The sequence below is a fragment of the Pseudomonas sp. NPDC079086 genome (assembly GCF_044542155.1).
Taxonomy (GTDB): domain Bacteria; phylum Pseudomonadota; class Gammaproteobacteria; order Pseudomonadales; family Pseudomonadaceae; genus Aquipseudomonas.
This window is the reverse complement of record NZ_JBITTY010000005.1, coordinates 225,211-280,918: the sequence shown is the minus strand read 5'-3', so window position 1 is coordinate 280,918 and position 55,708 is coordinate 225,211. Positions and strand designations below refer to the sequence as shown.

Annotated in this window: 53 protein-coding genes and 3 tRNA genes (1 of these 56 cut by a window edge); 22 read left to right on the top strand and 34 right to left on the bottom strand. The window is 60.7% G+C overall.

Translation table 11 applies throughout. The annotated features are described in order from the left end of the window. From ACIGEK_RS20840 to ACIGEK_RS20800, 9 genes are all read left to right on the top strand, one after another. On the top strand, positions 1-2,251 hold the 3' portion of the coding sequence (locus ACIGEK_RS20840; protein WP_397495149.1) for a DUF6160 family protein. Its footprint begins 71 nt before the window's first position; 2,251 of the gene's 2,322 nt are visible here — the last part of the coding sequence; its start codon lies beyond the left edge, outside the window; it ends in the stop codon at positions 2,249-2,251. Between the two features lie 270 nt (positions 2,252-2,521). After that, a complete protein-coding gene (locus ACIGEK_RS20835; protein WP_397495148.1) occupies positions 2,522-3,619 on the top strand; it encodes a carboxynorspermidine decarboxylase in 1,098 nt (365 codons plus the stop codon). Between the two features lie 30 nt (positions 3,620-3,649). Continuing rightward, positions 3,650-4,894, top strand: a complete 1,245-nt coding sequence (locus ACIGEK_RS20830) for a saccharopine dehydrogenase family protein (RefSeq protein WP_397495147.1) — start codon at positions 3,650-3,652, stop codon at positions 4,892-4,894. A gap of 367 nt (positions 4,895-5,261) precedes the next feature. Next, complete coding sequence (locus ACIGEK_RS20825; RefSeq protein ID WP_397495146.1) at positions 5,262-6,809, top strand: 2-isopropylmalate synthase; 1,548 nt, start codon at positions 5,262-5,264, stop codon at positions 6,807-6,809. Then, a complete protein-coding gene (locus ACIGEK_RS20820; protein WP_397495145.1) occupies positions 6,806-7,624 on the top strand; it encodes an energy transducer TonB in 819 nt (272 codons plus the stop codon). The genes ACIGEK_RS20825 and ACIGEK_RS20820 overlap by 4 nt, the downstream gene beginning before the upstream one ends. Positions 7,625-7,681: 57 nt before the next feature. Then, positions 7,682-8,134 (top strand): ribosomal protein S18-alanine N-acetyltransferase, encoded by a 453-nt coding sequence (gene rimI / locus ACIGEK_RS20815; protein WP_304866532.1) that lies wholly within the window; start codon positions 7,682-7,684, stop codon positions 8,132-8,134. Between the two features lie 140 nt (positions 8,135-8,274). Then, complete coding sequence (locus ACIGEK_RS20810) at positions 8,275-10,185, top strand: bifunctional metallophosphatase/5'-nucleotidase (RefSeq protein WP_397495144.1); 1,911 nt, start codon at positions 8,275-8,277, stop codon at positions 10,183-10,185. 102 nt (positions 10,186-10,287) lie between these two features. Then, a complete protein-coding gene (can, locus tag ACIGEK_RS20805) occupies positions 10,288-10,932 on the top strand; it encodes a carbonate dehydratase (protein ID WP_160013434.1) in 645 nt (214 codons plus the stop codon). A gap of 3 nt (positions 10,933-10,935) precedes the next feature. Further along, the gene (locus ACIGEK_RS20800) at positions 10,936-11,844 is read left to right on the top strand and encodes a DMT family transporter (protein ID WP_397495143.1); all 909 of its coding nucleotides are present in this window, start codon (positions 10,936-10,938) and stop codon (positions 11,842-11,844) included. Between the two features lie 481 nt (positions 11,845-12,325). Here the strand turns inward: ACIGEK_RS20800 and ACIGEK_RS20795 are convergent, their stop codons facing one another. The 11 genes from ACIGEK_RS20795 to ACIGEK_RS20745 form a co-directional block, all read right to left on the bottom strand. Then, the gene (locus ACIGEK_RS20795; protein ID WP_397495142.1) at positions 12,326-13,024 is read right to left on the bottom strand and encodes a hypothetical protein; all 699 of its coding nucleotides are present in this window, start codon (positions 13,022-13,024) and stop codon (positions 12,326-12,328) included. A gap of 238 nt (positions 13,025-13,262) precedes the next feature. Further along, a tRNA-Met gene (locus ACIGEK_RS20790) sits at positions 13,263-13,339 on the bottom strand. A gap of 77 nt (positions 13,340-13,416) precedes the next feature. Beyond that, the gene (ychF, locus tag ACIGEK_RS20785) at positions 13,417-14,517 is read right to left on the bottom strand and encodes a redox-regulated ATPase YchF (RefSeq protein WP_397495141.1); all 1,101 of its coding nucleotides are present in this window, start codon (positions 14,515-14,517) and stop codon (positions 13,417-13,419) included. A 33-nt stretch (positions 14,518-14,550) separates the two neighbouring features. Beyond that, positions 14,551-15,141 (bottom strand): aminoacyl-tRNA hydrolase, encoded by a 591-nt coding sequence (pth, locus tag ACIGEK_RS20780; protein ID WP_397495140.1) that lies wholly within the window; start codon positions 15,139-15,141, stop codon positions 14,551-14,553. Positions 15,142-15,210: 69 nt separating this feature from the next. Next, the gene (locus ACIGEK_RS20775) at positions 15,211-15,819 is read right to left on the bottom strand and encodes a 50S ribosomal protein L25/general stress protein Ctc (RefSeq protein ID WP_397495139.1); all 609 of its coding nucleotides are present in this window, start codon (positions 15,817-15,819) and stop codon (positions 15,211-15,213) included. Between the two features lie 114 nt (positions 15,820-15,933). Further along, entirely contained in the window at positions 15,934-16,875 is a 942-nt protein-coding gene (locus tag ACIGEK_RS20770) for a ribose-phosphate pyrophosphokinase (protein WP_090251437.1), read from the bottom strand. Between the two features lie 45 nt (positions 16,876-16,920). Further along, positions 16,921-16,995 (bottom strand) — tRNA-Gln (locus ACIGEK_RS20765). Between the two features lie 52 nt (positions 16,996-17,047). Then, positions 17,048-17,122: transfer RNA gene (locus ACIGEK_RS20760), tRNA-Gln, on the bottom strand. Between the two features lie 43 nt (positions 17,123-17,165). Beyond that, positions 17,166-18,041 carry a 4-(cytidine 5'-diphospho)-2-C-methyl-D-erythritol kinase gene (gene ispE / locus ACIGEK_RS20755; protein ID WP_397495138.1) on the bottom strand — a complete coding sequence of 292 codons (876 nt, stop codon included), beginning with the start codon at positions 18,039-18,041 and terminating at the stop codon, positions 17,166-17,168. Continuing rightward, on the bottom strand, positions 18,038-18,655 hold the full coding sequence (gene lolB, locus ACIGEK_RS20750) for a lipoprotein insertase outer membrane protein LolB (protein ID WP_397495137.1): 618 nt from the start codon (positions 18,653-18,655) through the stop codon (positions 18,038-18,040). The genes ispE and lolB overlap by 4 nt, the downstream gene beginning before the upstream one ends. Then, positions 18,655-20,385 carry a tetratricopeptide repeat protein gene (locus ACIGEK_RS20745; protein ID WP_397495136.1) on the bottom strand — a complete coding sequence of 577 codons (1,731 nt, stop codon included), beginning with the start codon at positions 20,383-20,385 and terminating at the stop codon, positions 18,655-18,657. The genes lolB and ACIGEK_RS20745 overlap by 1 nt, the downstream gene beginning before the upstream one ends. A gap of 184 nt (positions 20,386-20,569) precedes the next feature. On the opposite strand from ACIGEK_RS20745, the gene hemA reads away from it, so the two are divergent. From hemA to ACIGEK_RS20715, 6 genes are all read left to right on the top strand, one after another. Continuing rightward, entirely contained in the window at positions 20,570-21,865 is a 1,296-nt protein-coding gene (hemA, locus tag ACIGEK_RS20740; RefSeq protein WP_397495135.1) for a glutamyl-tRNA reductase, read from the top strand. A gap of 9 nt (positions 21,866-21,874) precedes the next feature. Continuing rightward, positions 21,875-22,957 (top strand): peptide chain release factor 1, encoded by a 1,083-nt coding sequence (gene prfA / locus ACIGEK_RS20735; protein WP_397495134.1) that lies wholly within the window; start codon positions 21,875-21,877, stop codon positions 22,955-22,957. Positions 22,958-23,008: 51 nt separating this feature from the next. Then, entirely contained in the window at positions 23,009-23,842 is an 834-nt protein-coding gene (gene prmC / locus ACIGEK_RS20730; protein WP_397495133.1) for a peptide chain release factor N(5)-glutamine methyltransferase, read from the top strand. Positions 23,843-23,861: 19 nt separating this feature from the next. Continuing rightward, complete coding sequence (locus ACIGEK_RS20725) at positions 23,862-24,617, top strand: molybdopterin-synthase adenylyltransferase MoeB (RefSeq protein ID WP_397495164.1); 756 nt, start codon at positions 23,862-23,864, stop codon at positions 24,615-24,617. Continuing rightward, entirely contained in the window at positions 24,607-25,407 is an 801-nt protein-coding gene (gene murI, locus ACIGEK_RS20720) for a glutamate racemase (RefSeq protein ID WP_397495131.1), read from the top strand. Before ACIGEK_RS20725 ends, murI begins: the two co-directional genes overlap by 11 nt. 89 nt (positions 25,408-25,496) lie before the next feature. Next, entirely contained in the window at positions 25,497-26,012 is a 516-nt protein-coding gene (locus ACIGEK_RS20715; protein ID WP_397495130.1) for an acyloxyacyl hydrolase, read from the top strand. Between the two features lie 126 nt (positions 26,013-26,138). Here the strand turns inward: ACIGEK_RS20715 and ACIGEK_RS20710 are convergent, their stop codons facing one another. The 12 genes from ACIGEK_RS20710 to ACIGEK_RS20655 all read right to left on the bottom strand — a co-directional run bounded on the left by ACIGEK_RS20710 (position 26,139) and on the right by ACIGEK_RS20655 (position 36,384). After that, a complete protein-coding gene (locus tag ACIGEK_RS20710; RefSeq protein ID WP_397495129.1) occupies positions 26,139-26,450 on the bottom strand; it encodes a YkgJ family cysteine cluster protein in 312 nt (103 codons plus the stop codon). A 170-nt stretch (positions 26,451-26,620) separates the two neighbouring features. Beyond that, a complete protein-coding gene (locus ACIGEK_RS20705) occupies positions 26,621-27,160 on the bottom strand; it encodes a DUF2878 domain-containing protein (RefSeq protein ID WP_397495128.1) in 540 nt (179 codons plus the stop codon). Beyond that, a complete protein-coding gene (locus ACIGEK_RS20700; protein WP_397495127.1) occupies positions 27,153-28,427 on the bottom strand; it encodes a class I SAM-dependent methyltransferase in 1,275 nt (424 codons plus the stop codon). The genes ACIGEK_RS20705 and ACIGEK_RS20700 overlap by 8 nt, the downstream gene beginning before the upstream one ends. Continuing rightward, on the bottom strand, positions 28,414-29,214 hold the full coding sequence (locus tag ACIGEK_RS20695) for a DUF1365 domain-containing protein (protein WP_397495163.1): 801 nt from the start codon (positions 29,212-29,214) through the stop codon (positions 28,414-28,416). Before ACIGEK_RS20695 ends, ACIGEK_RS20700 begins: the two co-directional genes overlap by 14 nt. Positions 29,215-29,231: 17 nt before the next feature. Then, positions 29,232-30,479, bottom strand: a complete 1,248-nt coding sequence (locus ACIGEK_RS20690) for an NAD(P)/FAD-dependent oxidoreductase (protein ID WP_397495126.1) — start codon at positions 30,477-30,479, stop codon at positions 29,232-29,234. Further along, on the bottom strand, positions 30,476-31,255 hold the full coding sequence (locus ACIGEK_RS20685) for an SDR family NAD(P)-dependent oxidoreductase (RefSeq protein ID WP_397495125.1): 780 nt from the start codon (positions 31,253-31,255) through the stop codon (positions 30,476-30,478). Before ACIGEK_RS20685 ends, ACIGEK_RS20690 begins: the two co-directional genes overlap by 4 nt. Then, a complete protein-coding gene (locus ACIGEK_RS20680) occupies positions 31,252-31,674 on the bottom strand; it encodes a nuclear transport factor 2 family protein (RefSeq protein WP_397495124.1) in 423 nt (140 codons plus the stop codon). The genes ACIGEK_RS20685 and ACIGEK_RS20680 overlap by 4 nt, the downstream gene beginning before the upstream one ends. Beyond that, entirely contained in the window at positions 31,671-33,110 is a 1,440-nt protein-coding gene (phrB, locus tag ACIGEK_RS20675; RefSeq protein ID WP_397495162.1) for a deoxyribodipyrimidine photo-lyase, read from the bottom strand. Before phrB ends, ACIGEK_RS20680 begins: the two co-directional genes overlap by 4 nt. Before the next feature lie 14 nt (positions 33,111-33,124). Then, on the bottom strand, positions 33,125-34,063 hold the full coding sequence (locus tag ACIGEK_RS20670) for a MerR family transcriptional regulator (protein ID WP_397495123.1): 939 nt from the start codon (positions 34,061-34,063) through the stop codon (positions 33,125-33,127). Continuing rightward, complete coding sequence (locus ACIGEK_RS20665) at positions 34,060-35,025, bottom strand: YbgA family protein (protein ID WP_397495122.1); 966 nt, start codon at positions 35,023-35,025, stop codon at positions 34,060-34,062. The genes ACIGEK_RS20670 and ACIGEK_RS20665 overlap by 4 nt, the downstream gene beginning before the upstream one ends. Positions 35,026-35,149: 124 nt before the next feature. Further along, on the bottom strand, positions 35,150-35,395 hold the full coding sequence (locus ACIGEK_RS20660; protein WP_304866466.1) for a TIGR02450 family Trp-rich protein: 246 nt from the start codon (positions 35,393-35,395) through the stop codon (positions 35,150-35,152). Further along, on the bottom strand, positions 35,392-36,384 hold the full coding sequence (locus ACIGEK_RS20655; protein ID WP_397495121.1) for an NAD(P)/FAD-dependent oxidoreductase: 993 nt from the start codon (positions 36,382-36,384) through the stop codon (positions 35,392-35,394). The genes ACIGEK_RS20660 and ACIGEK_RS20655 overlap by 4 nt, the downstream gene beginning before the upstream one ends. 193 nt (positions 36,385-36,577) lie before the next feature. Here ACIGEK_RS20655 and ACIGEK_RS20650 point away from each other — a divergent pair, with 193 nt between their 5' ends. From ACIGEK_RS20650 to ACIGEK_RS20640, 3 genes are all read left to right on the top strand, one after another. Continuing rightward, positions 36,578-37,480 (top strand): TIGR01777 family oxidoreductase, encoded by a 903-nt coding sequence (locus tag ACIGEK_RS20650; RefSeq protein ID WP_397495120.1) that lies wholly within the window; start codon positions 36,578-36,580, stop codon positions 37,478-37,480. Between the two features lie 12 nt (positions 37,481-37,492). Beyond that, positions 37,493-38,515, top strand: coding sequence for a ferrochelatase (gene hemH, locus ACIGEK_RS20645; RefSeq protein WP_397495119.1), 1,023 nt, complete (start codon positions 37,493-37,495; stop codon positions 38,513-38,515). A 156-nt stretch (positions 38,516-38,671) separates the two neighbouring features. Beyond that, complete coding sequence (locus ACIGEK_RS20640; RefSeq protein WP_397495118.1) at positions 38,672-40,003, top strand: spinster family MFS transporter; 1,332 nt, start codon at positions 38,672-38,674, stop codon at positions 40,001-40,003. A 54-nt stretch (positions 40,004-40,057) separates the two neighbouring features. On the opposite strand, the gene ACIGEK_RS20635 is transcribed toward ACIGEK_RS20640, so the two are convergent. Together ACIGEK_RS20635 and upp are read right to left on the bottom strand one after the other, a co-directional pair. Further along, complete coding sequence (locus tag ACIGEK_RS20635; protein ID WP_397495116.1) at positions 40,058-41,326, bottom strand: uracil-xanthine permease family protein; 1,269 nt, start codon at positions 41,324-41,326, stop codon at positions 40,058-40,060. Between the two features lie 2 nt (positions 41,327-41,328). Further along, a complete protein-coding gene (gene upp / locus ACIGEK_RS20630; protein WP_397495114.1) occupies positions 41,329-41,967 on the bottom strand; it encodes a uracil phosphoribosyltransferase in 639 nt (212 codons plus the stop codon). 248 nt (positions 41,968-42,215) lie between these two features. Here upp and ACIGEK_RS20625 point away from each other — a divergent pair, with 248 nt between their 5' ends. Then, positions 42,216-42,773 carry a hypoxanthine-guanine phosphoribosyltransferase gene (locus ACIGEK_RS20625; RefSeq protein WP_397495113.1) on the top strand — a complete coding sequence of 186 codons (558 nt, stop codon included), beginning with the start codon at positions 42,216-42,218 and terminating at the stop codon, positions 42,771-42,773. A gap of 5 nt (positions 42,774-42,778) precedes the next feature. Next, the gene (locus tag ACIGEK_RS20620) at positions 42,779-43,252 is read left to right on the top strand and encodes a WbuC family cupin fold metalloprotein (protein ID WP_397495112.1); all 474 of its coding nucleotides are present in this window, start codon (positions 42,779-42,781) and stop codon (positions 43,250-43,252) included. 16 nt (positions 43,253-43,268) lie between these two features. On the opposite strand, the gene dauA is transcribed toward ACIGEK_RS20620, so the two are convergent. Then, positions 43,269-45,008, bottom strand: a complete 1,740-nt coding sequence (dauA, locus tag ACIGEK_RS20615; RefSeq protein ID WP_397495111.1) for a C4-dicarboxylic acid transporter DauA — start codon at positions 45,006-45,008, stop codon at positions 43,269-43,271. A gap of 183 nt (positions 45,009-45,191) precedes the next feature. Here dauA and ACIGEK_RS20610 point away from each other — a divergent pair, with 183 nt between their 5' ends. Next, the gene (locus ACIGEK_RS20610) at positions 45,192-45,479 is read left to right on the top strand and encodes a PA4642 family protein (protein WP_397495110.1); all 288 of its coding nucleotides are present in this window, start codon (positions 45,192-45,194) and stop codon (positions 45,477-45,479) included. A 231-nt stretch (positions 45,480-45,710) separates the two neighbouring features. Next, on the top strand, positions 45,711-46,718 hold the full coding sequence (locus ACIGEK_RS20605) for an Ldh family oxidoreductase (RefSeq protein ID WP_397495109.1): 1,008 nt from the start codon (positions 45,711-45,713) through the stop codon (positions 46,716-46,718). Between the two features lie 113 nt (positions 46,719-46,831). Here ACIGEK_RS20605 and ACIGEK_RS20600 read toward each other — a convergent pair whose 3' ends face one another. The 8 genes from ACIGEK_RS20600 to ACIGEK_RS20565 all read right to left on the bottom strand — a co-directional run bounded on the left by ACIGEK_RS20600 (position 46,832) and on the right by ACIGEK_RS20565 (position 55,487). Further along, on the bottom strand, positions 46,832-48,418 hold the full coding sequence (locus tag ACIGEK_RS20600; RefSeq protein ID WP_397495108.1) for an aldehyde dehydrogenase (NADP(+)): 1,587 nt from the start codon (positions 48,416-48,418) through the stop codon (positions 46,832-46,834). A 239-nt stretch (positions 48,419-48,657) separates the two neighbouring features. Beyond that, complete coding sequence (locus ACIGEK_RS20595; protein ID WP_397495107.1) at positions 48,658-49,605, bottom strand: dihydrodipicolinate synthase family protein; 948 nt, start codon at positions 49,603-49,605, stop codon at positions 48,658-48,660. A 139-nt stretch (positions 49,606-49,744) separates the two neighbouring features. Continuing rightward, a complete protein-coding gene (locus tag ACIGEK_RS20590; protein ID WP_397495106.1) occupies positions 49,745-50,782 on the bottom strand; it encodes a proline racemase family protein in 1,038 nt (345 codons plus the stop codon). A 9-nt stretch (positions 50,783-50,791) separates the two neighbouring features. After that, positions 50,792-51,514, bottom strand: a complete 723-nt coding sequence (locus ACIGEK_RS20585) for an amino acid ABC transporter ATP-binding protein (RefSeq protein WP_397495105.1) — start codon at positions 51,512-51,514, stop codon at positions 50,792-50,794. Continuing rightward, complete coding sequence (locus ACIGEK_RS20580; protein ID WP_397495104.1) at positions 51,507-52,157, bottom strand: amino acid ABC transporter permease; 651 nt, start codon at positions 52,155-52,157, stop codon at positions 51,507-51,509. Before ACIGEK_RS20580 ends, ACIGEK_RS20585 begins: the two co-directional genes overlap by 8 nt. Before the next feature lie 13 nt (positions 52,158-52,170). Next, on the bottom strand, positions 52,171-52,836 hold the full coding sequence (locus tag ACIGEK_RS20575) for an amino acid ABC transporter permease (RefSeq protein WP_397495103.1): 666 nt from the start codon (positions 52,834-52,836) through the stop codon (positions 52,171-52,173). 3 nt (positions 52,837-52,839) lie between these two features. Continuing rightward, the gene (locus ACIGEK_RS20570) at positions 52,840-54,606 is read right to left on the bottom strand and encodes an aconitase X (RefSeq protein WP_397495102.1); all 1,767 of its coding nucleotides are present in this window, start codon (positions 54,604-54,606) and stop codon (positions 52,840-52,842) included. A gap of 62 nt (positions 54,607-54,668) precedes the next feature. Then, positions 54,669-55,487 (bottom strand): transporter substrate-binding domain-containing protein, encoded by an 819-nt coding sequence (locus tag ACIGEK_RS20565; protein WP_397495101.1) that lies wholly within the window; start codon positions 55,485-55,487, stop codon positions 54,669-54,671. Between the last annotated feature and the right edge of the window lie 221 nt (positions 55,488-55,708).

Below are 55,708 nucleotides of genomic sequence, written 5' to 3'. Positions count from 1 at the left end.
TCAGGCGTTGTCATCCGTCAGCGGGCGCGATGGCATCAGCCTGCAAACCACAGGCACAGGCTGGTCGGCTGGCAGTATTGATTACACACAGGATGGCCAGACCCTTAGCCTCAAGGGTGTTAGTGGCACACCGCAAACGGCTGGCAGCAGTTCGACCACCACGCTCGATGTGGTCGGTGATCAACTGCAGATGCAGCACAGTGGCAGTGCTCAGATGCTGAGCGTGGATAACATCGAACTGGTCGGTAGCAGCAAAAGCTTTGGTGCCTTTCGCGCGTTCTTCACCCTGGGCGCCAGCCTCAAACTGAGTGGCGGTGGGGCCAGTGGCGTTAGCGGTTTCAGCGTGGATGACAGTCAGCTGTCGCTGAGCGCGGCGACCTTTTATTACCGCGACAATGGCTTTGACCTGATCGTCAAAGGCCTGTCATTTGATACCTACCTGAACAACGCCTATCTGGATATCGTCAGCGGCGGCAGCGGCCAGGAGATCAAGCTGGACCTAGGTACCTCGCGCTTTGTCGGCTCGATTGCAGGCATCGGTCTCGACTTGGCCCATGGCGACCCGACCCCAGGCGTGGCGGTGACGCCGGGTAGCCCCGACCTGCGTGACGTCGATGCACAGCGCAGCTTTGGCAAGCTGGATATGGATCTGCGCCTGGGTGGCAGCATCAGCATTACTGGGGGCGGCGCCAGCGGCGAGGGGCTGCGGATCAAGCCCAATATCACCATCGCCAATAGCCTGTTCCAGTATCAGGACGAAGGCGTGCTGCGCGCCGAGAACTTCGCCGGCAGCCTGATCAGCAACGCCGGTTTGACCCTGGATCTGGAGCAGGACGGCGTTGGCAGTTACGCCAAAATTGCTTTTCAGGATCTCAACTTCAACGCCACCCTAGGCGGCCTGATCATGGGCAACCCGAATAATCAAAAGCTCGGCGGCCTGGCGCTGGATTTGAACTTCCTCGATCAGGGCGCGCGGCAGAACTGGTTGAAGCTGCGTCCAGGTGGTGATCCCAACTCTGGGCAAAAAGGCATCAGTGCTGACCTCAGCTGGAACATGGTCAACAGCTCGTTGGCACTCACCGATAACGGCAACACCATGTGGTTCAGCGGTCTGCGTACCCACGGCACCGGTCAGTTTACGTTTGATCTGACCAAGAGCTGCGCCGCCGGCGTGAGCACGAGCTGCTATGCCGGCACCAACAGCGATATAAACAGCGGCGGCTACAACGGTCATTTCGATGGCATGCGCCTGGGTTTCAAGAATGTGGTCGGCAGCTATAGCTTCGATGGTCTACGGGTTGGCACTGCGGATGCGCCGCTACAGGGCGGCACCGAGTTGCTGGTGTTGATGGAAATTTTCCCGGCGTACGATTTCACCCTCAACGGCCAGGTCACTCTGCGCGCCGGCGGTGCTGTGGGTGATGGGCTGCGCTACAACGCCGACTTCTATATTAGCGAGGCGAATGCGGCGATTACCGTGGATGAAAACGGCCGTGGTCTTTGGCTCTCAGGCAGCAGCTATGACATGCATTACCGCGAAGGCTCGCTGGATATCAGCAACAACGGCGTCGAGCTGCGGAAAGGCACCTATTGGTCGAAGCTGGATGTCGACAATGTACGCTGGGGCGACCGGCTAACCGGCAGTAGTATTGGTCGTCTGGTGCTCAAGCGTTATGAGCAGGGCTCGACTCTGGCCATCAGCTCGGGCGGCGCTGGTGCGCTGTGCGTTGGCGGTAGTGGCAGCACCTCCAGCGCCTGCGTTGCCAGTGGCGGGCGCTGGGAAGATCGTGGCGACGAGGGCATCTCGGTCAAGCTGAAAAACGTCTTTGTACGCGATGGCACCGGTAACCCGGCCAATACCGTGTCGAACAATGAGAAGCGCAACCAGATCATTATCGAAACCGGGCGGGTCAACGGAGTGAATGGTACGGGCAGTCAATTGGTGGTGGATAACTTCCACACCTCGGACGGCAACCCGAGTAACCCGAACGCCAACGCTTATGGCTTCAACGTCGATCTAAACCTTGATGTGGCACCGACCAAAGTCTGCAACAAAACTGCCTCTGGTTGTGCGCCGGTCAGCCCCGATCCGCTGGGCTTTGCGGTCAACGGCCGGGTGCATTTCAAGGAAGTGAATATCGACCGGATTCAGCACGTCCACCCCACCGGCGGTGCAGTGACTTCGATGTACGGGGTCAAGCTGCAGAACGCCGATATCCGCGCCAACCTGACGGCCACGCCGATCAACTGAACCGCAGAGTACGCGCCGCGTAGGCGCTTGCTGTCGTCATGCCCCTGTCATTCTTGTTGGTCATTCTGCTGGCGCGCTGTAGAGCGCGCCGGTTGTTTCACGTTGGCCGCGCAGTCGTTGCCGATGGTCACTGAATCGAGGAAATATCCCGGTTGCTCTTTCGATATGTGCCGGTTGTCGGCACAATTCGCCTCCACTTTTCGGGGAGGGGTCAGCTTTGCTGATTGCCTGCCGGCCGACTTTGCTAGCACTCAGGGCATAGACACGCAGATGATCAAGACGCCGTACTACCTCATCGACAAACAGAAGCTCTTGGTTAACCTGGAGAAGATCGCCTACGTGCGCGAACACTCCGGGGCCAAGGCGCTGCTGGCGCTCAAGTGTTTTGCCACCTGGTCGGTGTTCGACCTGATGCAGCAATACATGGACGGCACCACCTCGTCCTCGCTGTACGAACTCAAGCTCGGTCGGCAGAAGTTCGCCGGTGAAACCCACGCCTACAGCGTGGCCTGGGCGGATGACGAAATCCCCGAGATGCTCGCCAACTGCGACAAGATCATCTTCAACTCCATCGGCCAGCTTGAGCGTTTTGCCGAAGAATCCGCCGGCAAGGTGCGCGGCCTGCGCGTCAACCCGCAGGTGAGCAGCTCGGATTACCTGCTGGCCGACCCGGCGCGCCCATTCAGCCGCCTCGGTGAGTGGGACCCGGAAAAGATCGCAACGGTGATGGATAAAGTCAGCGGCTTTATGTTCCACAACAACTGTGAGAACGGCAGTTTCGAGCTGTTCGACCAGATGCTAACCACCATCGAGGAGCGCTTCGGCCATCTGCTGCAGCAGGTCGAGTGGGTCAGCCTTGGTGGAGGCATTCACTTCACCGGCGACGACTACCCGCTGGATCAGTTCTGCGCTCGCCTTAAGGCCTTTTCCGAGCGCTTCGGCGTGCAGGTGTATCTGGAACCCGGCGAGGCGGCAATCACCCTGAGTTCCTCGCTGGAAGTCACGGTGCTCGACACCCTGTACAACGGCAAACATCTGGCCGTGGTCGACAGCTCCATCGAAGCACACATGCTCGATCTGTTGATCTACCGGCTCAACGCCAAGATGGAACCCTGCAACGGCGAATACACCTACATGGTGTGCGGCAAGTCGTGCCTGGCGGGTGACATCTTCGGTGAGTACCAATTCGATCGTCCGCTGGCCATCGGCGATCGTCTGTCGTTTATCGACGCAGCGGGTTACACCATGGTCAAGAAAAACTGGTTCAACGGCCTGAAAATGCCGTCCATCGTGGTGAAGCAACTCGACGGTAGCGTTGAGGTGGTTCGCGAATTTGGCTTTGACGATTACCTGTCCAGCCTGTCCTGACAGCTGGCGGTTAAAGGAGAGATAAAGAAATTGAAGAAGAATGTTCTGATCATTGGTGCAGGAGGTGTCGCCAAGGTGGTGGCCCACAAGTGCGCGCAGCACAACGACGAACTCGGTCGGATTGCTATCGCGTCGCGCAACATCTCCAAATGCCAGGCCATCATCGACAGCGTAAAGGCTAAAGGCAGCTTGAAGCAGCCGGCCGAAATCCAGGCCTATGCCCTGAATGCGCTGGATATTGAAGCAACCAAAGCACTGATCCGCGAAACCGAATCGCAGATCGTCATCAACGTGGGTTCGGCCTTCCTTAATATGTCGGTGCTACGCGCCTGCATAGACACAGGTGTCGCCTACCTTGATACCGCCATTCACGAAGAGCCGGGCAAGGTCTGCGAAACGCCACCTTGGTACGGTAACTATGAGTGGAAGCACCTGGCTGAATGCCAGGAGAAGGGCGTGACTGCCATCCTTGGTGTCGGTTTCGACCCAGGTGTGGTCAATGCCTATGCTGCCCTGGCGCAGCAACAGTACTTCGACAGCATCGAGTCGATCGACATCCTCGACGTCAACGCCGGTTCGCACGGCAAGTACTTCGCCACCAATTTCGATCCGGAAATCAATTTCCGTGAATTCACCGGGCAAGTCTGGAGCTGGCAGAACAGCCAGTGGACCAGCAACACAATGTTTGAAGTCAAACGCACCGACGATCTGCCGGTAGTCGGTGAACAGAATCTCTACCTGACCGGGCATGACGAAGTGCATTCCCTGTCCAAACACCTGAACGTGCCCAATGTGCGTTTTTGGATGAGTTTCGGTGAGCACTACATCAACGTGTTTACCGTGCTAAACAGCCTGGGTCTGCTGTCTGAACAGCCGGTGAAAACCGCTGAAGGTCTGGATGTGGTGCCGCTGAAACTGGTTAAGGCCGTGTTGCCGGACCCATCCTCGCTGGCGCCAGGTTACAGCGGTAAAACCTGCATTGGCGACCTGGTCAAAGGCACCAAAGATGGCAAGCCGGCTGAGTTGTTTATCTACAACGTGGCTGACCACAAAGACGCCTATGTCGAGACCGACAGCCAGGGCATTTCCTACACCGCAGGCGTACCACCGGTAGCGGCTGCGCTGCTGGTGGCGCGTGGCGATTGGGATGTATCGCGCATGGCCAACGTTGAAGAGCTGCCGGCTGAGCCGTTCCTCAAATTGCTCGACGTGATGGGCCTGCCGACCCGGATTAAGGACGCCAACGGCGACCGTCCCTGGGGTCAGGCCCTCTGATTGGCTGCGCGTCGGCCCTGCTGCGTTAAAAACAGGCTCAGACGGTGGCTTGCCACCGAACGGCCTTTAGGTCGGCCCAAAGGGTGAGCGGAGCGAGTAATGCTCATGTACAAAAGTACACTCCGCTTCTTCGCCGTTTTGACCAGCCGGAGGCTGTTACTACGTAGCGCCTTGCAGGACTCTAGCTCGCTCAATCAGCCCAGCGCCCGCCATTTGGCGGGCGTTTTGCTTTTTGGCCAGTGGGAAGGGCTTTAGCCGCGATGTGCGCCGCGCTTCCCGCCCGTGGCATTTCACGCGACAATCAACCCTTATCGACACGCGCCCCAACGCCGGGTGCGTGCTATGGCGAATCCGTGAGGAAACCAGCATGAGCAGCAACGACCGCGTCATTATTTTCGATACCACCCTGCGTGACGGCGAGCAGAGCCCCGGCGCGTCGATGACCGGTGAAGAAAAGCTGCGCATCGCCAAGGCTCTGGAGCGTTTGCGTGTTGATGTGATCGAGGCCGGTTTCGCCATCGCCAGCCCGGGCGACTTCGCCGCAGTCAAAGCCATTGCCGAAAGCATCAAGGACAGCACCGTGTGCAGCCTGTCGCGGGCGCTGGACGCGGATATCGACCGCGCCGCAGAAGCGCTCAAGGGTGCCAACTCGGGGCGTATCCACACGTTTATCGCCACTAGCCCGATCCATATGCAGCACAAGCTGCGCATGCAGCCGGATCAGGTGGTCGAGCAGGCCGTGCATGCGATCAAGCGGGCGCGCAACCTGTGCAGTGATGTCGAATTCTCCTGCGAGGACGCCGGTCGTTCGGAAATCGATTTCCTCTGCCGCATCATTGAAGCGGCCATCGACGCCGGCGCGCGCACCATCAATATCCCCGACACCGTCGGCTATGCGATTCCGCACCAGTACGCCGAGACCATTCGCCAGTTGCTCAACCGCGTGCCCAACGCCGACAAGGCAGTGTTCTCCGTGCATTGCCACAACGATTTGGGTCTGGCCGTGGCCAACTCCCTGGCTGCCGTTGTCGCGGGCGCGCGTCAGGTCGAGTGCACCATCAATGGCTTGGGTGAGCGTGCCGGTAACGCCGCGCTGGAAGAGATCGTCATGGCGATCAAGACCCGCGAAGACCTGCTTGGCGTGCATACGCGCATCGATACCCCACATATCCTCAGCACCTCGCGCATGGTCTCTGGCATCACCGGCTTCCCGGTGCAGCCGAACAAGGCCATTGTCGGTGCTAACGCCTTCGCCCACGAGTCGGGTATTCACCAGGACGGCGTGCTCAAGCACCGTGAAACCTACGAGATCATGTCTGCCCAGTCGGTTGGTTGGCACACCAACAAATTGTCGCTGGGCAAATTGAGCGGGCGCAACGCTTTCCGCTCGCGCCTGGATGAGCTGGGTATTGTCCTGGCAGGTGAAGCTGAGCTGAATGCCGCCTTCGCCCGTTTCAAGGATCTGGCGGACAAGAAGCACGAAATCTTCGATGAAGACCTGCAGGCCCTGGTGTCCGATACGTTGGCCGAAGAGGCCCCGGAGCATTTCAAGCTGATTACCCTGGATGTAGCCAGCAAGACCGGTGAAGTGCCCCAGGCGCAGGTGGTGGTCAGCATTGACGGCGCCGAACACAGCGCCAATGCCCAGGGCTCGGGGCCGGTGGATGCGACCTTCAAGGCCATTGAGTCGATCGCCAGCTCGGAGGCCAACCTGCAGTTGTATTCGGTCAACGCCATCACCCAAGGCACCGATTCGCAAGGCGAGGTGACCGTACGTTTGGAGAAGGGCGGACGCATCGTCAACGGCAATGGCGCCGACACCGACATTCTGGTGGCGTCGGCCAAGGCCTATGTCAACGCACTGAACCTGATGCAGGCCGGGCAGAAGGCTCACCCACAGGCGGCTGACGTTTGATTGCAGAACTGCGCCGTCGTGCCTACCTGAGCGCCATGCAGGTAGCCAGTTGGCTGCCGCGTGTAGAGCTGCCGTTTGCAGCACCTTCGCGCCCGGAATTGCTGCAACCGCTGGTTGAGTCCGCGCCTGAGCCGGAGGTGGCTGCTGCCGCGCCACAGGCGCTTGCTGAAGCGGCGCCAGCCTATGAGGCGCCACTTGCCGAAGCGCCCGTAGCTGCGCCTGCCCCTCGGCCTAAGATCGAAGTGCCACGCCCGGCGCCTCAGGGGCGTATGGCCAAGGCTGAAGCCGTTGCCGCCGACGCCGAAACACAGGTGGCGCCGCCAACGCCTGTCGCGCCACCGCGTTTTGCCCTGCAATTGCTGCGTGCTGGTGCCTGTGCGGTGCTGGTCGAGCTGCCCACTGGCGAGCCGTTGCAAGGGCGCGATCCGGCTTATCTGTTGCTCAAGGATCTGCTACGCGCCGCCGGTCTGCCGGACAGCCCGCAACTGATTGGCGAGCCGGTGCGCTGGCCGCTGCTGGTGCGCGGTCAGATCGATCAGGGACCGCAAGCGGCGCTGGAATATGTGCAGAGTTTTGTCGGCGCGCGGCTGGAAGAGCAGGAGCCCTGCAGTTGCCTGTGGCTGGTGGGCTTGCCGGCTATTCGCTTTGCCGGTGAGGCCACTGCCGACGCCTATAACCGGGAGTTGCAGGTCGAGGGGTTGGGCACTGCCTGGGCGCTGCCGGGCCTGGAGTTGCTGATGGATGAGCCCGAGCGCAAGCGCGAGCTGTGGCAGGCCATGCGGCGCGTGCGTCAGCGCTGGTTGGCCGATAATTGAATACACCTTTTCCCGGCCGCTTGGCCGAGGTTTCTCCTGCTTGCCGAGTCAACCTGAATGAGTGATGCAATCAGCTTCCGCCCGATGACTGCGACGGATATCGACGCGGTGCTGAAAATCGAATACGCCGCGTTCAGCCATCCCTGGACGCGCGGCATCTTTACCGACAGCCTGACCTCCTACAACTGCTGGGTAATGTTTGAAGGTGAGCAGCAGGTCGGTCACGGCGTTATCCAGATCATCATGGACGAGGCGCACCTGCTCAACATCACCGTCAAGGCGGAAAGCCAGGGCCGCGGCCTGGGCTTGAAACTGCTCGAGCACCTGATGCAGCAGGCCCAACAGCAGGGCGCCAATGACTGCTTTTTGGAGGTACGGGCGAGCAATCAGGTGGCGTACCGCTTGTATGAGCGCTACGGCTTTAATGAGGTCGGCCGGCGTCGCGACTACTACCCAGCCGTCGGTGGTCGTGAAGATGCCCTGGTAATGGTCTGCCCGCTGTTCGACTAGTCTCTTGCCCAGCCTGCGACTGACCCGATTGGCTACCGCCCACGGCGTTATTCGCCGCTGACCTGACTCAGGGCTTGTCGCATACTGGCGTGCGCTGCCCAGCTGCAGCGGTATTCGGCCCATTGCCCTAAGGATTTGTCATGCGCCTGTCTGCTTCGTTGCTTGCGGTGTTCTGCCTATTCACCGCCGCTCAGGCCTTCAGTGCCGAACGCAGCTTTACCATCCTGCACACCAACGACTGGCAGTCACGCCTGCTCGGCTTTGGCCCGAACAACGAATATTCCCCGGCCACCACAGGCGATGACGACACCGTCGGCGGTGTCGCGCGCCTGGCTACTTTGCTGGAACAGCGCCGCGCCGCTGCTGGCGAACAACCGGTGCTGCTGCTCGACGGCGGCGATTTCAGCATGGGCACGCTGTTTCATACCGTGACCCGCGAAACCGGCGGCGAGCTGCGCCTGATGACCGAGCTGGGTTACGACGCCGCGACCCTGGGTAATCACGAGTTCGATTTTCGTCCGGCCGGCTTGGCCGCGATGATCAGCTCGGCATACAAGATCAAGGGCGATGCGCTGATGCCTTTGCTGTCGAGTAACCTTGGCTTTGACCCCGCGCGCAAGGAAGACGACAGCCTGCAGGCGCACTACCAGGCTGGGCGCATTGCGCCGTACAAACTGATCGACAAGGGTGGCATCCGCTTTGGTCTGTTCGGCCTGCTCGGTAACAACGCCGTGGCGGTCAGCCCGATGATCAAGCCAGCGGTGTTTGCCGATCCGGTCGCGACCGCTCAGGCCATGGTTGCCAAGCTGCGCGAGGAGGGCGCAGAGGTGGTGATTCTGCTCTCGCACATGGGCGTGGTGCAGCAGGAGGACGGTAGCTGGCGCGGTGAGGAGGTCGAGCTGGTTGAGCAGGTGCCGGGCATCGATATCGTCGTCGGTGGCCATTCGCACACGGCGTTGGCGCAACCTGTGCTGGTCAACGGGCGTACGCCAGTGATGCAGGCTGGTTCCGAGATTCAGCACCTGGGCGAGCTGCATATGCGGCTGCTGGCTGATGGCAAACCGCAGGTTGTCGATTACCAGCTGCACCCAATCAACGACCAGATTGCTGGCAGCGCCGCGATCACCGCCAAGGTCGAGGACTTCAAGCAAGTGGTTAGCGCACAGATGCTGGCGCCCAAGGGCTACACCTTCGATCAACCGTTGGCCAGGGTCGACAAGACCCTGACCCGTGAGTACGACGACCCGATCCTCGGCAACCTCGTCACCGATGCCCTGCGCCAGGCCACGGGCAGCGATGTGTCGTTCACCGGCAACGGCACCATCCGTGACAACCTGATCATGGGGCGACAGGGCGTGCAGGCAGTGTCCGACTTGTTTCGCATCGCCCCGCTGGGTGTGGGTGAGCTGGATGATGCGCCGGGCTATCCGCTGATCAAGGTGTATGTCAGCGGTCAGGAACTGAAGAACCTGCTTGAGGTGCTGCTGCTGGCTTACCAGCTGCGCGAGAGCAAAAGCTATTACCCACGCGTGTCAGGCCTGCGCTTCAGCTACAACCCCTGGCGTGTGCCGTTCGACCGGGTCAGCCGAATTGATCTGGGCGACCCGATTAAGGGCTACACCCCCTTGGATCTGGCGGATCAACGCCTCTACAGCATTGGTGCAACCAGCTATGTCGGCAGCTTTACCTGGTTGGTCAGTGACTTGACTAAGGGGCTGCTCAACGTACAACCCAAGGATGCCGAGGGCCGGCCGTTATTGGCGATCAAGGACGCGATCATCGATGCCGATTCGCAGCAGCCCGGTGTGCAGGAATATAAAGAGTGGCAGGGGCTGCTCGACCATATTCGCAGCCTGCCAGACCTGGATGGCGACGGTCTGGCCGATATCCCGACCCAGGGCGCGGCCGCCGAGCAGCGTATGCTGCGAGCGCCAAGCCTGCAGCCTGCCGAGCTGTACCGCTATGCGGGGCCATTGCAGTGGGGCGTAAGCCTGGTGCTGTTAGCGGGGCTGCTGCTGATTATCTGGTTGCTGCGTCGCCGCCGCGCCTGATCAAGTTCGCTGCCGCCCGTTTGCTGTGACGGCGGCTAACCCGTGCTTGTCAAAAGCCCGTGGCGCTCCTATGGTGCGCATCGACGAATCCGGGAGTGAAGCATGAGCGATCTACAGCACCTCTTCGACAACAACGCGCGTTGGGCCGAAGCGATCAAGGAAGAGGATCCCGAGTTCTTCGCCAAGCTGGCCCAGCAGCAAGTGCCGGAGTACCTGTGGATCGGCTGCTCCGATGCGCGGGTGCCGGCCAACGAGATTGTCGGCCTGCTGCCGGGCGATCTGTTCGTCCATCGCAATGTCGCCAACGTGGTGCTGCACACCGACCTCAACTGCCTGTCGGTGATCCAGTACGCGGTCGATGTGCTCAAGGTCAAACATATCCTGGTCACCGGCCATTACGGCTGCGGCGGCGTGCGCGCATCCATGCAGGACACCCAGTTCGGCCTCATCGACGGCTGGCTGCGCAGCATTCGTGACCTGTACTACGAGCACCGCGAACACCTGGCGCAGTTGCCCAGCGAGGAAGAGCAGGTCGACCGCCTCTGCGAACTCAATGTGATCCAGCAGGTGGCCAACGTCAGCCACACCACCATCGTGCAGAACGCCTGGCATCGCGGTCAGCCGCTGGCGGTGCATGGCTGCATCTATGGCATCAAGGACGGCCGCTGGAAGAACCTCAACGTCACCGTCAGCGGTATGGAACAACTGCCGCCGCAATACCGTCTGCGTCCGCTCGGGCAGAGCTAGGCTATGCAGCCTTCCGTGCGTGTAGCGCTGGCCGGTTTGCTGCTGGCGACGCTGTGCTGGTCCGGTAATGCCCTGGTGGCACGGGCGTTTGCTGGCGAGATTCCGCCGTTCGCCCTGTCATTCTGGCGCTGGAGCCTGGCCCTGGTTCTGCTGTTGCCATTCGTGGCCAAGCCGCTGTGGCAGAACCGCGCTGCACTGCGCACCGCCGGCTGGCGTTTGTTGCTGCTCGCTGGCGTCGGCATCGCTGGCTACAACAGCCTGCTATACGCCGCCGCGCAAACCACTGCGGCGATCAATATCACCTTGGTCAACACCTGCCTGCCGCTGATGACCTTTATCGGCGCCGGCCTACTGCTCGGTGAGTGGCCGCATCGCCGTGCCTGGTGGGGGATGGCAGTGGCTGCAGGCGGATTGCTGGTGCTAATCAGTAAAGGCAGCTGGGCCAGCCTCAGTGGCCTGGCATTTAACAGGGGCGATCTGATCATGCTGCTAGCGGTGGCCGACTGGGCGCTCTATTCATTGCTGCTGCGACGCTGGGCCAGCTACCTGCTGCCGATCCCTCCGCTGGCTCTGCTTGGTGTGCTGATGCTGCTGGGCGTACCACTCATTCTGCCGTTCTATCTTTACGAGCTGGCCCAAGGCGCATATTTCAACCTGACAGCAGAGAACGTGGCCGCCATCAGCTACACCGCGATCTTCGCTTCGCTGCTCGCCTACCTCGCCTGGAACCACGCCATCCGCGTTCTCGGTGCCGCCAAAGCCGCTCTGAGTAACTACCTGATGCCGGTGTTCACCGCCATATTGGGTTGGCTGTTGCTGGGCGAGGGCTTGCAGAGTTATCACTGGCTAGGTGCCGCGCTGATCTTTTCGGGCTTGCTGCTGGGGACGCAGGTGCGCGTACGAATTCGGTGAGTAGAGTCTTAGAAGGGGTATTTTCAGGTGTGTGAGTAGCACAAGCTTGGCTGCGGTCACTGTGGTGCGGGCGTAGTCATGACGGTAAGTTCATCTCAAACGCAAGCGTTGGGCCTCCGTGGAAAAGCTACGCTCACAAAAAAGGGCTTACCTTTCGGTAAACCCTTGTTTTGTTTGGTGTCTACGCAGGGACTTGAGCCCCAACACTTTGCTGGCGGACAATCAGAAGTCGGCCTAATGCAATTTGAATAGGCAACAAAAAACCCGCCGAAGCGGGTTTCTTCAAGACCATTCTGACATCCTGTCAGAAGCCTCCTAGGCCATGGCCGATCATCCTTGATCCTGAGCGCGTCCTGCGCTTCAGTTGATGTGTGTAGATTAGATTCGGGGGCTAAGTGTGAACAGAGGCGATTGCAGCCACAGCGTGTAAGCCTTTCGCTATAGCGGCAACTTATGAGCTTCTGTTGTTTATACGTTTGGTTTACTTGGCCGCAGTAGCAGGACTGGTGTTGCGGTGGATTGCCAGGTGGTTGGCGATGCACATATCGAATGCTTCCACTAGGAACAGGTTAGGTTTGCCTGCAACTGGCGGCACTAGGCAGCGACTAGCAACACGTTTACCAAGAATTTCCGTGTCCATGTAAATCACGTTCACCGGCGCTTTGGTAGGGTTTTCCTGTTCAGTGAAGTATGCGCGGGTGTGTTCCTCATCACCGGCGGTCTTTTCAATCTGTGCGCTGTCGATCGGGGTCGTCACGACTTCGCTGGCTGGATAGGTTGGTGGGCCGATGAGTGCAACGCCAATTGGGCCTGTCAACATACCTAGCGCTACGCCCTTGCGCAGCTGTGACTGCAGGTTGGCGTAGGTCACGAAGTGCCGCACTTTGATGTTCGGTTGATCTGCGAGCTCAGGGAACGCCTCGTAGGCGCGGTGGGCCAGCAAGCGTGGCCCTGTAGGTGCTGTTGCCTCGTCGGCTACGCGATAGATGGCGTAGGCACTGCTGGTGATCATCAGGCTGAAGATTTCTTTCTCGGATTCGCTCTTGGGGCGCAAGTCCTCGATGGTGATTTTGTCTGACTGCTCAATACCAGGGAAGGTTGGTGGTGGCGTAGTAGGCCCGGTAGCGCAACCGGTAAGGGCAATTGCAGTGAGGGCGAGAAAACTTTTTATAGCGCGCATAGCGACATCCTGTTGTCGTGGGTTACATCGAGGGGGGGTAATTGCGTGCGGAATGCTCGCCTAAATGACTGTAATGTTCAATTGCCATTACTAGCATGATCAGGCGTTCAACGAGGACAGTTACGCCACGCTATCGCGTTGTTCTCTTGAACTGAGAATTACGAGGCAAGAAAGGGACACTTGTGGGGCACCCCAAAAACAAAAAAGGGCTTAGCTTTCGCTAAACCCTTGTTTTGTTTGGTGGCTACGCAGGGACTTGAACCCCGGACCCCAGCATTATGAATGCTATGCTCTAACCAGCTGAGCTACGTAGCCGAGTGGCGCGCATTATTCGCGTCTTGGGGTTGAGTGTCAACCCTGTTGAGTGAAAATTTCTGCGCGCGATCAATCGCTTACACGTTAAAGCGGAAATGCATGACGTCGCCGTCTTTAACGATGTATTCCTTGCCTTCCAGGCGCCACTTACCGGCTTCTTTGGTTCCAGCTTCGCCTTTGTATTGGATGAAGTCGTTGTAGGCGATGACTTCGGCGCGGATAAAGCCTTTTTCGAAGTCGGTGTGGATTACGCCAGCGGCCTGTGGGGCGGTGGCGCCGACTTTTACGGTCCAGGCGCGGACTTCTTCGACGCCTGCGGTGAAGTAGGTTTGCAGGTTGAGTAGTTCGTAGCCCGCGCGGATTACGCGGTTCAGGCCCGGTTCTTCCAGGCCTAGGGCTTCAAGGAACATGTCCTTCTCTTCACCGTCGTCCAGTTCGGCGATTTCTGCTTCGATCTTATTGCACACCGGCACTACGGGTGCACCTTCGGCGTCGGCAATGGCCTGAACGATGTCGAGCAGTGGGTTGTTCTCGAAGCCGTCTTCGGCGACGTTGGCGATGTACATCACCGGCTTGCTGGTGAGCAGGTGGAAGCCGCGTACCAGTTGCTTCTCGTCGTCACCCAGGGTCTTCATCAGGGTGCGTGCTGGCTTGCCTTCACTGAAGTGGGGGATGAGTTTTTCCAACAAGGCTTTTTGCGCGACAGCTTCTTTGTCGCCGCCTTTGGCGTTGCGAGTGGTCTTCTGCAGTTGCTTTTCGCAGCTGTCGAGGTCGGCGAAGATCAGTTCGAGGTCGATGATCTCGATATCGCGCTTGGGGTCGACGCTGTTGGCAACGTGAATAACGTTGTCGTCTTCGAAGCAGCGCACCACGTGGGCGATAGCGTCGGTTTCGCGAATGTTGGCGAGGAACTTGTTGCCCAGGCCTTCACCCTTCGACGCGCCTTCCACCAGGCCGGCGATGTCGACGAATTCCATGGTGGTTGGCAGGATGCGTTTGGGGTTAACGATGGCTGCCAGCGCCGCGAGGCGTGGATCGGGCATTGGCACGATGCCGCTGTTTGGCTCAATGGTGCAGAACGGAAAATTCTCGGCCGCAATACCGGATTTGGTGAGGGCGTTGAACAGGGTGGACTTACCGACGTTGGGCAGGCCGACGATGCCGCAGTTGAATCCCATGGTGTTGTCCCTCGCACGGATGGCGGTAAAGAGTTAGGAGGTGGCTTTCTGGCTGTGCAGCTTGTGCATTGCCTTGCTCCAGTCGCCTGCGAGTATTTCCGGCAGGGTGCCTAGGGCAAAGTCGATGCTGGTATCCAACAGTTCCTGTTCGCTGCGTGGCGCGCGGCCGAGGACGAAGTTGGAGACCATGCTGCTGTGCCCGGGATGGCCGATGCCAAGCCGCAGGCGGTAAAAATTATTCTGATTGCCGAGCTGGGCGATGATGTCGCGCAACCCGTTATGCCCGCCGTGCCCGCCACCCTGTTTGAGTTTGGCGACGCCGGGGGGCATGTCGAGTTCGTCGTGGGCCACCAGAATAGCTTCCGCGGGTATGCGGAAGAAATTCGCCAATGCAGCTACGGCCTGGCCGCTGCGGTTCATAAAGGTGGTGGGGATCAGCAGACGAACATCGCGGCCTTGATGGCTGAATTTGCCAACCAGGCCAAAATATTTTTTGTCGAGGCTCAGATTGATGCGCTGGCTGTCTGCCAGGCGCTCAACGAAAAGGGCCCCTGCATTATGCCGGGTCTGGTCGTATTCAGGGCCGGGGTTACCCAGGCCAACGATCAGTTGTACGGCAGTCATGTCAGGAGCCCTTTTGTGGAAATAGCTCGGCAGAATCGCATGCCGAGCTGGTTTCCGACGCTGCGAGGTTTACTCGGCAGCGCCTTCTTCTGCGTCTTTAGCAACGCGGGAGGCGTGGATGTTAGCCACTGCCAGGTCGTTACCGTGAGCCAGTGCAACCAGCTCAACGCCTTTCGGCAGTTTCAGGTCGGCCAGGTGAACGATCTGACCCACTTCAACGGCAGCCATGTCGACTTCGATGAATTCCGGCAGATCTTTCGGCAGGCAGGAAACTTCTACTTCCGACAGAACGTGGGAGACTTCGCCGCCTTGCTGCTTAACGCCAACCGAAGTTTCCTGGTTGATGAAGTGCAGGGGAACGATAGCGGTCAGTTTCTGGCCGGCGACTACGCGAACGAAGTCAGCGTGCAGCACATAGCCTTTGGCTGGATGGCGCTGCAGGGCTTTGATGATCACGCTTTCGTTGCTGCCGGCTACGTTCAGGCTCAGTACGTGGCTGTAGGCTGCTTCGTTTTCCAGCAGTTTGGCCAGTTCTTTGGCCAGCAGGCTGATCGATTGTGGTGCTTTTTCGCCACCGTAAATTACGGCAGGAACCATGGCAACGTTACGACGCAGGCGGCGGCTCGCACCTTTCCCCAGGTCGGAACGCACTTCGGCATTCAGGGCAAATTCAGTCATTTCACTTCTCCAAAATAACCAAACCGTCCGTTACGCTTGCGACCAGCGACGGGACGGTTGGTTGAAAAGCCATGCCATTAGGGCAGGGCGTTTGCGTTCAGGGCGTATTCCGAATTAACGGAACATCGCGCTGATCGATTCTTCATTGCTGATGCGGCGAACCGCTTCAGCGACTACCGGGGCGATGTCCAGTTGGCGAATGCGCGAACAGGATTGCGCGGCGGCGGACAGCGGGATGGTGTTTGTCACCACCAGCTCGTCGAGTACGGATTTTTCAATGTTTTCGATCGCGCGGCCAGACAGTACAGCGTGTGTGGCGTAGGCGAAGACTTTCGACGCACCGTGTTCTTTCAGCGCTTTGGCGGCGTGGCACAGAGTGCCGGCGGTATCCACCATGTCGTCGACCAGGATGCAGGTACGGCCTTCAACATCACCGATGATGTGCATCACTTCGGAGTGGTTGGCTTTCTCACGGCGCTTGTCGATGATCGCCAGGTCAACACCCAGGGACTTGGCCACGGCGCGTGCACGCACTACGCCGCCGATGTCCGGGGAGACGATCATCAGGTTTTCAAAGCGCTGGTCTTCGATGTCGTCCACCAGTACTGGGGAGCCGTAGATGTTATCTACCGGAATATCGAAGAAGCCTTGGATTTGATCCGCGTGCAGGTCGACGGTCAGAACCCGGTCGATGCCTACTACGGTAAGCATGTCAGCCACAACCTTGGCGCTGATTGCCACGCGAGCGGAGCGCGGGCGGCGGTCCTGGCGGGCATAGCCGAAGTAGGGGATAACTGCAGTAATTCGGGTCGCTGAGGAGCGGCGGAAGGCGTCGGCCATCACTACCAGTTCCATCAGGTTGTCGTTGGTTGGCGCACACGTCGGCTGAATCAGGAAGACGTCTTTACCGCGGACGTTTTCGTTGATTTCAATCATGATCTCGCCGTCGGAGAACTTACCGACAGAAGCATCACCGAGGGGAATGTGCAGCTGACGTACGATACGTCGCGCCAGATCGGGGTTAGCGTTCCCCGTAAAAACCATCATCTTGGACACGCGCAGTACCTGCCGGCTGGGGGTATACCTGGATGAGTACAGAAATGGCAGGGGCGGCTGGATTCGAACCAACGCATGCCAGGATCAAAACCTGGTGCCTTACCGCTTGGCGACGCCCCTGTATCCTGTGTAACCGAATGCTTTGAGTTGTGTATCCGCTCCAGGGCGGAAATGGCAGGGGCGGCTGGATTCGAACCAACGCATGCCAGGATCAAAACCTGGTGCCTTACCGCTTGGCGACGCCCCTATTACCGTACAACTCTGTGCTCTTAATTACTAAGAGCGAACATTCACTTCCTGACCAATGTTTCGAGCTTACGGTGCAACATCGAAATGTTGCGGCCTTGGGCAATAAAACTTGGCAAAGTGGCTGGAAGTTGGCGGGCGACTTTATCAGCATCGTCCTGGTTTGGGAAGCTCCCAAACACACAAGCTCCAGTGCCGGTTAATCTGGTTGGAACAAATTTGTTCAACAAGATCAATGCGTTACGAACTTCTTGGTAACGCTTTGTGACCACCGGCTGGCAGTCATTACGACCACCCCCCTCAAGAAGGCTGCGAACTTTAATGGGCGGCGTATCCCGTGTCAACTCAGGGTCGGAGAAAATTTCCGCTGTGCTGACAAGTACTTGCGGAATTGCGACAAGAAACCAGGGTTCACTCAAGGTCACCGGTTGCAGCTTCTCGCCCACGCCTTCGGCAAAGGCGGCGTGGCCGCGCACGAATACCGGCACGTCAGCGCCCAGGCTGAGGCCCAGGGAAGCCAGTTGGTCTTCGCTGTAGTTCAGCTGCCACAGATGGTTGAGGCCGAGTAGGGTGGTCGCGGCATCCGAACTGCCGCCGCCAATGCCGCCGCCCATGGGCAGGCGCTTGTCCAGCCAGATGTTGGCACCCTGGGTGCAGTTTGCGTGCTGTTGCAGCATGCGCGCGGCACGCACGATCAGGTTGCTATCGTGGGGTACGCCGTCGATGGGCGTATGCAGGTGAATTTCACCGTCGGTGCGCAGGGCAAATCCCAGCTCGTCACCGAAGTCGAGAAACTGAAACAGGGTTTGCAGCTCGTGATAGCCGTCGGCGCGGCGGCCGAGGATATGCAGCATCAGGTTGAGCTTGGCCGGTGCCGGCAGAATCAGTTCGGCAGCGGCGGGTATTGCCGGGGCGCTCATTGACCGAGCTGGCGCGGTTGCCAGTCCTTGATCACCAGGGTGACTTGCAGGTCGAAACCGCTGAGCTTGATGCGTTCAGGCAGCCAGAAGCCATTCTGTTCGGCATAGCTCAGGTACTCGACGTGCCAGCCGTCCTGACTCAGTTGCGCCAGGTGGCTTTGGCTGTCGAGGTTCAGGCGGCTTTTGCTATCGGGGGAGGGTAGGCCGCGAATCCACCAGAGCAGGTGCGAAACTGGCAGATTCAGCCCCAGTTGATCTTGCAACAACTGTTCCGGCGACTCGGCTTGGTAGCGGCCTTGGTTGGCCACTTCCAGTTGAATGGCGCCGGGGCGGCCAGTCAGGCGAGCTGCGCCGCGACCCAGTGGGCCGGACAGGCGGATGTCGTAGTAGTCCTGACGTTGTAGCCAGAACAGGGTGCCGCTGCCAGAGTCTTTCGGCGCGCGAATGCCGACCTTGCCATTGATCTGCCAGGCATCCAGGCGGCTTATCTGCTGCTTGTGGGCTTGCCAGCTTTGCGCATCGCCCTGTCCTTCGAGGGCTTCGCGGGAGGTCAGGCCAGCGCAGCCTGCGAGTAATGTGATCAGACTGAAAACTATCAGGTGGCGCGCAAACATCAGAGTGTCTCTGCTCCGGTCAGGCGCAGCAGAGTACTGCGCAGGATTGTGCTGTCGGGTTGTTGTTTCAGGGCTTCACGCCAGAGTTTGCGCGCTTCTTTTTGTTTGCCTTGCGCCCACAGTACTTCGCCCAGGTGGGCGGCAACTTCATGGTCAGGGAATTCCTGCAGCGCTTGGCGCAGCAGGCGTTCGGCCTCATCCAGGTTGCCCATTCGGTAATTCACCCAGCCGAGGCTGTCTAGAACCGCCGGGTCTTCTGGGTTGAGCTGATGCGCCTGCTCGATCAGTTGCTTGGCTTCTGCGTAGCGTGTGGTGCGGTCGGCCAGGGTGTAGCCCAGAGCGTTGAGTGCCATGGCGTTATCTGGCTCGCGCTCGAGAATAAAGCGCAGGTCCTGCTCCAATAAGGCCAGGTTGTCGCGCTTTTCCGCGAGCATGGCGCGGGTGTAAAGCAGGTTGAGGTCTTCCGGGAACTGCTCCAGGGCTTGCTGAATCAGCTGCCAGGCACGCTCGGTATCCTGCTGCTTGGACCAGGCCTCGGCCTCGATCAGGTACAGCTGGATGGCGTAGTCAGGCTGGCTTTCGCGGGCCTGGCGCAGGCGTTCGGAGGCTTCCTCGGCGCGCTGCTCCTTGAACAGCAGCTCGCTCTGCCGAGCCTGGGCGGGTAGGTAGTCATTGCCGGGGCCGACCAGGGCGTACTCGATCAGTGCGCTGGCGATATCATCGAGTTCTTCATAGGCGCGGGCCAAGTTGTAGTGCGCCGCTTCGGTGTGGCTGCCGCGCTCAATCAGCTCTTCCAGATAGACAATCGCCTCTTCCCAGGCTTTGGCTTCCAGGCAGACCAGCGCCAGGGAGAAGCGCAGGTCATCGTCATTGGGATTTTGCTGCAGCAGCGAGGCAAACTCACCCTTGGCTTCATCCAGGCGGTCTTCGGCTACCAGTAAGCGGGCGTAGGTCAGACGCAAGCGTTTGTCGTCAGGGTGCTGCTCGATGCCTTTTTCCAGCAGTGACAGTGCGTCGTTGTTGCGCTCAAGGCTTTGCAGCAGGCGTGCGTGCAGCAGGATCGAGGCAATGGGGCGGTTCTTGCTGGGTTGTTGCTCCAGCAACTCCAGTGCTTCCTGTGGGCGGCCGTCCTGTTGCAGTAGCAGGGCTTTGCCAAATTGCAGTTGGCTGTTGTCCGGGTATTTCGCCTGTAGGCGGTTGAAGCTTTGCAGCAGGCCGGCACGGGTGTCCGGGTCGGTTTCAGCAGCGGACAGGGCAAGGAAGTCGAAATGCGTGTCGCCCTGACGCTGCAGCACCTGCTCCATAAAGCTCATGGACTCGTCATAACGACCGGCGCGCGCCAGTTGCACGGCAGCTGCGCGTTGCGCGTCGATATTCTCAGGCGCGGTTTTGGCCCATAGCAGGCTGGTTTCCAGTGCGGGCTGCTCGGCCCCCAGGTACTCGGCTATGCGAAAGCCGCGCTCGGCGACGCCAGCATCCTGAGTGGCATTGGCCTGCTTTACATAGTTTTCCAGAGCAATGTCGTAGCGGTTGCGTTGCCCGGCCAGTTCCGCGGTCAGCAGCGACAGCAGGGTTTCCTGGCTGAAAGCGCGGTAGACCTGCGGCTGAGTTTCTGCGGCGACGACAGCGGGATCTTCCACCGGAGGCGTGCCATCCGGGGCAGAGGGGGCAAAAGTCTGGCAGCCACTTAATAAAGCAGCGGCAGTCAGCAAGGCGAAGGATCTATTCATAGGAAGAGTATGTGGCCAACCTGCGGTTTGGGCATCATGACACAAGCGTTGGGGCAAGCCCATGGGCGGCCATGATCCTGGTTAAAGTGATAAACCTGCCTATTGGGACAATAGGCAGCAGTGGTTGTTCTCGCTTTGCCGAAGTAGGACAATTGCCGGCTTCCACTCCCTGTCAGCGACGTGCATGGCCTTTATTGCCCTCGGTATCAACCACAAGACCGCCTCGGTGGACGTCCGCGAGCGCGTGGCTTTCACTCCCGAGCAGTTGGTTGAGGCACTTCAGCAGCTGTGTCAGCGCACCAGCAGCCGGGAAGCGGCGATTCTCTCGACCTGCAATCGCAGCGAGCTTTACCTGGAGCAGGACGAGCTGAGTGCTGACGAAGTTTTGGCTTGGCTGGCTAATTATCATCATTTGAGCCTCGAAGAGCTGCGCGCTTGCGCCTATATCCACGCCGATGACGAAGCCGTACGGCATATGATGCGTGTGGCCTCGGGGCTGGATTCCATGGTGCTCGGTGAGCCGCAGATTCTCGGCCAGATGAAGTCGGCGTTTGCCGTGGCCCGCGAGGCCGGCACCCTCGGCCCGCTGCTGGGTCGCTTGTTCCAGGCCACCTTCAGCACCGCCAAGACGGTGCGCACCGATACCGCGATTGGCGAAAATCCGGTGTCCGTGGCCTTTGCCGCGGTCAGCCTGGCCAAGCAGATTTTTGCCGACCTGCACCGCAGCCAGGCGCTGCTGATCGGCGCCGGTGAAACCATCAGCCTGGTCGCCCGCCATCTGCATGATCAAGGCATCAAACGTATTGTGGTGGCCAACCGCACCTTGGAGCGCGCCAGTAGCTTGGCTGAACAATTCGGTGCGCATGCGGTGCTGCTGTCGGAGATTCCCGATGAGCTGGTCAACAGCGATATCGTTATCAGCTCCACTGCCAGCCAGCTGCCGATTCTCGGCAAGGGCGCGGTGGAGCGGGCGCTGAAGCAGCGCAAGCACAAGCCGATCTTTATGGTCGACATCGCCGTACCGCGGGATATCGAGCCGGAAGTTGGCGAGCTGGATGACGTCTATCTGTACACCGTCGATGACCTGCATGAGGTGATCGCCGAGAACCTCAAAAGCCGACAAGGCGCGGCCCAGGCCGCTGAAGAGCTGGTCAGTGCTGGCGCCCAGGACTTTATGCTGCGTCTGCGTGAGCTGGCAGCGGTGGATGTGCTCAAGGCCTACCGTCAGCAAGCTGAGCGCCTGCGCGACGAGGAGCTGAACAAGGCCCTGCGTCTGCTTAATAACGGCAGCTCGGCCGAGGATGTTCTGGCGCTGCTGGCTCGTGGGCTGACCAATAAACTGCTACATGCGCCCAGTGTGCAGCTGAAAAAATTCTCTGCTGACGGCCGCGTCGATGCGCTGGGCGTGGCTCAAGAACTGTTTGCCCTCGACGAGGGCGCGCCGCCTGTGTCTACCCATAGCAGCTCGGCTCATAAATAAAGGTCTGCAATGAAAGCGTCACTGATCAATAAACTCGACCTGTTGCAGGATCGTTTCGAAGAGCTGACCGCGCTGCTCGGCGATGCCGAGGTGATTAGCAACCAGCCGCAGTTTCGCGCCTATTCCAAGGAATACGCCGAGCTTGAGCCGGTGTACCAGGCGTTCAGTGCCTTCCGTAAAGTCCAGTCTGACCTCGAAGGTGCTCAGGCGCTGCTTAAAGACAGCGACCCTGATATGCGCGAAATGGCCGAAGAAGAAGTCGCCGAAGCCAAGGAACAGCTGATCGAACTGGAAGCCAGCTTGCAGCGCATGCTGCTGCCCAAAGACCCGAATGATGGCCGCAACGTGTTCCTCGAAGTGCGCGCCGGTACCGGTGGCGATGAGGCGGCGATCTTCTCTGGCGACCTGTTCCGCATGTATTCGCGCTATGCCGAGAGGCAGGGGTGGCGCGTCGAAGTGCTGTCGGCCAGCGAAGGCGAACATGGCGGTTATAAAGAAGTGATTGCCCGGGTCGAGGGCGACAACGTCTACGGCAAGCTCAAGTTTGAGTCGGGCGCGCACCGCGTGCAGCGCGTGCCGGAAACCGAATCTCAGGGCCGTATCCACACCTCGGCCTGCACTGTCGCCGTGCTGCCCGAGCCGGATGAGCAGATGGCCATCGACATCAACCCGGCCGACCTGCGTGTGGACACCTACCGCAGCTCCGGCGCCGGCGGTCAGCACGTTAACACCACCGACTCGGCGATCCGTATCACCCACATCCCCACCGGCACCGTGGTGGAATGTCAGGACGAGCGCTCGCAGCACAAGAACCGCGCCAAGGCCATGGCCTGGCTGGCGGCGAAATTGAAGGACCAGCAGGAGGCTGCCGCGCACAAGGAAATTTCCGACTCGCGCAAATTGCTGGTGGGGTCCGGCGACCGCTCCGAACGCATCCGCACCTACAACTTCCCGCAAGGCCGGGTCACCGATCACCGCATCAACCTGACCCTGTATTCGCTCAATGAAGTGATTGCTGGCGGCGTTGAGGCGATCATCGAGCCACTGCTGGTCGAGTACCAGGCCGATCAGCTGGCTGCGCTGGGCGATTGATGCGGGTTTGAGCATGTCCCGGAGTGCATCCGGGCTACGGAAATAAATCCCATGGCCACTATCGAATCCCTGCTCAACCACGCCGAACTACCTGACTCGTCCACCCCGCGGCTGGACGCTGAGCTATTGCTCGCCCACGCCCTAGGCAAGTCGCGCAGCTATCTGCACACCTGGCCGGAGCGCGAGCTCGATGCGCCGCAACTTGAGCGTTATCAGGCAGCAATCACGCGGCGTCAGGCCGGAGAGCCGGTGGCGTATATCCTCGGGCAGCAGGGTTTCTGGAGTCTGGAACTGGAGGTCGCAGCGCATACCCTGATTCCACGCCCGGATACTGAGCTGCTGGTGGAAACAGTTCTCGCGCTGCTGCCGGCCACGTCTGCCGCGCTGCTGGACCTGGGTACAGGCACCGGTGCGATTGCCCTGGCGTTGGCCAGCGAGCGCCCAGCCTGGCGGCTAACCGGTGTGGACCGTGTGTCTGAGGCGGTGGCCCTGGCTGAGCGCAATCGCGCACGGCTTAAACTGAGCAATGCCAATTTTGCTGAAAGCCACTGGTTTAGTGTCCTGGTTGGCCATCGCTTTCAGCTAATTGTTAGCAATCCGCCTTATATCGCTGCCGATGATCGCCATCTGGCCGAAGGTGATGTGCGCTTCGAGCCGAGCAGCGCCTTGGTGGCGGGCGCGGATGGCCTGGACGATATTCGCCTGATAATCCAACAGGCTCCGGGCTATCTTGAAGCTGGCGGCTGGCTGCTGCTGGAGCATGGTTTCGATCAGGCTGCGGCGGTGCGTGAGCTACTTAGCGCGCGTGGCTTTAGCGAGGTGGAAAGCCGGCGTGACCTCGGCGGCCATGAGCGCATCAGTCTGGGACGCTTCGATAATGAGTGATGCCATGAACTCGCAGGACATGCTGAATGACGAGGAGCTGCTGCGCTACAGCCGGCAGATCCTGCTGCAACAGATCGATATCGCCGGCCAGCTGCGCCTGAAAAACAGTCGCGCGCTGATCATCGGTCTTGGCGGCCTGGGTTCTCCGGTGGCGTTGTATCTGGCGGCTGCGGGTGTCGGTGAGTTGCATCTGGCGGACTTCGATACGGTCGATCTGACCAATCTGCAACGACAGATCGCTCACGACACTCAGAGTATCGGCCAGAGTAAGGTCGATTCGGCGAGCAAGCGCCTGCTGGCGATCAATCCACAGCTGTGCCTACAAACGCATCGGCAGGGCCTGGACAGCGATTCTCTGGCCGCCGCGGTGGCCGCCGTCGATCTGGTACTGGATTGCTCGGACAACTTCAGCACCCGCGAGGCAGTCAACGCCGCCTGTGTAGCTGCCAAGGTGCCGCTGGTCAGCGGCGCGGCGATTCGCCTGGAAGGCCAGCTCTCGGTGTTTGACCCACGCCGTGATGACAGCCCTTGCTACCACTGCATTTATGGCCATGGCAGCGAGGCTGAGCTGACCTGCAGCGAAGCCGGCGTGGTCGGCCCGCTGGTCGGTTTGGTCGGTAGCTTGCAGGCGTTGGAAGCCTTGAAACTGCTGGCGCAGTTTGGCGAGCCACTGGTAGGGCGCTTGTTGCTGATCGATGCCCTGGGCAGTCGTTTCCGCGAGCTACGGGTTAAGCGTGATCCGGGCTGTAACGTGTGTGGCGGCCATGACGAGTAACGCGCCGATTGGCGTGTTCGATTCCGGCGTCGGCGGCCTGTCGGTACTGCGCGAAATTCGCGCGTTGCTGCCGAATGAGTCGCTGCTGTATGTCGCCGATAGCGGCCATGTGCCCTATGGCGAAAAAAGCCCGGAATTTATCCGCGAGCGTTGCCGGGTGCTAGCAGAGTTTCTTCTTGCACAAGGTGCCAAGGCGCTGGTGCTGGCCTGCAATACCGCCACGGTGGCGGGGGTGGCCGAGTTGCGTGAGCTGTATCCGCAGCTGCCATTGGTGGGCATGGAACCGGCAGTCAAGCCTGCTGCAGCCGCCACGCAGAGTGGTGTGGTCGGCGTACTGGCTACCACGGGTACGCTAAAAAGCGCCAAGTTCGCCGCCTTGCTCGACCGTTTTGCCAGCGATGTGCGGGTGATCACCCAGCCTTGCCCTGGGCTGGTTGAGCGTATCGAAGCTGGGGGGCTGGATAGCGACGCCACCCGCGAGTTGCTGCAGGGTTTTGTCGCGCCGCTACTGGCTGAAGGCTGCGACACGCTGATTCTTGGCTGCACCCATTACCCCTTTATCAAACCGTTGCTGCGCAGCCTGGTGCCGGATTCGATCAGCCTGATCGACACGGGCGCGGCGGTGGCGCGGCAAGTCCAGCGCCTGCTGACCAATCATGACCTGCTCGCCTGCGGCGCGGCGCGGCCTGCGCAGTTCTGGTCGAGCGGTGATCCTGCGGCCATGCAGCGGGTGTTGCCGTTACTGTGGGGCGAGGCTGCGGTGGTAAGCGGCTTGCTCCGCGCGGTTTAACCATACGTCGGCGTTCTCTGCAGCTAAATATTTCTATACTCTCCAGCAGCGTCAGTACGCTTCTACTTGGGTTAATAAGGATTATTACCATGAGAAAAATCGTTACCTTGGCTGCGTTTGCGGCTTTGACGTTGGGGCCGGTCAGTGCGCTGCAGGCAGCGGATCTTAGCGTGGCGGTCGGCCAGACGGGCGACTCAACCATGACCTACCGGCTGGGCACCCAGTTCGACTTCAACCAAAGCTGGTTTGTCAGTGATGTTGGTCGCCTGACGGGCTACTGGGATGGCGCTTACACCTATTGGGATGGTGATAAGACGGCGAGTAACCACAGCCTGTCGTTTAGCCCAGTGTTCGTCTACGAGTTTGCGGGCGAGCGCTTCAAACCTTATATCGAAGCCGGTATCGGCATCGCAGCCTTCAGCAGCACCGAGCTCGAAGACAACGATCTGGGCTCGTCTTTCCAGTTTGAAGACCGCATCGGTTTTGGTGTGCGTTTCGCCGGGCAGGAGGTTGGCCTGCGCGCTCTGCATTACTCCAACGCCGGGCTTAAACAACCTAACGACGGAGTTGAGAGCTATAGCCTGCATTACCGCATGAGTTTCTAGCGGTTTGGATCGTTAAAAAACCGGATCGATATCCGGTTTTTTTGTGTCTGCGATCCATGGCAGCCAATCTTTCGCCGCGCCAAAAACGCTCCCGTCGATTTCTTGTGCCAGCAGTAAACCGCGCGCTCAGCGGTAGATGCTGCTCATGCTTTTGCGCTCGTCCAGGCATTCGGGGGAGGCGGTTTCGAATTCGCGGCAGATCAGTGGGCGCACTTCGTAGATGGTGCAGCGCATGCTGTCGCGGTCCAGCGCTGCGCACCAGCCGTCGTCGAGGCGCAGCATGACTTCGCCGCCCCAGTCATCGGTGTCGATATAGCGGGGCGGCACGCCGGTGTCGGTGATCAGCATGACTTCCAGCTGGCAGCAGCAGGCGGCGCAGTTACTGCAGCTGACTGCGGGTTCGTCCGCGAGTTGGGTGTGGGGGATGGTCTGACTCATGCAGCGCAGTGTACGCCATAGGCGTTATGCCGGGTCTGCGGCCGACGTAGGGTGAGTGGCTTTATATTCATTCAGCGAAGCCCTCTGAGCAGCGCAGCTCCGATGTGATTCGGGGCATTGAGGGTGGCCATCGAGCCGGATTCGCGGATTTCACCCGGGCTAGAAGATCCCTACGATTTTGCCTGCGCAGTCTTGCCGCTGCGTTGGCTTTGCTCATATTGCGCACGGTAGAGCTTGGCGAAACCGTGCAGCACGGGCATCACCATGGCCCAGATGACGCCGATCAGCAGCAGGCTCTGCCAGGTGCCGTAGGGCAGGCCGACGCCGGCTATCTGTGCGCCGCCATAGTAAGACAGCGGTGCGCTAATCGCGCCAAGTAGGCTGCCGCGCCACCAGGGTTGTGCGGTCCAGGCCAGGCAATGGTTGAGCGTGGTGGCCAGCAGTAACCACAGGCTGGCTAACCATAACGGGATCAGCGTGCGTGGTTCACCAAAGTCGAAGACGCCGAGATTAAGCAAGAAGCTGTCCAGTGCGCTGCCGGCGATAAATACACTGACCAGCAATTTGCCTTCGGCTGCCCAACTGCTGGTCCACAGCAGATGCACCGCCAGCACGCCTGCGACAACCAGCAGCCACAGCGTGTCGCCGCCGAAAACGCAGGCGAACCAGCCGAGCTGAAACAGCAGGGTGTTGACGATCAATTTAGGCATCGAGATTTCCCAGTAACGGAGCAGGACGTGCCGCCGGTTTAGCCAGCAGCAATTGCGTGGTGCCGATGGTGCGCTCGATAAAGCCGCCCTCGCAATAGCACAGGTAGAACTCCCACAGGCGGAAGAAGTAGTCGTCGTAGCCCTGCTGCTCCAGCTTGTGCCGCGCATGGCGCAGGTTGTCGTGCCAAATGCGCAAGGTGCGGGCGTAGTGCAGGCCGAAGTCTTCCATGTGGTGCAGGTTCATATCGGTCTTGGCGGTGATGATTTCCAGCATCTTGTTCACCGAGGGCAGCGCGCCGCCGGGGAAGATATAGCGCTGGATAAAATCCACGGCGTTTTTCGCCTGCTCATAGCGCTGGTCGCGGATGGTGATGGCTTGCAGCAGCATCAGCCCGTCGGGCTTGAGCAGGCTGGCGCATTGCTCGAAATAGGTCGGCAGAAAGCGATGGCCGACCGCTTCGATCATCTCGATCGACACCAGCTTGTCGTACTGCCCGGCCAGGTCGCGGTAGTCCTCCAGCAGCAGGGTGATCTGTCCCTGCAGGCCCTGTTCGGCAATGCGCTGCTGGGTGTAGGCAAATTGCTCACGCGATAGCGTGGTGGTGGTGACCTTGCAGCCGTAACGGGTGGCGGCATAGATCGCCATGCTGCCCCAGCCGGTGCCGATCTCCAGCAGGTGGTCGCTGGGTTTCAGCGCCAGCTTCTGGCAGATGCGTTCGAGCTTGTTCAGCTGCGCCTGTTCCAGGCTGTCGTCGGGGCTTTGGAACATGGCCGCGGAATACATCATGGTCGGGTCAAGAAACTGCTCGAACAGGTCGTTGCCCAGGTCGTAATGCGCCGAGATGTTCTTGCGCGAGCCCTTGCGGGTGTTGCGGTTGAGCCAGTGCAGGCCCTGGATCAGCGGGCGACCCAGCTGGGCCAGGCCGCTTTCCATGGCGTCGAGCACATCCAGGTTGCTGACAAATACGCGGATCACCGCGGTCAGGTCCGGTGTGGTCCAGTAACCGTGGATATAGGCCTCGCCCGAGCCGATTGAGCCGTTGCCCGCCACCAGGCCCCAGACCGCGCCATCCTGCACCTGGATCTCGGCACTGAGGCTGGAGTGGGCATCGCCGAACTCCATGCGTTCGTCACCTTCGACGATCACCAGTTGGCCATGGCGCAGCTGTTTCAGCTGGCGCAGCACTGCACGGCGCAGCAGGCTGGCACCGATGCCGCTGCCGGCACGCACCACATGTTTGGCGGAGGTCAGGCTAGAGCTTTTCATGGGGGACTTCCTTTGATGCGGGGCGGGCGACGCGGAAATCACCTTCAGCGGCCCGATGGGTGAACAGGGGAATACGTTTGAGTAGCAGGCGCAGGGCCTGCCAGTAGATGGCGGCGACGGTTTTGCCGGTCATCCAGGGAAACTGCAGCAGGTAGCGGTGTAGGCTCGCGCGGTTCAGTTCAGTGCGTTGCAGGCTGAGGCTGGCGTCGAAGAGTTTCTCCTCGCCCTGCCAGTCGGCCATATGAATACCTAAGCGCTCGCCGGCTGGGCTGAAGCTCATGCGGTACTCCAGATCGCGCGGCAGAAACGGCGACACGTGAAATGCCTTGGCCACGGCGACGTGCTGATGGCCCGTGCCCTCGGCCGGCAGCACGTAGTGGTAGCGTTCGCGGAAAGGCGTGTTGCTCACCTCGCAGAGAATCGCCGCCAGGCGGCCATCGGCCTCATGGCAGTAGAAGAAACTCGCCGGATTGAACGCCAGGCCCCAGCTGCGTGGCTGGGTCAGCAGGCAGATATGCCCCAGCGGCGTGTGGCCCAGTGCCTCGCCAACACGCTGGCGCACAGCGTCGATCAGCGTGATGCCGGCGCCGGTAAATTGCGGCAGGTAATCGGTTTCGCGAAAGGCAAAGGGCGCGAAGCGTCCACGCCCGGCCAGCGGCGACAGTGCGAGCACCGCCTCCTGCTCGCTCAGATCGAGGTAGAGCAGGCCCATGCGATAGCGGAAGTTGTGCAGGCGCGGCGCAAAGCGCCGGTGCTGTACCCAGCCGCTATACAGGGCGCTGTTCATTACCGTTGGGCTGTTCACTACAGTGCCTCACCGAATTCACGGGCCACGCGCAATGCGCTGACCACACCATCTTCGTGGAAGCCATTGGCCCAGTAAGCGCCGCAGAAGTAGCTGTGGTTGGCGCCGAGCAGCTCCTCCCAGCGCGCCTGTGCGGCCATGCCGGCAAGGCTGTACTGCGGGTGGGCATAGGTGTAACGCGCCAGGATTTTGCTTGGGTTGATAGCGGCAGTCTGGTTCAGGCTGACGCAGAAGGTGGTGTCGCTCTGGATGCCCTGCAGGATATTCATGTCATAGGTCACGGCTGCTGGCTGATCCACCGGGCCGCCGAGGCGATAGTTCCAGCTGGCCCAGGCCAGAGGCCGTTGCGGCAGCAGGCGGGTGTCGGTGTGCAGCACCACATCGTTGTCGGCGTAGGGCAGCGCGCCGAGGATTTCCTTCTCGATGCGCGTGGGTTCGGCCAGCAGCGCCAGGGCCTGGTCGCTGTGGCAGGCGAAAATCACCTTGTCGAAGCGCTCGCTGCCGGCGGCGCTGTGCACAGTCACGCCATCGCCATCACGCTCGACCCGGGTCACCGCACAGTTGAGGCGAATATGCTGCTTGAACGATTCGGTCAGCGGCGCGACGTAGCTGCTGGAGCCGCCCTCGACCACACACCACTGCGGGCGGTCACTGACGGACAGTAGGCCGTGATTCTTGAAGAAGCGCACGAAGAACTGCAGCGGAAAACCGAGCATGTCGTTCAGCGACATTGACCAGATCGCCGCGCCCATCGGCACGATGTAATGCTGGATAAAGCGTTCGCTGTAGCCATTGGCCTTGAGGTAATCACCGAGGGTCATATTGCTGGGGATGCGCTGTTGGTTCAGGTCGTTAAGCGCTTCGCGGTTGAAGCGCAGGATGTCGCGCACCATGCCCCAGAATTTTGGCGAGAGCAGGTTGCGGCGTTGGGCGAACAGGCTGTTGAGGCTGTGCCCGTTGTATTCCACACCGCTCACTGGGTCGTTGACCGAAAAGCTCATTTCGGTGGCCTTGAAGCCGACGCCGAGTTGGCTGAGCAGGCGGATAAAGTTCGGGTAGGTCCAGTCGTTGAACACGATAAACCCGGTGTCCACGGCATAGCCTTGGCCATCAACCTGCACATCCACGGTGTGGGTGTGCCCGCCAATCCAGTCGCCGGCTTCGAATACGCTGATGTCGTGGCTGCGGTTAAGCAGGTAGGCGCTGGTCAAACCGGCGATACCACTGCCGATAATGGCGATCTTCATTGGCTGTCCTTGGTCTTGGCTTCAGTGCGGGCCATACGGGCGCCGATGGCTACCTGCAAGCGCTTGGGCAGATGGCCAAGCAGCTTGAGCATGGCGATAAACGGGCCGGGGAAGCTTATTTCAAAGGGTTGCTGCTGCAGGCGTTCGGCGATATAGCGGGCGGCTTTGTCCACCGGCCAGCGCATAGGCATGGGGAAGTCGTTTTTCTGCGTCAGCGGGGTGTCGACAAAACCGGGGCTGACCAGGGTGACGGCTATGTTCTCAGCGTGCAGGTCAATGCGCAGAGCTTCCATCAGGTAGCGCATGGCGGCCTTGGATGCGCCATAGGCTTCAGCGCGCGGCAGCGGCATAAAGGTCACCGAACTGCCGACGCCGACCAGATGTGCGCGGTTGCCCTGGCGCAGCAAGGGCAGGGCCGCTTCGATGCAGTAGCTTGCAGAGAGCACGTTGGCGCGCATGACCCGCTCAACCATCGCCGCCTCGAAGGCGCTAACCTCGACATACTCACACGTGCCAGCGTTGAGGATGGCGCAGTCCAGCGCGCCCCAAACCTGGCCGATATGCTCACCGATGGCACGTACCTGGGAGGCATCGCCGAGGTCGCCAGCGACCACCAGCACTTGCTGCGGATAGCGCTTGGCCAGCGCCTGCAGCGGTTCAAGGCTGCGAGCGCTTAGGGCTAGACGGTGACCCTTTTCGAGCAGTTGTTCGGCCAGGGCGGCACCGATGCCACTGCTGGCGCCGGTGAGCCAGATACGCCGTGCGTTCGCGTTCATGCCAACCTCCGTTTCAGCCAGCGAATTGCCGAGCCGAGTAAGGGCAGGTGCTCGTAGAGCAGGCTGCCTGCGTCGAAATAGTCGCGGTGGCGATAGACCTTGTTGTGCCACAGCAGATGCGAGCAGCCTTCCACGCGGATCAGCTGGCCGCCGGCCAGGCGCGGGTGACGGTAGCTCATGGTCCAGCGCAGGTAGCCTTCACCGTCGCGCACCTGGTCAAAACCGTAGAAATCGAAGCGCAGTTCGCTGACGTTGGCGTACATCTCGGCGAAGTAGCGCTGCATATTGCTCAGCCCGCGCACCTCATGCAGGGGGTCGCAAAACAGCGCGTCGTCACTGTAGAGCTGGCCCAGGCAGTCGAGGTTGTCCTTATTCAGTCCGGCAAAGTCCTGGGCGAACTGGCGCAGAAAGTCGCTCATAGGGCCTCCTCGCCGGCAAAGTGCGGCAGGCTCTTGAACGCGGCCAAGGCGCGCGTACGGCTCTTGCTCAGGTCGACAATCGGCGTGGGGTAATCGGCAATGCCGAACAGCCCGCCGATGGCGGCCGGATTATGAATATTGGTCTTGTTCAGGCCGACCAGCTCCGGCAGCCACTGGCGGATAAAACGGCCGTCCGGGTCAAACTTCTGCGATTGGCTGAGCGGGTTGAAGATGCGGAAGTAGGGCGCCGAATCGGTGCCGGTAGAGGAACTCCACTGCCAGCCGCCGTTGTTCGCCGCCAGGTCGCCATCGATCAGGTGGCGCATAAAGAAGCGCTCGCCTTCGCGCCAGTCGATTAGCAGGTTCTTGGTCAGAAACATGGCCACGACCATGCGCAGGCGGTTGTGCATCCAGCCGGTGGCCAGCAGTTGGCGCATCGCCGCATCAATGATCGGAAAACCAGTGCGGCCTTCCTGCCAGGCTTTCAGCTCCAGGGGCGCATCACGCCATGCCACAGCCTCGGTTTCCGCACGGAAGGCGCGGTGCATGGATACGCGTGGGTAGCCGACCAAAATGTGTTTGTAGAACTCGCGCCAGAGCAGCTCGTTGATCCAGGTAATTACGCCGACATTGCCGCTGTCGAACTCGCCCTGGTTTGCCTGCAAGGCCGCATGCAGGCACTGGCGCGGCGAAATTACCCCGGCGGCCAGGTAGGTGGAGAGCTGGCTGGTGCCGGGCTTGGCCGGAAAGTCGCGGGCGCTCTGGTAGAAGTCGATCTGCTGCGCGGCAAAATCATCCAGGCGCCGCGCCGCCTCGGCTTCACCGGCTGGCCACAGATCACGCAGTTCGGCAGCGGGGAGGGCGAAGCCTGCAACTTGTTCTGGAATCTCATCGCTTTGGATCGCCAGCGGCGCCTGCGCTTTAGGTGTGGCGATCAGTGCTGGCAGGGCGGTGTGCAGGCGCTGATAGCAGACCTTGCGGAACTGGCTATAGACCTGGAAGTAGCCGCCGGATTTGGTCAGCACGCTGCCGGGTTTGAAGAACAGTTGATCCAGATGGCTGTGAAAATTCACTCCCAGGTCGTCCAGTGCCTCGGCCACGGCATGGTCGCGACGGCTTTCGTGCACGCCGTACTCTTCATTGACCTGCACTGCGCTAATTTGCAGCTGCTGACACAGCTCAGCGATGACTTGCGGTGCGGCGCTCCAGTCATCAGCCTCACGCACCAACAGCGGCACATTGAGTTTGCCCAGCTCGGTGGCCAGCTCCTTGAGGTTACGCAGCCAGAAATCGACTTTGCTCGGCGCATCATCGTGGCTTAGCCACTGGCCGGGGCTGACCAGGTACAGCGCCACGGTCGGGCCGCTGGTCATGGCAGCGGCAAGGGCGCTGTTGTCCTGCACGCGCAGGTCGGTACGAAACCAGGTCAATTGCAGCATGTTCAATTCCGTCAGCTGTGCAGCAGGTTAAGGTCGGTAAGGCTATGCAGCGCGGCCAACGGGTCGGCGGCCAGGCTCAGTTCGGCGTTTTGTGCGGTGATGGCGACTAATTCTTCGGCGTGGATCTGTACCACCTGACCGACCAGCAGGCAGGGGCAGTCATAACCACCGAGCAAGCGCTGCAGGTGGGTGCTGTTCAGTGCCTGGCTGGAATACAGCAGCACCGCGCGCGGTTGAATATGTTCGACTGCCAGAGCCAGTTCGGTCGGTGGCGGCGGCCAGTCGAAGACTTCCACCGGGCAGCCGGTGCTGCTCGCCAGCCAGGCGGTCAGCCAAAGACCGGGGGCCATCGGCAGGTCGGAAACGTTGATCAGCAACAGTGGCGTACCACTGGCCTGGCGGTTGTTGTGGTACAGGCGCGCGCCGAGCTTGCTGCGTAGCCAGGAGTAGAAGAACACTCGCTCAGCCTGAGCGCCGAACTGGTTGCGCCAGCGCAGTTCGAGGTCTTCGAACAGCGGCAGCAGCAGTTGCTGGCACAGGGTATGCGGCGGGTAGAGCGCCAGTTCGCTGTTGAAACACTCATCCAGGCGCCGCTCGTTGAGGTTGCAGATGGCTTCCTGCAACTGCTGGCGCTTGCTTTCCCACTGTGAGCTGGCCTCGGCAAAGGCCGGCTGATTGGAGCGCAGCAGGCCCTTGACCTGGCTGACCGAGACGCCGCGATTAAGCCAGGTGAGAATCGCCTGGATGCGCAGCACATGCTCATCGGCATACAGGCGATGGCCCTTGGGCGTGCGGTGCGGCACGATCAGGCCGTAACGCCGCTCCCAGGCGCGTAGGGTTACCGCGTTGACCCCGGTGATGCGCGCTACATCACGGATCGGCATAAAGCCCTGGGCAATCGCCGCCTGGTAATCGTCGGCGGCGCCTGTACTGGTTGGCTCCAGGCTCATAGGGCGTTTCGCAGGCTGAGTTTTTCCGGGTGCGGCTGCAGGTAGACCTGCTGCGCAATATAGGTGTCCGGGTGACGGCGAAAGTGGTGTTTGAGTAAGGTCATGGGCACCACCAGCGGCACCACTCCATGGCGGTACTGGCCGATCAGTTGCTGCATTTCCTGTTTTTCGTCACTGCTCAGCGCTTGTTTGAGGTAGCCGCTGAGGTGCTGCAAGACATTGCTGTGGGTGCGGCGGGTGGCGCAGCTTTTCAGCGCGCTCATCAGTTCGCTGAAATAACGCGGGGCCAGCTCGTTCAGATCGTTTTGGCCAAGGTTGCCGAGCATCCGCCCGAGCAGTTTGTATTGCAGCGGATTGGTAGCCATCAGCAGGTATTTGTAACGTGAGTGGAAGCCGATCAGGCTTTTGCGGGTCAGGCCGTCGCGCAGCAGCTGTTGCCACTCGGAATAGGCAAACACGCGGGTAATAAAGTTTTCGCGCAGGATCGGGTCGTTGAGGCGGCCGTCTTCTTCCACAGGCAGGTTGGGGTGCTTGGCGCAGAAGGCCTGGGCGAAGATGCCACGGCCAGGCTCGCTGGGCCGGCCGTTGTCCTGATAGACCTTGACCCGATGCAGACCGCAGGACGGCGACTGCTGCATAAAGATGTAGCCGCAGATATCCGTCAGTTCACCGGCCATGCGCTCGCCATAGGCAGCCAGGGGCTCGGTGACATCCACCTCGCGCCTGACCGTACCCTCGGCGCGCGGCGCTTGCGGGTCGCCAACCAGGCGGATCGGTTCACGCGGGATGCCCATGCCGATGGCCACTTCCGGGCACAGCGGGGCGAAATCGAAATACTCGCTGAGGGTGCGGCTGCACAGGCGCGATTCCTTGTGGCCGCCGTTGTAGCGTACCTCGGAGCCCAGCAGGCAGGCACTGATGCCCAGTTTGGGTTTGCCGGTGGTGATGTTCGATGGGGTCATGTGCAACCTCTGATGACGACTTGTACAGATCTTGGTAGATGTACAACTTGAGTTCATCATAGGTTTGTAATTGTACAAGTCAATATTTTTGTACAACTACTGTATGGTTTTGTGTGTGGGGCTGTTACTTCCAGCCCATGCGCCAGTGCTCGGGGTTTTCCAGTACGCGCCAGTCCAGGCGTTGGCAGCGTTGGTTGAGTACAGCCTGCAACTCGATCTGCAGCACCGTACCGTCTTCGTCGCAGAACAGCTCGGTGACGAGGAAATGTTTCTCGCGATTCTGCGGCTGCGCTGCCGTCCATTTCGACAGCAGCAGCTTGCGCGGGTTAAGCCGGTGCTTGCCTGGCGCAGTACGCTGTTGGGCGCTCATTGCAGGTGTTCGAGCAAGCGTCGCGCCGCTTCCTGGCCGCTGAGCCAGGCGCCTTCAACACGGCCGGACAGGCACCAGTCGCCGCAGGCATAAATGCCCAGGTCTGCATCGGCCAGTACGCCCCACTGGTGCGCGCTGGCGGGGCGGGCATAGAGCCAGCGGTGCGCCAGGCTGAAGGCAGGGGCGGGCACGGCGCAGCCGATCAGTTCGGCGAAAGCGCCGAGCAGGTGTTCGATCACCGCTTCCTTGGGCATGTCCAGATGCTGCTTGGTCCACTGGCTGGTGGCGTGCAGCACCCAGGTGTCGAGTTGCGTGTCGCGCGCTGGCTTGCTGCGATTACGGGCCAGCCAGTCGAGTGGGCTGTCCTGTACAAAGCAGCCTTCAACTCGGGTTTCCAGCGGTGTGGAGAATGCCAGTGCGACCGCCCAAGTCGGGTCCATGGCCACGCTGGCGGCGGCGCCAGCGAGTTTCGGTACGCTGGATAGCAGGGCGGTGGCCTGTGGTGCTGGAGTGGCGACGATTACGTGGCTGAACGGGCCGTGGTTATTGCCCTCGGCATCTTGCAGGTGCCAGTGCTGTTCGCCGCGAAACACTTCGGTGATGCGGCAGGAGAAGGCCACTGGCAAGGCGCCGAGCATCGCGCGGGTGATTGCACTCATGCGCGGGCTGCCCACCCAACGCACCTGTTCATCCGGCGAAGCACTGAGCTGGCCGTTATTGAAGTTGTAGAGGCTTGGGGTCCATTCGGCAACCCAGCCGCGGGCTTGCCATTGCTGCACCACCTCGACAAAGCGACGGTCGCGGGCGGTGAAGTACTGCGCGCCAAGGTCCAGCGCGCCGGCATCGCTGCGCTTGCTGGCCATGCGGCCGCCACTGCCGCGGCTCTTGTCGAACAGTTGTGCCGGGTGCCCGGCGGCATGCAGCGCCTGTGCGGCAGACAGCCCGGCAATGCCGGTACCGATGATGGCGATGGGGTGAAGAGCGGTCATGGTCTACCTCGTGTTTTCAAGCGTTAGGCTACGCTTTAGACAAAAGCTATACAATATTGTTTTTGTGTATAAGCTATGCCGGAGTCGATCCTGCCTTTCTATAGTTAAGACAACCTGCAGCCGGATTGAAGCCACAAACGTGATTAATCCGTCGGTGGTCACCTATTAAGCACGGTCATACGAGGGCATTTCTATGCATATTCTTCTGACGGGCGGAACTGGTTTGATCGGGCAGGCGCTGTGCCGACACTGGTTGCAACAAGGCCATCAGCTGACGGTGTGGAGTCGCAGGCCCGAGCAGGTTGCTGCCCTTTGTGGCGAAGCGGTGCGTGGCATTGGTCAGCTCGACGAGCTGGGTGAAGAGCCGCTGGATGCTGTGGTCAACCTGGCTGGTGCGCCGATTGCCGACCGGCCCTGGACGCGCAAGCGCAAGGCGTTGCTGTGGGCTAGCCGAATTGGTCTGACCGAACAACTGCTGGCCTGGTTGGAGAGTCGCGCGCACAAACCGCAGGTGCTGTTGTCCGGTTCGGCCGTAGGTTGGTATGGCGATGGTGGCGAGCGTGAGTTGCATGAGGATTCGCCGCCGGTGAGCGAGGATTTCGCCGCCCAGCTGTGCGGCGCGTGGGAAGAGACCGCCTTGCGTGCCGAGGGCTTGGGCATCCGTGTGGTGCTGCTGCGCACCGGGCTGGTGCTGGCCAGTGACGGCGGTTTCCTCAAGCGCCTGCTATTGCCCTTCAAGCTCGGCTTGGGTGGCCCCTTGGGTAATGGTCGGCAGTGGATGCCGTGGATTCACTTGGCTGATCAAATCGCCCTGATTGATTTTCTCCTGCAGCAGGACTCGGCCAGTGGTCCTTATAATGCCTGCGCGCCGACGCCTGAGCGCAACCGTGCCTTCAGCCAGGCCTTGGGGCGCGAGCTGCATCGGCCGGCCTTTATGCCGGCCCCGGCATTTGCCCTGCGCGTCCTGCTGGGTGAACTGTCGGTGCTGCTGCTCGGTGGCCAGCGCGCGATGCCGACGCGCTTGCAGGAGGCTGGCTTCAGTTTTCGTTTTACTCATTTGGATGTGGCCCTGGCGGATTTGCTGGGCCATCACTGATTAGGACTTTGCATGACCGATCACGCCTTGTTACTGGTAAATCTGGGCTCGCCGGCCTCCACTTCCGTGGCTGATGTGCGCAGCTATCTCAACCAGTTCCTTATGGATCCTTATGTCATTGATGTGCCCTGGCCGCTGCGCCGGCTGATCGTTTCGCTGATATTGATCAAGCGTCCGGCGGCTTCGGCGCATGCCTATGCCTCGATCTGGTGGGAAGATGGCTCACCGCTGGTGGTGCTGAGCAAGCGTCTGCAGCAGGCGATGAAGGCTTCCTGGACACACGGGCCGGTGGAACTGGCCATGCGCTATGGCGAGCCATCGCTGCAGACCGCGCTGACTCGCCTGGCCGCCCAGGGCATCAAGCAGGTCACCCTGGCGCCGCTTTACCCGCAGTTTGCCGACAGCACCACCACCACGGTGATCGAAGAAGCCAAGCGGGTAGTGCGTGATCAGCAGCTGCCAATACGGTTTTCCATCCTGCCGCCGTTCTACGACCAGCCTGAATATCTGGATGCTCTGGTCGATAGCGCCAAGCCTTACCTGGAGCAGGATTTCGACCATTTGCTGCTGAGCTTTCACGGCCTGCCGGAGCGGCACTTACACAAGCTGGACGCCACTGGCCATTGCCTGAAGGGCGACGACTGCTGCCGTACGGCCGCGCCCGAAGTGCTGGCTTCCTGTTACCGCGCGCAGTGCCTGCGCAGCGCCGAACTGTTTGCCCAGCGCATGGGGCTTAAGCCCGAGCAGTGGTCGGTGTCGTTCCAGTCGCGGTTGGGCCGCGCCAAATGGATCGAACCCTACACTGAGGCGCGTCTCGATGAGCTGGCCAAGCAGGGTGTGAAAAAGTTGCTGGTGATGTGCCCGGCCTTTGTCGCCGACTGCATCGAGACGCTGGAAGAAATCGGCGACCGTGGCCGCGAACAGTTTGTCGAAGCTGGCGGCGAGAGCTTGCAGCTGGTGCCGTGCCTGAATGATCACCCAAGCTGGGTGGCGGCGCTAAAAACGCTGAGCGAGCGTGCACCCTTGATGCTCTAAGCGAATATGGCGCGGTTGTCATTCGCCCGAAGGGATGCCGCGCATTCGCCTCACTGATAACACCTAAGGGCGATACTCATCGCCCTGTATATCGGCCTAAGCTGGCAGTTCTTTCAACCGTCGTGCACCGCACCAACGGTGCCGAGGAGACTGCCAGTGCCCAACAACAATAACGGCTATCCCTCTGCTACCCGCGCCTGGGTAACTGTCGCCATCCTGATGGTGGCGTACGTGCTGTCCTTTATCGACCGTCAGATTCTCAATCTGCTGGTCGGCCCGATCCGCCGCGACCTGATGATCAGTGACACGCAGATGAGCCTGTTGATGGGCCTGTCCTTTGCGCTGTTCTACACCGTCTGCGGGATTCCTCTGGGCCGTCTGGCCGATACCAAGAGCCGCCGCGGGCTAATTGCCATCGGCGTGCTGTTCTGGAGTGCGGCCACCGCTGCCTGCGGCATGGCCAAGCTGTACTGGCAATTTCTGATCTGCCGCATCGGCGTGGGTGTGGGTGAGGCGGCGCTGTCGCCGGCAGCCTATTCGCTGATTGCCGACAGTTTCCCAGCCGAGCGCCGCGCCACGGCTATCAGCGTGTATTCCATGGGGGTTTATCTGGGGTCTGGGATAGCCTTTCTGCTGGGTGGCCTGGTGATCAAGTTCGCCTCGGCCCAGGGCGATGTGATGTTGCCGGTACTGGGTGAAGTGCGCCCTTGGCAGCTGATTTTTCTAATTCTCGGCGCGGCCGGGGTGCTGTTTACCCTGTTGATGCTGGCTGTTAGGGAACCGGCGCGGCGCGGCGTTGGTGCCGGTGTAGCGGTGCCGCTGGCGGACGTTGGGCGTTATATCCGCGCCAACCGCCGCACCGTGCTGTGTCACAACTTTGGTTTCGCCGGGCTGGCGTTTGCCGGCTATGGCAGCGCGGCCTGGGTGCCAACCTTCTTTATTCGCACCTATGGTTGGGATGCCGGCCAGGTAGGTATCGTTTACGGCAGCATCGTGGCGGTGTTCGGTTGCCTGGGGATCGTCTTCGGCGGCCGCCTGGCGGACTGGATGGCCAAACGTGGTAGCAGCGATGCCAATATGCGTGTTGGCCTGTATGCCGCTTTGGGTGCCGTGCCTTGTGTACTGACCTTTCCGCTGATGGATAGCGCTTTGTGGGCGGCGGTGCTGATGGCGCCGACGGTGTTCTTCCTGAGCATGCCGTTTGGCGTGGCTCCGGCAGCTATTCAGGAAATCATGCCCAACTCGATGCGCGGTCAGGCCTCAGCGATCTACCTGTTTGTGATCACCCTGATTGGCCTGGGTATCGGCCCGACGGCGGTGGCGTTGGTGACTGACTATGTGTTCGCCGACGACAATGCGCTGCGTTATTCGCTGCTTATCGTTACCGCTTTTGCGGTGTTCAGTTCCATTGTGCTGCTGAGCATGGGGCTCAAACCCTATCGCGAGAGTGTGGTGCGTTTGCAGGGGTGGTCGGCCAACCCCGCCTGAATCTGACCAGAAATAAAAAAGCCCCGCGAATTCGGGGCTTTTTAGTGGGCGCGATTACAGGTCCGGCTCTTCCAGCACAGTTTTACTGCGCCAGCCCTGGCCGCCTGGCAGTACCAGGTTGAGCACCAAGGCGCTGATGGCACATAGCGAGATGCCGGAGAGGGCAAAGTCACTGTTACCCATGACCATGCCGCCGATGCCGAATACCAAGGTGACTGAGACGATGATCAGGTTACGTGCCTCGGACAGGTCAACCTGATGGCGAGTCAGGGTGTTCAAACCGACTACCGCAATGGAGCCGAACAGCAGGCAGAGAATGCCGCCCATGACCGGTACGGGGATGCTCTGCAGTGCGGTGCCAAATTTGCCAACAAAGGCCAGGCCGATGGCGAAGCAGGCGGCCCAAGTCATGACTTTCGGGTTGTAGTTCTTGGTCAGCATGACCGCGCCCGTAACCTCCGCGTACGTGGTGTTGGGCGGCCCGCCGAACAAGCCTGCAGCCGAGGTGGCCAGGCCGTCGCCGAGCAGGGTGCGATGCAGACCGGGCTTCTTGATAAAGTTTTTGCCGGTCACGCTGCCGATCGCCACTACCCCGCCGATATGCTCGATAGCCGGAGCCAGGGCCACCGGGACGATGTACAGAATCGCGCCCCAATGCAGCTCTGGCGTCACGAACGCAGGAATCGCCAGCCAGGGTGCGGCCGCGATATTGCTGGTGTCGATCACTCCGCAGAACGCCGCGACGATGCAGCCAACGATGATCCCCGCGAGGATCGGTACCAGGCGCAGCAAGCCACGGCCCATGGCCGCGACCAGCACCGTGGTGATCAGTGCCGACATGGAAATCAGCATGGCGGTTTCATACGGTACTAACTGCGCGCTGCCATCGCCGGCTTTACCCATGGCCATGTTGACGGCCACAGGCGACAGGGCCAGGCCGATGGAGATGATCACCGGGGCAATCACCACGGGCGGCAGCAGGCGGTCGATAAAACCGGCGCCTTTAACCCGTACCACCATGCTCAGCAGGATGTAGACCAGGCCGGAGGCGACGATGCCACCGAGCACGGCCGGCAAGCCGAACTCGCCCTTGGCGGCGAGAATCGGGGCGATAAAGGCAAAGCTGGAGGCCAGGAACACCGGAACCTGGCGGCCGGTCACCAGCTGGAACAGCAAGGTGCCGATACCGGCGGTGAACAGTGCAACGTTGGGGTCCATGCCGGTGATCAGCGGCATCAGCACCAGTGCGCCGAAAGCCACAAACAGCATCTGCGCCCCGGAAATGCCCTGGCGCCAGAGCGGATCGTTATATTCGTCCTGCATGCTCAGGCGTCCTTTTGTTTGGTGCCGAAGATCTTGTCGCCGGCATCACCGAGGCCGGGAATGATGTAGCCGTGCTCGTTCAAGCACTGATCGATGGACGCGGTGTAAATAGTCACGTCGGGGTGCGCATCGTTGACCACCTTGATGCCTTCCGGGGCGGCAACCAGCACCATGGCGCGGATTTCCTTGCAGCCGGCTTTTTTCAGCAGATCGATGGTGGCAACCATCGAGCCGCCGGTGGCGAGCATCGGGTCGATGATCATCGCCAGGCGCTCGTCGATTTCCGGCACCAGTTTTTCCAGGTAGGTGTGCGCCTGCAGCGTCTCTTCATTGCGCGCCACGCCTACGGCGCTGACTTTGGCTCCCGGAATCAGGCTGAGCACGCCTTCGAGCATGCCGATGCCGGCGCGCAGGATCGGCACCACGGTGATTTTCTTGCCAGAGATTTTTTCCACCTTCACGGTGCCGCACCAGCCTTCAATCTCGCAGTCTTCCAGTGGCAGATCCTTGGTCGCTTCGTAGGTCAGCAGGGCGCCAACTTCCTGGGCCAGCTCGCGAAAGTTCTTCGTGCTGATATCGGCGCGGCGCATCAGGCCGAGTTTGTGGCGGATCAGCGGGTGGCGGATCTCGAGAATGGGCATGGCGGGTGTCTCCGGCAGGACGGGCGAAAAATTGCGTTAGATTAAAGCATTGGCTATGCCAAGTGATGGGCCAAGATGGCCTAATGTCGCGAAATAGCGGCTAACGTGTCGCCGCTTGCGGGCAATTGCCGCAGTTGGTCTGTCAGGGCTTGCTCTGCATGGCGCAGATGCGTACCTTTGCCGGCTTTTATTTTGACGCATCGATCAGCTTTTTGGTCTAAACCGTCCCGCCCCCAAGAGGAAACAGCATGTCCGTCGATCTCGCGCACATCCGCCAAGTTATGGCCGAAGCCGATTGCCTGCACAGCAACGCCGAGGTCGAAGTGGCCATCGACGCCATGGCGGCAGCCATCAACAGTGAGATGGCCGAGAGCAACCCCGTGGTGTTCTGCGTGATGAACGGCGGGCTGATTTTCTCTGGCAAACTGCTGCCCAAGCTCAACTTCCCGCTGGAGTTGTCCTACCTGCACGCCACCCGCTACCGCAATGAAACCAGCGGCGGTGAGTTGTTCTGGAAGGCCAAGCCGGAAATCTCCTTTATTGACCGCGACGTGCTGATCATCGACGACATTCTCGATGAAGGGCATACCCTCGGTGCGATCATCGATTTTTGTCGGCATGCCGGTGCCAAGAACGTGCGCATCGCCGTGCTGGTAGACAAGAGCCACGACCGCAAAGCGCGTCCTGACCTCAAGGCTGATTACGTCGGCATGTCCTGCGTTGATCGCTATGTATTTGGCTACGGCATGGACTACAAGGGCTACTGGCGTAATGCGCCGGGTATCTACGCGGTTAAAGGGTTGTAAGACGCATGACTGAGCCACGCTTTCTCGATCAGACCCTGTTTGGTGCACTGGCCGAGCAAGCGGCGGCCAGCCCACGGCAACGCCAGCACCATAACTTCCATCAGATGGACGAGTCTTGCCATCGCATGGCGGTCGGGCTGCAGCCGAATACCTATATCCCGCCGCACCGTCATCTCTCGGCGGATAAGGCCGAAGCGCTACTGGTGCTGAAAGGTCGGCTTGGCTTGCTGATTTTCAATGACAGCGGTGAGGTGCTGGATAAGCGCGTGCTGGAAGCGGGCGGCACCTGTGTTGGCGTCGACCTGCCGCCTGGGGTGTTTCACGCCTTGGTGGTGTTGGACGCCAACAGCATTCTGTTCGAGTGCAAGGCCGGGCCCTACAAACCGGTGGGTGAGGGCGAACAGGCCAGCTGGGCGCCGCGTGAAGGTGAGTCGGGCGTTGCCGAGTACCATGCCTGGATGCGCGCGCAATTTATCTAGCCCGGATTGCCTTCGGCTACACGGCCGTTTCCCCATCTGCCTTCGGTACGAGCCAACGCAGCGCCTTTTCCCTCGCCTGGACCAGGTCGCGCACATAGGCCAACTGCCCTTCAACGCGCACTATTCCCGCGCGGCGTAATTGCAGGCGCACCTGTGGCGTTGGTCCGCTCAGCACCAGACCTACATGTTGCTCGCGGTAGTCGCGCAGCACATTGTCCAGTGCGGCGATGGCAGTCATGTCCAGCAGCGGCACGGCGCTGATATCGACGATCACCACCTTCACTCCAGGGGTAAAGCGCCTGAGCACGCTCAGGGCCTTTTCCGCAGCGCCAAAGAACAGCGGGCCGCGAATGGCATAGGCCAGCACATGTTCGGGCAGGTCATTAAGCGCTTGGTGAAAATGCTTGGGCAGCGCTTCGGTATCGGTCAGGTCGCTCATGCGTTTGATAAACAGACCCGCAGCCAGCAGCAGGCCGACGCCTACGGCCAACACCATATCGAACAGCACGGTGAGTATCAGGCAGGTCAGCAGTACCAACACGTCACTGCGCGGGGCGATGCGCAGGGTATGGCGCACATGCCGCGGTTCGCTCATGTTCCACGCCACCACAAGCAGCAAGGCCGCCAGTGCTGCCATCGGCAGGTAGCTGAACAAGGGGGCGAGAAACAAGATGGCGATCAGTACCACGCCGGCATGGGCAATAGCGGCCAGCGGCGAGTAAGCCCCTGCGCGCACGTTGGCGGCGCTGCGGGCAATAGCGGCGGTGGCTGTGATGCCGCCGAACAGCGGCGCGACCAGGTTGCCGATGCCCTGGCCGATTAACTCGCCGTTGGGGTCGTGTTTGCTGCCGGTCATGCCGTCGGCGACCACCGCGCAGAGCAGCGACTCGATGGCTCCGAGCATGGCAATGGCAAAGGCCGGGGCGAGCAGCTGGCGGAACAGCTCGAAGCTCACCACCAAGGGTTGGCCATCGGCGCCAGGTAGCTGCCAGGGCCAGATAAAGCTCGGCAGAAATGGCGGAATGCCGGGGTATTCGATGCCATCGAGGCTGTAGCTGAAGCGTTCGCCAATCGTCGCCACGGGAATCTGCAGGCTTTCCAGCAGCAGCCCGAGCAGTGCGCCGATGGTCAGTGCCACCAGATGCCCCGGTATTTTCGGCACCCAGCGCGGCCAGATCAGCAGCGTCGCCAGGCACACCAGCGCCACCAGGCAGTCACCCAGTTGCAGGGTCGGCAGGGCATGCAGCAGGCCGTTGAGTTGTTCGATGTAGTTGTGCGGTTCGCTGGTCAGGCGCAGGCCGAGCAGATCCTTGATCTGCAGGGTGGCGATGACGATGCCGATACCGGCGGTAAAGCCCAGCGTCACCGGGTAAGGGATAAATTCGATCAGGCGTCCGGCGCGCATCAGGCCGAGGGCAATCAGGATCACCCCGGCCATTAGAGTGCACAGCAGCAGACCACCAAGGCCAAATTGCTGGGTGATCGGCAGCAGAATCACCACAAAAGCGGCGGTCGGCCCGGAGACGTTAAAGCGTGAACCGCCAAACAGGGCGATCAGCGTGCCCGCCACCAGCACCGTATACAGGCCGTGTTGCGGCGCTACACCGACGGCAATCGCCAGGGCCATGGCCAGCGGAATGGCGATAATGCCCACCGTGACGCCGGCGCTCAGGTCGCTGTGCAGGTGTTTCCAGCCGTAGCCGGCGCGCAAGGTCTGACGCCAGGCGGAGAACAGCGGCGGTAAGGGCAGCGACATAGTGACTCCCAGGTGGCTGGGCGCAGTATAAGGGCAGTACGGTGAGGGCAGACTTGACCTAAGTCGGCTGTTGCCCATGCGTGGCGCGTGTTAGAACAGTCGGCTGAGCTGCATGCGTTGAGCCATTGCCCACCCCGGAGGTACACTGCCGGCCCCGTGTGGCCTGGTTAGCTGGAGTGAGTGATGCGTAAAGACAAGAAACAGGTGATTGGCGAAGAGATTGGTGACGAGCCGATCAAGCTGTTCCTCAGCGTGGAACCGGCCGATGCCACGCCGCCATCGCTGCACAAGCTGGTCAAAGCCTACCGCGGGCTGCGTATCGACGACTTCGAGCGCTTTGTCGGCTTCTTCGTCGCCGCCGGTTATGACCTGAATGCCAAAGACGCCCAAGACAATGATTTTGTCGCGCTGATTCAGGATCAACGCTTTGCCGAGCCTTACATCGAAGTGATCAAAGCTGCACGCGGCTAAGAGCCTACTTAGCTTCTGCTGCGTGTCGACCCTGTCGGCACGTTCTCTATCGGCCACTGTTCCGGAATATGTTGGCTGTGCGAGGTTGCTGCCTCTACCTACCTGACGTAAGGACGGGCAGCTCGCTTGAGCTCGACTGTGCTGATTTCGTCAGCCTGGCCAGGTAAATGGCTCAAGCCGCTCCACTGCCTAGGCACCACTCTAATCATTGATTAGCAGAGGAGCTGAACCGTGATCCGATTGAGCCTGGAGCAAGCCTATCAACTCGCGCAGGACATCCTGCGCAGCAATGGTTTTAGCGAACCCCACGTGCAAGCAGTGAGTGCCACTGTGCTCGCGGGGGAGCGCGATGGCTGTGCCTCCCATGGGCTGTATCGGCTGCTTGGCTGCGTACGCTCGCTAAAGGCCGGCAAGGTGGTTGCTGACGCCCAGCCCGAGGTGTTTGATCAAGCCCCGGCGATCGTTCGTGTTGATGCCCATGGTGGCTTCTCCCAGTTGGCTTTTCAGGCCGGGTTGCCTGTGCTGTTGGGCAAGGCGCGGGAGGCCGGTATCGCCGCGATGGCGATTAACCATTGTGTGCATTTCTCTGCTCTGTGGGTGGAAATCGAAGCCCTGACCGATGCCGGTTTGGTTGCCTTGGCCTTTACCCCCAGTCATGCCTGGGTCGCGCCGGCTGGTGGCAGTAAGCCGGTGTTTGGCACCAACCCAATTGCCTTCGGCTGGCCTCGGGCCGGCCATAACCCATTTATCTTTGACTTCGCCACCAGTGTGATTGCCCGGGGCGACATCGAACTGCATCTGCGTGCCGGTAAGCCACTCCCCGAAGGCTGGGGGATCGATGCCCAAGGTCAGCCCAGCACGGATGCGGCGGCGGTGCTGCAGGGGGCTATGCACACCTTTGGTGGGCACAAGGGCTCGGCGCTGGCGGCCATGGTTGAACTGATCGCCGGGCCATTGATAGGCGACCTGACCAGCGCAGAATCCAAGGCCTACGACGGCGGCGGCGACTCTTCGCCTTATCACGGTGAGTTGATCATCGCCCTGGACCCGCAGCGTTTCCTCGGTGCGGCCGCCGACGAGCACTTGGCCCGCGCCGAGACCTTGTTCGAGAGTATTCAGGGGCAAGGCGCGCGGTTGCCGTCGCAGCGCCGGTATGAGGCGCGCAGGCGCAGTGCCGAGGAGGGCGTGCAGATCCCTCAGGCGCTGTATGACGACCTCAATACGCTGATTGTGAGGTGAGGTGAAACGGGCTGCGCCTTCCCGTGGTCTCGGGTACTGCGTCTAGCCGTACAGGCAAAAAAAGCCCCGGCTGTATGCCGGGGAAAAACGAGAACCGCAGACCGTGCCGACAACTATCCGGTCACGGGTTCACGTGTGCTCTCGCCATCCACCAAGCGGGCGATGCCGAGCGGGTTGGCGTTTTGCAGGGCCGGGGGCAGTTGTGCATCCGGGCAGTTCTGGTAGCACACCGGGCGCAGAAAACGCTCGATTGCCAAGCTGCCGACGGAGGTACCACGCGCGTCGGAAGTAGCCGGGTAGGGGCCGCCATGCACCATGGCGTCACACACTTCGACCCCGGTGGGGTAGCCGTTAAGCAGCAGGCGTCCAGCCTTCTGTTCCAGCAATGGCAATAGTTCTGCGTATTGCTCAAGGTCGGCCGGTTCTGCGATCAGGGTGGCGGTGAGCTGACCGTGTAAGCCGTGCAGAGCTGCTAATAGTTCGCTGCGATCAGCCACCTCAATGATGATGCTGGTCGGGCCGAATACCTCTTCTTGCAACAACTCATCACCCTTTAGCAGCAGGCTGGCATCGGCCTGGAACAGCTGTGGTTGAGCCTGATTGCCAACCTGAGGACGGCCGCCCAGATGCTGTAGTCCTGGATGGGCGTGCAAGCGTTGCAAGCCGTGGCTGTAACTCTGCAGCGTGCCGGCGTTGAGCATGCTGTGTGCCGGTTGCTCGTGCATGCATGCGGCGAAGTCGCGCACAAATGCGCTGAATTCAGTTGAGCGAATGCCGATCACCAAACCTGGATTGGTACAGAACTGACCACAACCGAGCACCACTGAGGCCGTCAGTTCAGTGGCTATCTGTGCGCCGCGCTGCTTTAGTGCGGCCGGTAACAGCACGACCGGGTTGATGCTCGACATCTCGGCAAACACGGGGATGGGCTGTGGCCGTGCGGCTGCCATGTCGCACAGTGCTCGGCCACCTTTCAGTGAGCCGGTGAAGCCGACTGCCTGGATGGCCGGATGTTTGACCAAATCGGCGCCTGCGCCGTTGCCGAAGAGCATGTTGAACACACCCGCTGGCATCGCGGCTTTTTCCGCCGCGCGAATAATCGCATCAGCGACACACTCGGCCGTCGCCATGTGGCCGCTGTGGGCTTTGAATACCACCGGGCAACCGGCGGCCAATGCCGCAGCGGTATCGCCGCCAGCCGTCGAGAAGGCTAGCGGAAAATTGCTGGCGCCAAACACGGCCACCGGGCCGACGCCGATCTGATATTGGCGCAGGTCGGTGCGGGGTAACGGCAGGCGTTCGGGTAGCGCCCGGTCGATACGGGCGCCATAAAAATCGCCACGGCGCAGCACCTTGGCGAACAGGCGCATCTGCCCGCTGGTGCGGCCGCGTTCACCTTGAATGCGCGCGGCAGGCAGGGCGGTTTCGCGGCAGACAATGCTGACAAAATCGTCGCCCAAGCTGTCGATTTCGTCGGCAATGGCCTCAAGAAACTCAGCCCGTCGGCTGGCGGCGAGCGCGCGAAATTGTGGGTAGGCAGCAGCAGCCGCCTGTGCGGCGGCGGCCACCTCTTCTGCTGTGGCCTGGTGGAAATGATAGGGCAGCGGCTCGCCGCTGTTGGCGTCGACACTCTGTTGGGTGGTGCTGCCAGCAAAGCTGCGGCGCCCGGCGATGTAATGGTGTCCAACGAGCTTGAGCATGAATGGCTCCTATGGGTGATGGGGCAGAACAATTGCCCCGGTAACCAGGTGGCGAGACCTGGCAACACGAGGACAAACAGCAAAAGTGAATCAGGGAACGGCACTACAGCGCGTCACCTGTGGCCGAAACGGCTGTCGGCGGGGCAACGGATTTCAGGTAACAAACCGCTGGCACCAGCGACGGGGTCAGGGTCGCTGGAGCGTTTGCTGCAGGCCACCATCCAGCCGCAGTGCGCCGATCAGACGCTGCCCTGTTCGGCCGACCAGGTGGCGTACCACTGACGGAACAGCCTGTACTGGGTCTCGGCGTAGTTACGCTGGGCGTCGCTGAGGGCATCGGTTGCGTTGAAGTGCAGGGCGTATTCCTGATCGCCGTTGAGCACCATCAGGTACTTGTAATAGAGAACCAGATCGGTGCCTTCGTCGAAGGACGACAGCACATTTAGCGCCTCGGCCAGCTCCAGAGCATGACGCCGCGCGACCGGATCACCCTTGGCGGCCTTCTTGCTCAGCTCGACCAGTTGCAGCACTTCATGCGGCAGGGCATTACCGATGCCGGTAATGGCGCCGGTCGCACCGCAATTGACGAAACCATGCACCACCTGGGTGTCGACGCCGGCCATCAGGATCACGTCCTTGTCCTGCGAGGTGATGTGCTCGGCGGCGTAGCGCATGTCAGCGGCGCCGCCGAATTCCTTGAAACCGATCAGGTTGGTGTATTGGCGGCGCAGCTTGAAGAACAGCTCAGCACGGGTGGCGAAGCCGTAGTACGGGCTGTTGTAGATCACGGCTGGCAGCTTCGGCGCCGCTGCGAGAATGGCCGCAAAGTGCGCTTCCTGGGCGGCCGGCGAAGCGCCACGGGACAATACGCGCGGGATGACCATCAGGCCGTGAGCACCGACTTTGGCGGCGTGGGCGGCGTGGGATACGGCTTCGCGACTGTTTACTGCACCGGTGCCGACGATGGTCGGGATGCCGGCTGCGACCAGGCGCGCCACGCCTTCCTGGCGCTCGGCTTCGGTCAGTAGCGGCCAGTCACCCATGGAGCCGCAGTAAACCACTGCGCTCATGCCTGCTTCGATCAGCTCGCGGCCCTTGCGTACCAACGCGTCGAAGTCCGGCTTGCGTTCAGCGGTGCAGGGGGTCATCAGGGCGGGAATGGTGCCGGTAAAAATGGTGCGGCTCATGGGTTTGCCTCCTGGGCAGAATTAAAGTATTTCGTATACGAAATTAAATGGCCGTAGTAAGCCGTCTGTTTTCCGTGGTTGGGCTTAAGGCCCGGTTCGTTGCACCGGCGAGCCGGCAGTTCTAAATCCTCAACACGCCTTATCGCTTCAGCTCCACTGGCCAGGTATCAGACAACCGATAGCCCTGCGGCCAGGGATCGTCGGGGTCAAGCAGGTGCTGGTGGGTGCCGGTGATCCAGGCCCGGCCGGATACACACGGGATGATTGCCGGTCGCCCAGCGACTTCGCTGAGGCTATCGATCCGGCAGTGGAACTCGGAGCCAATGATCGAACGGCCGATAAAGCGTTCGCCGACCTGTAACTGGCCTCTGGCATGCAATACCGCCATGCGTGCCGAACAGCCAGTGCCGGTAGGGGAACGGTCGATTTTTCCAGGGCGAATCACCACCGCGTTGGCGGCGCTCAGCACGCCATCTTGGCGTTGCAATGGGCCGGCCAGTTGGCAAAAGGAAATATGCCCCCAGTCCAGGTTCAGTGGATGCACGAAGCCTAGCTGCTCGTTGGCGGCGCGGGTGATCTTCAGTCCACAGGCGGCCAGGTCGGCCGCTTCATCAGCGCCTAGCGAGAAGCCCAGCGCATGGGCGTCGGCAATGACGAAACTGTCGCCGCCATAGGCGGTGTCCACCTGCAGCGAGCCAATACCGTCGACCTCAATCCAGGCATCCAGTCGATCGGCGAAAGACGGTACGTTCTTTATTTCGACCTTCTCGACTTTTCCGTTGCGACACTGCGCCACGGCTTCGATCAGACCGCCTGGGGCTTCCAGAATCAGATGGGTTTGCGGTTCCGTCATGGGCAGGATGCCGCTCTCCAGCAGCACCGTGGATACGCACAGCGAGTTGGAACCCGACATCGGTGGCGTATCGGCCGGCTCCATGATGATCCAGGCCATCTGCGCGCGCGGATCTTTGGCCGGTACCAGCAAGTTGACGTGACGGAACACCCCGCCGCGCGGTTCATTGAGCATGAAGTTGCGCAGGGTTTGATCTTCGGCGATCCAGCGCGATTGCGCCCACAGCGTCTCGCCCGGTGGCGGCGCGACGCCGCCGACGATCACGTCGCCGACTTCGCCCTCGGCATGGCAGCTGATCACATGGATAACTTTGCTCGAGCGCATGTTGCTCTCCTAAAGCACGGATTTCAGAAAGTCGGCCGTCTCCGCGTATTGCGGGCTGACCAGCACTTGCTCGGGGGTACCGATCTCGTGCACCAGGCCATTACGGAAGAACGCCACACGATCGGAGACTTCGCGGGCGAAGCTGATCTCATGGGTCACCAGCACCATGGTCATGCCGTCTTCGGCGAGCATACGCATGGTGTCTAGCACCTCGCCCACCAGCTGTGGGTCGAGGGCGCTGGTGGCCTCGTCAAACAGCATGTAATCCGGCGACATGGCCAGGGCTCGGGCGATGGCCATGCGTTGCTGCTGACCGCCAGAGAGCTTGCCGGGAAACACCTTGAGCTTGTCTGCCAGGCCGACGTGGGTCAGTTGGCGCACCGCGACTTCCTCGGCCTCAGCCCGGCTTTGCCCGAGTACTTTGCGCGGCGCCAGCATGACGTTCTCCAGCACGGTCAGGTGCGGGAACGCATTCCACTGTTGGAAGACGATGCCGATTTTCTGCCGCAGGCGGTTGAGGTCGGTGGCCTTGTTGTGCACTTCGGTACCATCAACGCGAATGCAGCCTTGCTGGATCGCCTCCAGGCCGTTGATGCACATCAACAGGGTCGATTTGCCGGAGCCGGAGCCACCGATGATGGACACCACCTCGCCCTTGTTCACCGTCAGGCTTACGCCCTTGATCACATCAAGGTCGCCGAAGGACTTGTGTACGTTTTCGATCTCAATCATTTTCCTGCCACCTTTTCTCCAGTTGATTGCCCAAGCGGGCCACCACCAGGCTGATGAAGTAGTAGATAAGCCCGGCGATGCACAGCACCAGCAGAGGCTCTTGGATACGTGTGACGATGATTTGCGAGGCGCGTAGCAGCTCGACAATGCCGATCCACATGACCAGGGCGGTGTCTTTCATCACTGACAGGGCCAGGTTGAGCCAGCCAGGGAAGGCGATGCGGGTCGCCATCGGCAGGACGATGTAGCGCAGGTCTTGCCAGTAGTTCATGCCCAGTGAGCGCCCCGCCCGGCGCACGTTGGGGGATACCGCCAGTACGCCGCTACGGACGATCTCGGTGCAGTAAGCGGCGGCATACACGCCGAGCACGGCGCAGGCGACGGCGAACGCGCTCCAGTCCAAACCGGCAATGCTTTTCAGCGAGTTGAACAAGACGAACTGGATCAGCAGCGGCACGCTGCGAAAGGCATCCAGCACCCAGGCTAGCGGCAGTGTGGCGCGTGGCAAGGTGGCGCGCAGCAGGCCGCAGATAACTCCGCCAGCGGTGCCCAGCAGCATGGCCCACAGTGTCAGCAGGATAGTGGTCCAGGCCCCTTGCAGCAGGAACAGCAGGTCGGTCGAGGTGATGCTGGTAGTCAACATGGCCATTACCCTCCTAGTAGCGGAACAGGCGCCAGCCGAGGAGGCGGGCGACCAGTACGATGGCTTTGGCGATCAGGTAGTAAAGAACCGCCGCGAGTGCGAAGTACTCGAAGGTGCGGAAGGTCTTCACGTTGTAACCCTGGGTGACCCCTGTAAGGTCATTGTTGAGACCGACGATGACGCCCAGCGAGGTCATTAGTACTGCCCAGACCATCTGATTGGTCAGTGGGTAGAACACGATGCGCAACAGCTGCGGAATGATCACCAGTCGGTAGGTCTTGAATGCACTCATACCCAGCGAACGGGCCGCACGCATCTGCGTCTCCGGCACCGCCTTGAGCCCGCCGCGAAAGTTTTCCGCCAGGTAGCCAGCGTTGTTGAAGGTGATCCCAGCGAGCAATGCCGCCCATGAACTGATGTGAATGCCGAACGAGCCGAGACCGAAGTACAGCAAGTAAATCTGGAACAGCGACGGCGTGTTGCGCGCCACTGATACCCAGGCATTGCTGAAGCCTCGGGCTAAAGGGTTTTTTGTTTGCCGCATCAACGTCAGACACAAGGCGATCAGTACGCCGAAGATCATCGACAGGGCCGCGGTTTCGAAGGTCACCCACGCGCCGCCGAGCATGTCGGGCAGCGCCTTGAAGGCCGAGCGCCAGTGGAAGCTGTAATCGAACATTGCTCAATGAACTCCTTGGCGGGATGTTTGGCTCAACCAATTCGGCAGATCGCCGCTGGCTTGACCGCTACAGGCTGCGTCGACGCACGCAGCCAGGCTGGCGAAGTGCACGCGGCGGCCAACCAGGCCCGGTGCGTAATGGGCGTATTTGCCAGAGTTGGTCATCAGGTTCTTGGCGCCGACTGGTAGCACCGGCTCACCGAGCATGCACCAGCAGGTATCGGTGACGAATTGCACGCCGAAAGCCTCCAGCACGTCGACATGTCCGGCTTCTCGTGCTTGCTTAAGCACGTGGCGGCCGCAGGTGATCACCACTGCCACATCCTGGTGTTTATCTCGGCCCGCACAGAGCCGGGCCAACGCCGCACATTCACTTAACGAGAAATGCGGATTGCCCAGCGACACCAGGCCGAGGTCTGGGCTGCTGGCGCTGTTCAGTTCGTGCCAGCTGGCAAGTAGGTCTTGCGCGGTAATATCAAGCTGGCGCTGCGCTGCTATGCCGCCCAGTGCCTGTTCGCAGGTGGCTGCTTCTGGGGTCACGCCGACGATATGGAACATCGGCGCGCCTGAGGTGGTGGCGAAGGCCGCACCGAAGGCTTTGAGGTCATCTCGGCTTGGCTGCGCCTGCTGCAAACCGCAGATCACGGGGATCTGGCTGCCGGCCAGAGCGCCGATGTGGTAACCGAGCAGCGGGTAGAAGGCGTCGTCCACGTCGCCCAGCGCCGGCACGTTGATCTGTAGCGTGGCCAGTCGCCCTGTGGCCAGGTGACAGCCGATCAGCGGCGCTCGGCCAGTCAGGGCAATGCAGATGTCGAGAAAGTCTGGGTATTTCTGGGTGCGGGCCGCCAGCACGCTATTGGCAAATACCACGGCGTTGGACTCGGCCCAGACCACCTGATCGCCGGCTTCTGGCGCGCTATCGAGCAGGTAGGGCGCGCAGGTAAAACTCAGCTGGGCGCCCATCGCCATATAGGCATCGCCCAAAGCGCTGGCCGGTTCGGCAAAGGCCGGGTCAATGCCTTGGGCGCGCCAGCGTCGTTGGTCTACCGAGATGGCGTTGAGCGTCGTCGGCACCCGCACCTTCGCACCCCACGCAACCAATTGCTCGGCGAAGCGCAGGCTCGCCGGGCCGGTATAGATGCAGCCATCGATATGCGCTTGGCTGATGTCGATCAATTCGCGAGCACCTTGTAACTCCGCCATGCGCAGGACGATCTGCATGGCCACCTGCGCGGCTTTGCCGTGGTCGCCAGCGAGCACTGCGTGGTCGTAGTCGGTGAGTGTCACGTTGCTGTGCTGAGGCGATTTTTCAGCTGTCAGTGACGGCGCTGCTTGGTCGTCTCTAGGTACTGTGAGGTAAGCATCGATTTGGCTGCCTTCGATTCGTACAAAGGTGCAATCGCTTAGGCGTTCGAATGCCGCTTGGCCGATACAGATAACCGGCAGGCTGCGTTCGAACAGCGCCTGGGCAATCAGAACGCCCAGGCTGAGAATTTCTTCGGGGTGCGCCACTACTAGAGCGGCGGGTGCGTGCCCGTTAAGAATCAGTTCCAGCAATACGCTGCTGCCAGTGCAGGAGCCGCGGCCGCTGGGAATGGCCAGCACGCGTCTGCTGATGACGTTACCGTTCAAGGGGTGATGGCGGTCGATCACTTCGCCGCTGAAGGGGTCGACCCCGCCCCAGAAGCTCAGGCCAACATCTGCATACAGCAAATCGCCTTGCGCGCTGCCACTGACCAGGCAGCGTGCTTGCATAGAAAAATCAGGCATCTGTAGCTCCCGTACGACCTGCAAGCAGGTCGTACGTTGATGGATGGATTATTCGCTGCGACTCAGTAGTAGACGCCGGGTACCGACAGGGTGGCCGGTGCGATTTCCTTGCCGACCCACTTGTCCCACAGCTCCTGATAACGGCCGGTACGCACCTGCTGGTTAACGAACAGGTTCATGTAGTTGAGCAGGCCGTATTCGTTACGCTTGGCCGCCAGCGACACGTAATCGATGGTGTAGGGCGCGTCACCGGCGATCTTCAGGCCTTTGTATTTGCCCGACTTGAGCGTTGCGGCAGCGACGGTGTTGGTCACGACGGTTGCGTCAATGTGCCCTTGGGTGACGGCAAGAATGGTGTCGTTGAGGCTCTGGTACGCGCGGAAGCTACCACCGCCCCAAGCCTTCACGTCTTTCTCCAGGGCGATGGCCTCATAGGTGCCGCTGGTATTGCCGACCGGGTGGCTTTTGAGGTCGGCGTAACTGTTAATACCGCTGTCTGCACGGGTCAGCACAACCATTTGGAAGGCAAAGTAGGGCACGGTCATGCCCACGGTCTTGGCGCGCTCCAGGGTGTCGGACGTGGACGCGACGATGACGTCGGCGCGCCCGGAAATGAGCGCAGGGATGCGATCAGGAAAAGGCGTTTCGACCACTTCTGGGGTGACGCCCAGGACCTTGGCCAGATCGCCGCAATAGTCGACGTCGAAACCTACGGGGTTATTCGCTTCATCGCGAAAGCCCATCGGTGGAAAGTCCAGGGTGACGGCGCAGCGCAGCTTGCCGGACTCAATGATGTCATCGAGCTTGTCGGCCTGGGCCACGTTAATAAAGGCGGTGCTCAGAACAGCTGTGAGGGCTACGGCGAGTGTGGGGTTTTTCATAGGGGCCTCTAGGTCTGGTTGGGTCGAGCATTGGTATAGATTGGATTTGGTATTGCGGATTTCGTATACGATATTGGATATGCATCGGTCATGCCAGAACACTCTTAGGCGATTGAGAAACGCATATTGAGGATCGTGTGCTTGGCTACAGCGCCTGTGGGCTGGGTTCTGGGCTACAACGCCGAAGGCCACACCTGGCCATCACGCTGCGCGTGTGGCCG

What these genes read in the sequence shown, in the direction of transcription:
- ACIGEK_RS20835 (WP_397495148.1), top strand. Translation starts at nt 2,522, where the DNA reads ATGATCAAGACGCCGTACTACCTCATCGACAAACAGAAGCTCTTGGTT.
- ACIGEK_RS20825 (WP_397495146.1), top strand. Translation starts at nt 5,262, where the DNA reads ATGAGCAGCAACGACCGCGTCATTATTTTCGATACCACCCTGCGTGAC.
- rimI (WP_304866532.1), top strand. Translation starts at nt 7,682, where the DNA reads ATGAGTGATGCAATCAGCTTCCGCCCGATGACTGCGACGGATATCGAC.
- ACIGEK_RS20810 (WP_397495144.1), top strand. Translation starts at nt 8,275, where the DNA reads ATGCGCCTGTCTGCTTCGTTGCTTGCGGTGTTCTGCCTATTCACCGCC.
- can (WP_160013434.1), top strand. Translation starts at nt 10,288, where the DNA reads ATGAGCGATCTACAGCACCTCTTCGACAACAACGCGCGTTGGGCCGAA.
- ACIGEK_RS20800 (WP_397495143.1), top strand. Translation starts at nt 10,936, where the DNA reads ATGCAGCCTTCCGTGCGTGTAGCGCTGGCCGGTTTGCTGCTGGCGACG.
- ACIGEK_RS20795 (WP_397495142.1), bottom strand. Translation starts at nt 13,024, where the DNA reads ATGCGCGCTATAAAAAGTTTTCTCGCCCTCACTGCAATTGCCCTTACC.
- ychF (WP_397495141.1), bottom strand. Translation starts at nt 14,517, where the DNA reads ATGGGATTCAACTGCGGCATCGTCGGCCTGCCCAACGTCGGTAAGTCC.
- pth (WP_397495140.1), bottom strand. Translation starts at nt 15,141, where the DNA reads ATGACTGCCGTACAACTGATCGTTGGCCTGGGTAACCCCGGCCCTGAA.
- ACIGEK_RS20775 (WP_397495139.1), bottom strand. Translation starts at nt 15,819, where the DNA reads ATGACTGAATTTGCCCTGAATGCCGAAGTGCGTTCCGACCTGGGGAAA.
- ispE (WP_397495138.1), bottom strand. Translation starts at nt 18,041, where the DNA reads ATGAGCGCCCCGGCAATACCCGCCGCTGCCGAACTGATTCTGCCGGCA.
- lolB (WP_397495137.1), bottom strand. Translation starts at nt 18,655, where the DNA reads ATGTTTGCGCGCCACCTGATAGTTTTCAGTCTGATCACATTACTCGCA.
- ACIGEK_RS20745 (WP_397495136.1), bottom strand. Translation starts at nt 20,385, where the DNA reads ATGAATAGATCCTTCGCCTTGCTGACTGCCGCTGCTTTATTAAGTGGC.
- hemA (WP_397495135.1), top strand. Translation starts at nt 20,570, where the DNA reads ATGGCCTTTATTGCCCTCGGTATCAACCACAAGACCGCCTCGGTGGAC.
- prfA (WP_397495134.1), top strand. Translation starts at nt 21,875, where the DNA reads ATGAAAGCGTCACTGATCAATAAACTCGACCTGTTGCAGGATCGTTTC.
- prmC (WP_397495133.1), top strand. Translation starts at nt 23,009, where the DNA reads ATGGCCACTATCGAATCCCTGCTCAACCACGCCGAACTACCTGACTCG.
- ACIGEK_RS20725 (WP_397495164.1), top strand. Translation starts at nt 23,862, where the DNA reads ATGCTGAATGACGAGGAGCTGCTGCGCTACAGCCGGCAGATCCTGCTG.
- murI (WP_397495131.1), top strand. Translation starts at nt 24,607, where the DNA reads ATGACGAGTAACGCGCCGATTGGCGTGTTCGATTCCGGCGTCGGCGGC.
- ACIGEK_RS20715 (WP_397495130.1), top strand. Translation starts at nt 25,497, where the DNA reads ATGAGAAAAATCGTTACCTTGGCTGCGTTTGCGGCTTTGACGTTGGGG.
- ACIGEK_RS20710 (WP_397495129.1), bottom strand. Translation starts at nt 26,450, where the DNA reads ATGAGTCAGACCATCCCCCACACCCAACTCGCGGACGAACCCGCAGTC.
- ACIGEK_RS20705 (WP_397495128.1), bottom strand. Translation starts at nt 27,160, where the DNA reads ATGCCTAAATTGATCGTCAACACCCTGCTGTTTCAGCTCGGCTGGTTC.
- ACIGEK_RS20700 (WP_397495127.1), bottom strand. Translation starts at nt 28,427, where the DNA reads ATGAAAAGCTCTAGCCTGACCTCCGCCAAACATGTGGTGCGTGCCGGC.
- ACIGEK_RS20695 (WP_397495163.1), bottom strand. Translation starts at nt 29,214, where the DNA reads ATGAACAGCGCCCTGTATAGCGGCTGGGTACAGCACCGGCGCTTTGCG.
- ACIGEK_RS20690 (WP_397495126.1), bottom strand. Translation starts at nt 30,479, where the DNA reads ATGAAGATCGCCATTATCGGCAGTGGTATCGCCGGTTTGACCAGCGCC.
- ACIGEK_RS20685 (WP_397495125.1), bottom strand. Translation starts at nt 31,255, where the DNA reads ATGAACGCGAACGCACGGCGTATCTGGCTCACCGGCGCCAGCAGTGGC.
- ACIGEK_RS20680 (WP_397495124.1), bottom strand. Translation starts at nt 31,674, where the DNA reads ATGAGCGACTTTCTGCGCCAGTTCGCCCAGGACTTTGCCGGACTGAAT.
- ACIGEK_RS20670 (WP_397495123.1), bottom strand. Translation starts at nt 34,063, where the DNA reads ATGAGCCTGGAGCCAACCAGTACAGGCGCCGCCGACGATTACCAGGCG.
- ACIGEK_RS20665 (WP_397495122.1), bottom strand. Translation starts at nt 35,025, where the DNA reads ATGACCCCATCGAACATCACCACCGGCAAACCCAAACTGGGCATCAGT.
- ACIGEK_RS20660 (WP_304866466.1), bottom strand. Translation starts at nt 35,395, where the DNA reads ATGAGCGCCCAACAGCGTACTGCGCCAGGCAAGCACCGGCTTAACCCG.
- ACIGEK_RS20655 (WP_397495121.1), bottom strand. Translation starts at nt 36,384, where the DNA reads ATGACCGCTCTTCACCCCATCGCCATCATCGGTACCGGCATTGCCGGG.
- ACIGEK_RS20650 (WP_397495120.1), top strand. Translation starts at nt 36,578, where the DNA reads ATGCATATTCTTCTGACGGGCGGAACTGGTTTGATCGGGCAGGCGCTG.
- hemH (WP_397495119.1), top strand. Translation starts at nt 37,493, where the DNA reads ATGACCGATCACGCCTTGTTACTGGTAAATCTGGGCTCGCCGGCCTCC.
- ACIGEK_RS20635 (WP_397495116.1), bottom strand. Translation starts at nt 41,326, where the DNA reads ATGCAGGACGAATATAACGATCCGCTCTGGCGCCAGGGCATTTCCGGG.
- upp (WP_397495114.1), bottom strand. Translation starts at nt 41,967, where the DNA reads ATGCCCATTCTCGAGATCCGCCACCCGCTGATCCGCCACAAACTCGGC.
- ACIGEK_RS20625 (WP_397495113.1), top strand. Translation starts at nt 42,216, where the DNA reads ATGTCCGTCGATCTCGCGCACATCCGCCAAGTTATGGCCGAAGCCGAT.
- ACIGEK_RS20620 (WP_397495112.1), top strand. Translation starts at nt 42,779, where the DNA reads ATGACTGAGCCACGCTTTCTCGATCAGACCCTGTTTGGTGCACTGGCC.
- dauA (WP_397495111.1), bottom strand. Translation starts at nt 45,008, where the DNA reads ATGTCGCTGCCCTTACCGCCGCTGTTCTCCGCCTGGCGTCAGACCTTG.
- ACIGEK_RS20610 (WP_397495110.1), top strand. Translation starts at nt 45,192, where the DNA reads ATGCGTAAAGACAAGAAACAGGTGATTGGCGAAGAGATTGGTGACGAG.
- ACIGEK_RS20600 (WP_397495108.1), bottom strand. Translation starts at nt 48,418, where the DNA reads ATGCTCAAGCTCGTTGGACACCATTACATCGCCGGGCGCCGCAGCTTT.
- ACIGEK_RS20595 (WP_397495107.1), bottom strand. Translation starts at nt 49,605, where the DNA reads ATGAGCCGCACCATTTTTACCGGCACCATTCCCGCCCTGATGACCCCC.
- ACIGEK_RS20590 (WP_397495106.1), bottom strand. Translation starts at nt 50,782, where the DNA reads ATGCGCTCGAGCAAAGTTATCCATGTGATCAGCTGCCATGCCGAGGGC.
- ACIGEK_RS20585 (WP_397495105.1), bottom strand. Translation starts at nt 51,514, where the DNA reads ATGATTGAGATCGAAAACGTACACAAGTCCTTCGGCGACCTTGATGTG.
- ACIGEK_RS20580 (WP_397495104.1), bottom strand. Translation starts at nt 52,157, where the DNA reads ATGTTGACTACCAGCATCACCTCGACCGACCTGCTGTTCCTGCTGCAA.
- ACIGEK_RS20575 (WP_397495103.1), bottom strand. Translation starts at nt 52,836, where the DNA reads ATGTTCGATTACAGCTTCCACTGGCGCTCGGCCTTCAAGGCGCTGCCC.
- ACIGEK_RS20570 (WP_397495102.1), bottom strand. Translation starts at nt 54,606, where the DNA reads ATGCCTGATTTTTCTATGCAAGCACGCTGCCTGGTCAGTGGCAGCGCG.
- ACIGEK_RS20565 (WP_397495101.1), bottom strand. Translation starts at nt 55,487, where the DNA reads ATGAAAAACCCCACACTCGCCGTAGCCCTCACAGCTGTTCTGAGCACC.